Genomic DNA, 57,191 nt, shown 5'->3' with positions numbered 1-57,191 from the left:
CAGGTCGGGCAGCGGCCCGGCATCCGGCCCCTGCAGCCGCGCGAGGCCACTTTTGCCGTCCGCACAGTGCGTGACCTGCAGGCCCGACTGGCCCAGGTACTCGCCCACCATCTGTGCGAGGCGGGCATCGTCTTCGATCATCAGCAGTTGGGAGCTCATGGGGGCAGTGTAGTGGGGTCTCCAGACAGGGTTTCATCCTCGCGGTCAGGCGTCTCCTCGTGTTGAAGCCTCCGTAAAGTTGCGGTAAACCGCTCCCTGATGCGTGGTTTGGTTTGCTATAAATAATATAGCTACCAGCGTATAACCATCAGGCGGAAGGCACGGTTTTTACCTTGGAAGCTAGCCACACCAGCACCAGCACCGGCAGCCCCAGTAGCGCCGTCGATGTGAAGAACTGGGCGTAGCCAAACGCATCCACATAGTCGCCCGAGAAGCCCGCCACAAACTTCGGCAGCAGCAGCATCATCGAGCTGAACAGTGCGTACTGCGTGGCCGAGTAGCTCACGTTGGTCAGGCTCGACAGGTAGGCTATGAAAGCCGCCGACGCGATGCCGCTGGCCAGGTTGTCGGCCGAGACCACGGCGATCAGCGCGGTCACGTCATGCCCGTGGCCCGCGAGCCAGGCAAACAGCAGGTTGCTGGCGGCGCTCAGGATGGCGCCCAGCATCAGGATGCGCATCACGCCAAAACGCATGGACAGCACGCCACCCACGAAGGCGCCTGCCAGCGTCATGACCACGCCGTAGACCTTGGTCACGGCGGCCACCTCGTCCTTGGTGAAGCCCATGTCCACGTAGAACGGGTTGGCCATGATGCCCATCACCACGTCGCTGATGCGGTAGACGGCGATGAGGGCGAGGATGAGCGCCGCATGCCAGCCGTAGCGGCGCAAAAAGTCGGCAAAGGGCTCCACCAGCGCGCCCTGGATCCATTCGGCAGCGTTCTTGGCAGGGGGCAGGGCCACCGGGGCGGGCTCGCGCGAGAACAACACGGTGACCACGCCCACGGCCATCGACGCGGCCATCACCAGATAGGCGGTTTGCCAGGCGCCGTTCTGGTACGCCACGGCGCCTTGTGCCGCGCCCTGTACAACACCCTGCAGCACCGCCTGGCCCACGGCGGGCGCGACCTCGGCGCGTGCCGCAATCCACAGCACCCCCGCGCCGGCCCAGATCATCGCCAGCCGGTAGCCTGTCTGGTACGACGCTGCCAGCGCGGCCTGGTGGTTGGCGTCGGCCGATTCGATGCGGAAGGCGTCCAGCGCAATGTCCTGCGTGGCCGAGCCAAAGGCCACGGCCAGCGCGCACCACACGATGGGCCCCAGCGTGTGGCGCGGGTCGGCCAGGGCCATGCCCACCAGGCCCGCCACGATCAGCGCCTGCGACAGCAGCAGCCAGCTGCGGCGGCGCCCCAGCGCCGGAGTGAGCAGCGGGATGGGCATGCGGTCCACCAGCGGCGCCCACACCCACTTGAAGCCATAGGCCAGGCCCACCCAGCTGAGATACCCGATGGTGCTGCGGTCGATGCCCGCCTCGCGCAGGCGAAAGCTCAGCGTGCCCAGCACCAGCAGCAGGGGCAGCCCCGCCGCAAAGCCCAGCGTCAGCATGCGCAGGCTGGCGGGCTCCAGGTACACGCGCAGGGTTTGCAGCCAGGGGGTGCGGGGGGTTGTCTCGGGGGGGAGGTGGGGAGGGGTGGAAGTGGAGGTGTCTGACATGGGCGCCCGGAGGTTTTGTCTATCATCGCCGACGAGCCTTGTCGTCCAGCCCCACTGCCTCCATCTGGGCGGCAGACGTTGCTGCAAACCACAGGGTCGGTCAGTGCCGCCTATTATTCCCAGGACTTACGCAAATCGGGATGCAACAGCCACCTTGGCGTGGCTGAATCCGCGTGCATGAGGCCTGTTTTGCGTCCGTCGTTATTCCTTCAGGTGATCCTGGTATGTGCCTCTTTTGCCCCACCCCTTCCGTTGCGCCCTCGTCCCCCTGGTCTGCACGCCGCGCCTTTCTGCTGGCGGCGGGCGCCGCAGCGGCCACCCCGGTGATGGCGCAGGTGGACGTGGGCTCGTCCTCCAGCCTGCGCAAGCTGGTGCCCGCCGAAACGCTGGAGCAGTCTGCCGCCCAGCAATACCGCCAGATGCTGGAGCAGGCCCGCGCCAAGCGTGCCCTTGCCCCCGACAACCACCCGCAGCTGCAGCGCCTGCACGCCATCGCCAAGCGGTTGATCCCGTTCACTACACCGTGGAACGACCGCGCCAAACAGTGGCGCTGGGAGGTCAACCTGATCGGCAGCCAGCAGATCAACGCGTTTTGCATGCCCGGCGGCAAGATCGCCTTCTACACCGGCATCCTCGACCAGCTCAAGCTCACCGACGATGAGGCCGCGATGATCATGGGCCACGAAATGGCCCACGCGCTGCGCGAGCATGCGCGCGAGCGCATCGCCAAGACGCAGGGCACCAACCTGGCGCTGCGCCTGGGCTCGCAGCTGCTGGGTCTGGGCGACCTGGGCCAGGCGGCGGCCGGGCTGGGCGGGCAGCTGCTCACGCTGCAGTTCAGCCGCTCGGACGAGAGCGAGGCCGACCTGGTGGGCCTGGAGCTGGCCGCACGCGGCGGCTTCCAGCCCGCCGCCGCCGTGAGCCTGTGGCAGAAGATGGGCAACGCCACCGGCAGCAAGCAGGGCGGGCTGGCGTTTTTGTCCACCCACCCCTCAGGCCCCGCGCGCATCAAGGAGCTGGAGCAGAACGTGCCCAAGGTGCAGGGGCTGTACGAGGCCGCGCGGCGCAATGGTTGATTTGCTATCTATTTGATAGCTATAAGGGCATGGTGGTCGCGCGCAGGCGGCCATTTTTGCTTGCATCTTTTGGCCCGCAGGCGCCCTCTCTGGCCGCTGCGTTCACACCGCCTGCACCGGCAGCCAGCGCACGGCCACGGGGCTCTTGCGTGAGAACAGCTCCACATGCGAGTCGATGGCGAACTGCACGCGCGCTAGGCTGGCGTCATCGTCTGCGCTGCAGTCGAAGTGCAGGGCTGCGGCGTCGGCGCGCAGCACACACAGGCCCCAGGGGAAGTGCGCCTCGCCCCGGTGTTCGTCATAGTCCACGCGGATCTTGCGGGTGAAGTGGTAGCACAGGCGCTGCAGGTAGCGGCTGGCCTCGGGGGTGGGCACATGGCCTTGGCGTCGCATCATGGGTGGGTGTCGTTGTTGTGCAAAAAAGAAGGGACTACAGCGGCAACGCCGTGTCGGCCAATACCAGCAGGTTGCCCTCGGAGCAGCGTTCCACGCGGGCCAACACGCCATAGGCGCGCTGCAGCAGCGCGGGGGTGAGCACTTCGGCCGGGTCGCCCGCCGCCAGCACGCTGCCGCCGCCCAGCACCAGCACATGCTGGCAAAAGCGCAGGGCCAGGTTCAGGTCGTGCACCGCCACCAGGCCCACAGCGCCCTGCTGCTGCGCCATGGCGCGCACGGCCTGCAGCACCTGCAGCTGCCAGCGCAGGTCCAGCGCGCTGGTGGGCTCGTCCAGCAGCAACAGGCGCGGCGCGCGCACGATGACCTGGGCCAGGCCCACCATCTGCCGCTGCCCGCCCGAGAGTTCATCCAGCCGACGCAGCGCCAGCGCCTGCAGGCCCAGTGCGGCTACCACCGACTCGATGGCGGCCTCGCGTTGCGCGCTGCTCCATTCGCTGCGGCTGGCGCGCAGTGCGCTCTGCCAGGTTTCATACGCCACGAGCGAGGTGCTCTGCGGCAAAGCCTGCGGCAGGTAGCCCACGCGGCGCAGGCGCTCGCGCGGGGGCAGGGTGGCCAGGTCGGTCCCTTCCAGCAGCACACGCCCTTGCGATGGTCGCAACCCGGCCACGGCCTTGAGCAAGGTGGACTTGCCCACAGCATTGGGGCCGACCACGGCCACCAGGGTGCCCGCGGGCACGGCAGGCAAGGTCACGCCCTGCAGCACGGGCCGGCCGGGGTAACCGGCGGTGAGTTGTTCGAGGGCAAAACCGGTCGTGCCCATCATGCGGCCCTTCTTTGGCGCAGTACCAGCACCATGAACAGCGGCACGCCCACCAGCGCGGTGATGATGCCGATGGGCAGCACCACGCCGGGCACCAGCGCCTTGCTCAGGATGGACGCGAGCGACAGCATCAGCGCCCCGGCCAGTGCGCTGCCAGGCAGGTAGTAGCGGTGGTCCTCGCCCAGCAGCATGCGCGCGATGTGCGGCCCCACCAGGCCCACGAAGCCGATGGTGCCCACGAACGACAGGGCGGTGGCCGCCAGCAGGCTCACGCGCAGCAGCGTCACCAGCCGCAGCCGTTCCACGCCAATCCCAAAGCTGCGTGCCTGGTCCTCGCCCGCGCGCAGCGCCGTGAGCGCCCAGGCCTGGTGCGCCGACCACAGCAGGCACAGCAAAAGCACCGTGCCCACGATGCCGATCTTGGTCCAGGTGGCGCGGCCCAGGCTGCCCATGGTCCAGAACACGATCTGCTGCAGCGCGTTGCTGTCGGCGATGAACTGCAGCAGCCACAAGAGCGCCTCGAAGCTGAACAGCAGCGCGATGCCGAACAGCACCACGGTGTCCACCGTGGCGCCCTGGCGCCAGGCCAGCAGCTGGATCAGCGCCGTGGCGCAGGCCGCGCCCACAAAGGCGCACAGCGGCACGGCCAGGTTCTCGCCCCAGGCCAGCAGCGTGAAGCCGCTGACCACGGCGGCCGATGCTCCCACGGCCGCAGCGGCCGACACCCCCAGCGTGAACGGGCTGGCCAGCGGGTTGTTGAGCGCGGTCTGCATCTCGGCCCCGGCCAGGCCCAGGCTGGCGCCCACCAGCACGGCCATCACCGCGTAGGGCAGGCGCACCTCCCACAGGATGACCTGCTGCGCTTGCGGCAGTGCGCCGGGGGCGAACAGGCCCCGCAGCACATCGCCAAACGCGAAGGTGGAGGGGCCGAGCGCGATGTCGGCCACCACGCTGGCGCACAACACGGCCAGCAGGGCCGCCAGCAGCAGCAGGCGGCGGCGCACAAAGTGCCGGTAGCGCTGGGCCAGCGGGCCCGCCTGCGCCGGGGAGATTGGGGGAGGGGCCAGGGCAGGGGCGGAATCAGGCACGGCAGACATTGCAACAAGGGGTGGGGTGAAGCGCTCAGCGCGCTTGCTGGGCCAGCGCCAGCGCATCGGCCAGGCCGGGCAGCATGGCGCCGCCATGGTCCAGGCCGGGCAACACGGCCATCTGCACGCGCAGCTCGGGCCAGGCGAGGGCGGTGAGCTGCCGGGCCAGCGCTTCGGTGCGCTCCAGCAAGCGGCGCTCGGCCTGCACGGCCGCGCGGGCGGGCGTGGCGGCGGCCTGTGCGTGTTCCAGCCCGCCCACACGCAGCTGCAGCCGCGCCTGAAAGGCGCGCGGCGCTGTGGCGTGGGTTTGTGCAAACTGTGCGGCCGCCTGCAGCACCTGGCCCTGGTTCCACCACACCGAGGGGCTGGTGGCCGCGTAGCGGGTGAACTGCGCCGGGCGCGTGAACAGCGCATGCAGCACACACAGGCCGCCGAACGAATGGCCGGTGATCGTCTGGCGCTGCGCATCGACAGGAAAAGCCTGCGCGATGCGCGGCTGCAGCTCGCGCGCGATGAAGTCGAGCAGCACCTGGGCGCCGCCCGCCTCGGCCGCGGCACTGTCACCCAGGGGCGGCGGTGTGTAGTCGCGCTGGCGCTCGGCGGGGTGGACCACGGCATCGCCCGGGTGGCCCACGCCCACCACGATGGCGGCATCGGGCCGCAGCTCGGGCGGGCGGGCGGCGTCGTTGCGGGCCAGTTGGGCGGCCAGCGCAAAGGCCGCGTTGCCGTCGAGCACGTACAGCACGGGGTGACCGGTGGCGGGCGCGGGGCCTGCGGGGCGCTGCACCCACACGCGCCAGGTGTGGCCACTGGCCGGGTCGCGCAGGTCTTGCTGGTGGGTACCGGGCAGGGTGGCTGCGGCGGCTTGTAGCAGCTCGGGCGCAACAGCGGTGCGCGGGCTGGCGCAGCCCCCCAGCAGGCCCAGGCCTGCCAGGCTGGCGCCTGAACCAGCGGCCACCAGCAGCGCGCGGCGTGCGCCGTGCGGCGGGGAAAGGGCGGACATCAGAGGCTGGTCCAGTACACACCCGTCAGCGGGATGGGCTGGAACTGGGTGAACATCTTCTGCAGCGTGGCGCGCGGGTCCAGGTCGGCAAACAGCTCGGGGTGCAGCCACTTGGCAAACACCTGCACGGCCACCACGTTGAAGGGCGAGTTGTAGTAGTGGTGCCAGATGGCGTGTGCGCGGCCCGGCTGCTGCACGGCCTGCAGCTGGGCGATGCCCCGGCGCTGCGTGGCGCGCACCAGCGAGGCCCGCGCGGCCTCGGGGGTGGCGTCGGCCCCCAGCACGATGCGCAGGGGCGATTTGTCGGCCGTGGCCAGGCTGCCGATGCCGGTGCCGATGTACAGCTGGGGCTGCGTGGCGATCAGGAACTCCGGGTTCAGCGTGCCATGCTCGCCAGGGATGCGCCCGCGCGCTACGTTGTCGGCGCCCGCAGCATCCAGCAGCACGCCCACCAGGCCCACCATGGTGGCGCAGCAGTCGTCGGCCAGCCCCACGCGGTTTTCCAGGAACACGCTGGGGTGGCGGGTGCCCGCAGGCAGGGTGCGCAGGCGCGATGCGACGCGTTCGAGCTGGGCTCGCCAGAAGGTGTTGAAGGCCTCGGCCTCCTGGCGCTTGCCCAGCACGGCGCCCAGCAGCTCCATGCTGCGGGGGGTGTTCTTGAGCGGGTCGTGGCGGAAATCGACAAACACCACGGCCACACCGGCGGCCTCCAGGCGCGCCAGGGTCTCGCGGTCGTTCTTGCTCGGGCCATGGCCACCCGCCAGGCCCAGGATGGCCACCTGCGGGCGCAGTGCAATCGCCTGCTCGTCGCTGAAACTGCCCGCGTTGTTGCGGCCCACGCGCGGCACCTTGTCGAGCTGGGGGAAGCGGCCGCGCCACTGGGCGTAGCCTGCGGCGTCCAGGGTTTCGTAGTCGCCCATCATGCCCACCAGGCGGCGGGCCACATCGTCCCGCTCGAATACGCCCAGCGCGGGCAGCAGGCGGCCTTCGCCCAGCAGGATGCGCTCCACCTTGGCGGGCAGGGTGACGGTGCGGCCGGCCAGGTCGGTCACGGTCTGGGGGGCGTTTTGGGCCTGCGCGGGGGGCGCTGCGAAGACAAGGGCGCAGAGAAGTGCGCAGAAAAGGGCAGCAAGGCCTGGCGCGGAGGCCAGCCAGCGGGGGCAGGAGAACGTCATGGGCGATACGGTGCGTGCAGGGCGGCCCGAAGGGGCTGCGGTCCAAGTGCAATATTGAGAATCATTTGCATTTATTATCGCAAGTTGCTAGCATCCCATGGCGTGGCGCTTGCCGTGTTTGCGGGGTGGAGAAAAACCTTTGCGCAAACCTTCGATGGGGGCGGGCCTTCGCAGGCGGCTCTGCATCTGCGCCTCCACGCCGTCCCGCCGCCTTACCCTTTGTCATCTGCCCCACAGCCCGCCCATGTCCGTTGTCAGCCCCTTGCATGTCCAGCCCTCGGCGCCGCCGTCGGAAGGCATGCAGGCGTCGCTGCAGCGCCATCTGCAGCGGGTGCGGGTGCTGCGCCCCGGGCTGCACCTGCATGCCGACGACACCGCCGATGTGCAGGACTTCACGGCCAGCGGCGATATGGAGGCGGGCTTGCGCATCGTGCTGCTGCTGGAGGGATCGGTGGACGTGAGCTATGGCCCGCGCCGCGTGGCCTTGTCCAGCGCCGCCAGCCAGCGTGCGCGCGAACCGGGCCTGCCGCGTGCGCTGCTGGTGTCGGTGGCCGAGCCCGAGCGGTTTGAGCGGCGCGGCCGCCGGGGCGCCTACGCGCGCCGCGTGAGCGTGGGTCTGGGCGGCGAGTGGCTGGAGCAGGTGGCGGGGCCATCGGCGTCCGACGCCATCGACGCCTTTCGCCGCCAGCATCTGGCCATGCACCACTGGCAACCTTCGGCCCGCATTGCAGCCGTGGCCGAGCAGATCACCCGCGCGCCCGACCTGAGCCCGCTGCTGTTGCACCTGTACCTGGAAAGCCGCGCGCTGGAGCTGGTGAGCGAGGCGCTGGGCAGCCTGTCGCAGCACGCCCCCGGGCCTGCCCCGGCGCCTGCACCCGCCCCCGCACCGGCCGCAGCCACGCTGCGCCTGCTGCCCCATGAGCACCAGCGCATGCGCGCGCTGCACGCCTTCTTGCAGACCGATGCGGCCATGGACATGTCGCTTGACGCGCTGGCGCGCCAGGCGGGCAGCAATGCCAACACGCTGCAGCGCCACTTCCGCGCCGTGTATGGCACCACGGTGTTCGACTTTGTGCGCGAACACCGCCTGCAGCGCGCCCGGCACGCACTGGAGCATGACGGCCTGACGGTGGGGCAGGCGGCCCTGGTGGCGGGTTACAACAGCGCTGCCAACTTTGCGACCGCGTACCGCAAGCGCTTCGGCATGCCGCCCAAGCTGGCGCGCGGAAGGATCTGAAGCCCCCTGAGCCACACAGCGCCCGGGGTTGCCGCCAGAGTCGGCAACTCTTCGAGGCCGTCCAAGCCTGGATGGGCAGGCTTGGAGCCGTGGGCCTCAGCCCCAAGGGGGACGCCACCCGTGGCCTGGCAAAGCCAGCTCCACGGTGGCACTGGCGGGGGCGCGCCCTGTGCAGGCGGCGCGGGTGCGGCAAACATCTTTGTTGGCCTTGCAAACACAGCGTGGCGGGCTGCGTGAAATCATCGATGCATGCCGGTGCAACCCGTCGGCACGCCTCGCCACCCCCTTCTGGGCAGCGCTTTTTGCGGTGCTCCATCAAGGCGTCGATTGGCACATGGAATGAAATCGCACTCATTCTTGTTTGCAATCCGCTGGTAGGCAGCTGGGTGTTTTCTTCCCGTTTTTGATTCAGGACCTCCTCTATGCAGACTCGCCGCCCATCCCGGGGTGCCGCCCCGGCCCATCCTTTTGCCCTGCGCCAGATCGCCCAGGCCTGCGCGTGGACCTTGTTGGCCGGCGCGGGCGCAGCACTGGCGCAAAGCCCGGCCGCGCCGGTGGCGCTGAAGGAGGTGACCGTGAACGCAGCGGCCGAAACGCCCGAGAGCCTGCCCGCTGCCGCACCCGGCGGCCGGGTGGCCCGGGGCACGCGCCTGGGCGTGCTGGGCAATGTGGGCGTGATGGACACGCCCTTCAACATGACGGGCTACACCGCCGAAGGCATTGCCGACCAGCAGGCGCAGACGGTGGGCGCGGTGCTCAAGAACGACCCCTCGGTGCGTACCACCACCAACGAGGGCCACATCGTCGAGAACTTCATCATCCGGGGCTTTGCGGTGGGGGCGGGTTCGCTGGCCATCAACGGCGCCTATGGCCTGGCGCCGGAGCAGAACACACCCACCGAAATGTTTGAGCGCGTGGAAGTGCTCAAGGGCCCCGGCGCCATGATGATGGGCATGCCACCTGCGGGCGACGTGGGGGGCGCCATCAACCTGGTGCCCAAACGCGCGGGCAAGGCGCCGCTCACGCGCGTGACCACCACCTACTCGTCCCAGTCCAACGTGGGCGTGCATGCCGATGTGGCACGCCGCTTTGGCGCAGACCAGCGCCTGGGCGTGCGCGTCAACGGCGTAGTGTCGGGTGGCGAGACCTGGCTGGACCACCAGACCAAGGCGCGCGAGATCGGCCACCTGGCGCTGGACTACCAGGGCGAGGGCTGGAATGTGGAGGCCGACGCCTATTCGCTGAAGAACAAGGTGCGCAAGGGCTCGCCCATGCAACCCATCCTCACCGGCTGGACCACGGTGCCCAAGGCGCCCGATGGCTCCACCAACTTCTTCTACGGCGAGGGCGTGTACAGCAACACGCAGACGCAGGGCCTGATCGTGCGCGGCCAGGCCAGGCTCAGCGCGGGCTGGACGGCGTTTGCCTCGGCGGGCAAGGCGCAGCACGCGTACGACGGCTTCATCTTCGGCACCCGCCCGGTGTGGGCCCCGGCCAATGCCGCCACCGGCAATGCCACGGGCACGGCCTACAACTCCTGGGGTGAGTACGACACGACCACCGCCGAGCTGGGCCTGCGCGGCCAGTTCAGCACCGGCGCCGTGGCGCACAAGCTCATGCTGGCGGCCAACGTGCTGAACTACGAAGGCGGCAGCCGTGCCAACGGCACGGCCGCCATCAACAGCAACATCTACAACCCCCGCCCCATCACCATGCCAGCGGGCGGCGCCGCATCCACCTACAACAAGCTCAACGACGACGCGATGACGGCGCTGAGCGTGGCGGACACGCTGGCCTTTGCCGACGACACGCTGCAGCTCACCCTGGGCCTGCGCGCGCAGCAGGTGCACCAGAAGCTCAGCAAGTACAAGGAAACCGCCGTGACGCCGCTGGTCGGCGTGGTCGCCAAGCCCTGGGGCGAGAACGTTTCGCTCTACGGCAACTACGTGGAAGGCCTGAGCGCGGGCACCACCGTGAAGGCGCCCTATGCCAACGAGGGCGAGACCTTCAAGCCCTACAAAAGCAAGCAGATGGAGGTGGGCGTGAAGTGGGTGAGCGGCAGCCTCACGCAAACGGTGAGCCTGTTCCAGATCAGCAAGCCCGCCCTCATCGAGGCGGGCAACCGCCAGGTGCTCGATGGCGAGCAGCGCAACCGGGGTGTGGAGTGGAACCTGTTTGGCCAGCTGACCCCCGCGCTCACGCTGCTGGGCGGCGCGGCCTACACCGAGGCCGAACAAACCAAGACCGCCAAGGGCGTGAACCAGGGCCGCGCACAGTTTGGCGTGCCCAAGCTCACGCTGAACCTGGGCGCCGACTGGGCCATTCCCGGCGTGCAGGGCCTGTCGGTCAACGGCCGCGTGAACCACACGGGTGCGCAGTGGCTCACGGGCGACAACAGCGTGAAGCTGCCCGCCTGGACCACCGTGGACGTGGGCGCCCGCTATGCCACGCGCTGGGGCGCACAGCCCGTGGTGCTGCGCGCCACGGTCACCAACCTCGGCAACCGCGCGTACTTCGACAGCATCTGGGGCGCAGGCCGGGTGAACGTGGGCGCGCCGCGCGCTGTGCGCCTGTCGGCCTCGTTTGACTTTTAAGGCGGGGCCAGGAAAAGGCCCCCGCCACGGAGACCGGCGCGCGACCTGGTGGGCGCGCCGGGCTTCTGGGTGGGGAATTTGTCGCTATAAATTTAGTAGCTATTCGCGCTTATGCAGAGCGCGGTGGCGGCCAAAAAAGCACAAAATTCAGGGCGTGGTCACCCCGGTTCAGGTGCCACCCACGTAGGGGTTGCTCTTGCGTTCGCGGCCAAAGGTGCTCTCCGGCCCATGCCCGGGGATGAACACCGTCTGGTCCCCCATGGGCCACAGCCGCTGGGTGATGCTGTCGATCAGATCCTGGTGGTTGCCCATGGGGAAATCCGTGCGGCCGATGCTGCCTGCAAACAGCACGTCGCCCACAAAGGCCCGGTCGATCTGCGGCGCATGGAACACCACATGCCCCGGCGTGTGCCCGGGGCAGTGGCGCACGGCCAGCGTCTCGTTGCCAATCTGCACCGTGTCGCCATCCGCCAGCCAGCGCGTGGGCGTGAAATGCTGCGCAGGCGGAAAGCCAAACATCGCGCTCTGCTGCGGCAGCCCGTCAATCCAGAACTGGTCGCCCGGGTGCGGTCCCACGATGGGCAGCCCCAAACGCGTGGCCAGCTCGCCCGTGCCCCCCGCATGGTCGATGTGGGCGTGCGTCAGCCAGATCTGCGACAGCGTGATGCCCAGCCGTTGCACCTCGGCCAGCAGCACCTCCAGGTCGCCGCCGGGGTCGATCACGGCGGCCTGCTGCGTGGCATCGCACCAGACGAGGGAGCAGTTCTGCTGAAACGGCGTAACTGGAACGGTGAGGTAGCGGAGCATGCGGAGCGGTGGTGGTTGTTGCTAACAGAGAATGGATTTTGCAAACAGAATGTAGATCTGTTGATAACAGAGAGTGGACTTTGCGAACATAGACTGGACCTTGCTGACTTGCGGTTGGCACTCTCTGCCGACATGCGCCCGGAGCAGTGTGCTGGGCTAGTGGGTGAGTTTTGCGATTTGGCGAAGTCCGTGACTCACAGCAAGGCTGCTTCCGTTTGCGTTCGGTGTGACTCCAACAAATAAAGTGCGTCGGACCTGAATAAAGTCCGTCGGGGAAATTCCGTATTGAGAAATGAATGCTGCCTCATTTGAGGCGGTTCATGTATCTAAGTATGCGGTGGGCTGCTTCAGGCTGACAGCTGATATTCGATGGCTTCATCCTGTACGTCGGCGGATGCGTGAAGCCGACCTTCGCGAGCACCGGCTCAAGACTGGAACGCGGCATACGAGACCGGTCGATTGGTCGCACATCGCCGTCGCCACTCGAATCCCAGAACGCGACCATTTTGTCGCAGCGGACATGGCCGAGGAGCTATTCAACCGTTAGCAGACCGACTAAGGCGAGAAGTAGCTTGACGCGCCGATCGAATTGCGGCGGACTCTGTAGTTCGATGCGAGCGAAGAGCCAGTGCGGCAGGTATACCGGCGAAAATTGTCCCGCCGCATGTAATCATGTGGCCAGATGCCCGCCTCGTTGCGAGCCGACTCCGCCACCCATGATCGAAAACCTCAAACGCACAATCTGGGCCACCGCCGTCAAGCTCCGCCCAAACATGGATCCTGCCGAGTACAAGCGCCTGGTGCTCGGCAGCATTTTCGGCAGGTACGTCTCAGACACTTTCCAGGCCAAGGGCACGGCAATGACCGCGCGCTTGGCCGGGCCTGCCGACGAATCCCATCGTTCGCAGTCCGGGCGATGAAAAATGAGTGACAGCGAACTCGTCAGGTCAAGTCGAGATGGTGATCAGTTCCACTACCTGTGGGCCGCACAGAGGTGTCTGGGGCTTTTGTCCCTCAGTTCAGACCTAGTAGCGGTGTCGATTGAAGGAGCTTCATCGCAGGAGGGCGGAGACGGTCAGACCGTTGATGCCGGCGAAGAGGTGATAGATGTAGGCGAGTACTACGGCAGCCAAGAGCTTTCCACTGCCAGGCTCTTGAAGTACATGCAATTGAAGCACTCGACCAAGCACGCTTCGGAAGAGTGGACTATCAGTGGCCTGAAGAAGACGCTAAGTGGCTTTGCGAAACGCTGCGTCGCACTAAAGAAGGAACGCGTCGGCTTGCCATTGACCGGCTGGCTAGAGCTGCACTTCGTCACGAACAGACCTATCTCACGGAATGTCGAAGAAACAATCGAGGATGCCGCGAGGAGCCACTCACCGCGTCACCCAGAGGTATTCGCATTCCTCGAAGCGTACTGCGACCTGAAGGGAGCCGACCTTGCAGAGGTCTGCGGCCTCCTTCGACTAGAGCCAGAACAAAAAGGGTTCTTGGAGCAGCGTCGACTACTTGCCCAAGGATTGCGACGATACCTTCCGGGGGCTGACTCTGAGGCGCCTCTTCAACTCAAGGACCTCGTCACGCGCAAGGCGACGAGTGAGTTCACCGGGACGCCGCAGATCACCAAGTTCGATGTACTGAAGTCTATTGGCCGCAGCGAGGATGACCTCTTTCCGGCGCGCTGTCTCATCGAACCTCCCGCTCGCGTTGTGCCTAGAGAGCAAGAGGCCGAACTGGCGCGGGTGATTGTTGAGTGTGTCGGTCGGTGCCTGATCGTTCAAGCCGACGGCGGCGTCGGCAAGTCCGTCTTGGCTCTGAGGTTGCCCTTGCATCTGCCAAGCGGGTCGCACGCCGTCGTGTATGACTGCTTTGGCAATGGCGCATACAGATCACCGAGCGGGTTTCGGCATCGCCACAAGGATGCGCTGGTGCAGATCGCCAATGAACTGGCGGGCGCAACACTGTGCGATCCATTGGTTCCATCAGGAAATGCTGACAGCACAGCCTACACGCGGGCGTTCTTGGCGCGGCTGGCTCAGGCCGTGCAGTCCCTTCGAGCGCGGTCGTCGGACGCTGTCCTGTGGATAGTTGTCGACGCAGCTGACAACGCAGAGATGGCTGCGCAGGACAACTCAGATGGGCACTCCTTTGCTCGTGACCTCCTACGAGAACAGATTCCTGATGGCGTATGCGTGGTTGTGCTCTGCCGACCATACCGAGTCGCACTGCTCAACCCACCGGCTGGCTGTCGTACGGTTGAACTTCGACCATTCAGTAGGCAAGAGACACAAAGTAATCTACGGCAGGTCTTCCCCAATGCGTCGGATCAGGATGTCGACGAGTTTCATCGCCTGAGTTCACACAACCCGAGAGTTCAAGCCGCCGCGTTAGCCGCCCACAGGACGGTGCCTGAAATTCTGCGGGCCCTTGGCCCGAGTCCGACGACTGTTCAAACCCTGATTGAGAACCTTCTTGAGCAAGCAGTTGCGCGAGTCAGAGACGAGGCTGGCGCCTCAGGTGCAGAGTCGATCGATCGAGTATGTCAGGCGATGGCCACGTTGCGACCGCTCATTCCTCTGGGTGTCGTGTCGACGATCGCCTCGGTGCCTGTTTCGGTCGTGCGGAGTTTTGTCAATGATCTTCAACGCCCGCTTCTGTTGCGCGGCGACTTGCTGCAGTTCATTGACGAACCCACAGAGACGTGGTTTCAAGGGAGATTTCGTGCGACGGGCGCTGCGCTGGTTGACTACCTGCGCGCATTGCAGCCGTTGGCACGTCAGAGTGTCTATGTGGCTTCAGTGCTGCCTCAACTCATGCTTGAGGCGGGCCAAGTCGCGGAGTTGGTGGACCTCGCGCTTACGTCGAAGGCGCTGCCAGAAGACAACCCCCTTGAAAGACGCGACCTCGAACTACAACGCCTGCAATTCGCCCTGAAGGCGTGTCTTCGAAGCGGCCGGCATCTCGATGCCAGCAAGATTGCGCAAAAGGCAGCTGGGGAAGCGGCTGCAGACGAGCGTCAGCAGCGCCTACTGTCGGAAAACACTGACCTGGCTGCCACCTTCATTGAGCCGGACCGGATGCTTGAACTGGTGTCAAGGCGAGCGTTTCGCGGCAAGTGGCTTGGCGAGCACTACGCCTACGAGGCAAGCTTCCTCTCCGGTCGACGTGAGCTTCAGCCCGACGCTCGCAGTCGCCTTCGAATCGCACGTGACTGGCTGCGACATTGGTCGTCATTGCCGTCCGAGGAGCGCCGGAAGACTCAAATCGACGACGCATACATAGCCGAGCTTGCCATCGCTCAGTTGAACGTTCATGGGCCCAAAGCTTGCGCTCGCGAACTATCGAGCTGGAGCCCTAGATCAGTGGCATTTCGTGTTGGTCTTTTGGTTGCAGCGCGGCTCGCCGACCTTGGCCGCTTCTCGGACATCAATGCCATCGCGACAGCTGGTATTCGAGACGTTGGCTTGGCGCTTGCCATGACTGCCGTCTTGCAGACAGTCGGCCTTCGACCATCCGTGGACGTGGTCAAGCGGGCAGCCAGGGTTTGCAGCAGACGGTATCTCAACATCCGGGACACGGCGCACTGGAAGACCAACGGCTTTGAGGATGCAGCAGTTGCCGCCCTAGTCTGTGCAGCGCTGCACTATCAAATAATTCCGACCGCCAAAATTGCAGAAGCGCTGCGGCGCCACTATCCGCATGAGTTGCCTCGGGGAAGCATGTCTCGATACGGTGGCCGAAGAGTTCATCTGCTTCGGATTCATGCCCTCCTGGAGAAGCTGGAAGGAACCAACCTCCAGGTGATGGACCTAGCTGATGCCGAGATCAAGAAGGCCCACGAGAAGGCGCGCGGAGGTGAAGGGCCACGTGAAGTTCGGGAGTTCAGGGAGTCGGTTGGAGCACTACTGCCATGGGGCCGCCTGTGGGCATCGCTGCACTTGTCGGCACAGGCAGCCGCTGATCTAGATCGCAGTTGTGCTGACGCGCTGGCCGAATCTAGAAAGGCTGAAGGCTCCAGCTACCGCGAGGAACCGACGACTGCGGACGAGATTGCCGAAGTGTGGGCGGAGGTCTTGTGCGCTAGTCAAGCCGCGCATGAAAGTTCGTGGACTGACTTGATCTCTTGGGTCGAGGGATTGCGCCACCCACTAGCCACGCCGACGACTACGCGCCTCATCTGGTTTGCGGCCCGCCGTGTTGGTTCCCCCAACCTAGCACTCCAACAGACGGCCGCAAAGTTCGCACGCTTGGTCAGTGAACGTGACGACGCCGCATCGACGGCTGGGGCCCTAGTGGCGCTTTGTCGCGCAGTCATCCCTGTGAGCACGCCCGAGGCGAACCAGCTGTTCAAGACCGCTATCGATATTGCCAATCGGGTCGGAGACGAGTGCCTTACACGGTGGACATCGCTGCTAAGTCTTGCGGAGAACGCGGCGGATGCAGCGCATCCTCAAGCCGAGCTCGCGTACCGGACGGCACGAGCAGCTGAGCTGATCTACGACTATGTGGACCGAGACAAGCACTTTGATTGGGAAAGAAGCGTCGAGGCAGTTATATCGCTTTGCCCGAACTCGGCTGTTGCGATTCTTAGCCGCTGGAGAGATCGTCGCTTCGGTCGTTGGCGACGCTTGTTGCCCGTTGCAGTCGAGCATCTTCTGAGGTCAGGGCGCCTGAATTCATGGATCGCACTGTCTCTGATTGGTTTTCGTGCCGACTGGGACTATGCGCCTCACCTCTCCTTGATTCTTGACGGTCTCGAAGAGCGATCAGACAAGGTGAAGGCTGCAGAGTTCTATCTAGACAAGGTTCGATTGGAGCCTCACACACTTGAGACGTGGCTCGCAATCAGGAAGGTAGCCGTTGCCTATGGACTAGCTCTCGACGACATCGATTTAGAGATTGCGCGCGAAGCACAGCGCCAGGCTGCTGAAAACCAAGGAGGCGCCCAGGGAGAGCCTGTAGTTGTCCGTGCAGCCGGACCAGAGGCTCGCCCTGACTGGAGCCGCGTGTTTGGACAGCGCAAACTGCATGACCATATGGATCTGCAAGCGGCGTACGCAAACTACAGAGGGCAGTCCGAACGTAACAATGTCTCTGAGTTCTTGACTCGGGCGCTTGCACACGTGCAACCGGGGGAAGAGGCCGCGATAGTTACAGCGCTGGAGTCCTTCACTGAGTTGGACCTTTGGGACTACCGCAGAGTGCTTTCATCGATCCCCGAGGAGTGGCTCACCCGCATCTCAGTCAGGCCGGCGCTGCGCTCGTTGATAAGAGGCGTCGTAGCGGCACATTGCCTCGAACTGGCTCCGGGCACGTTCTATGAACGGTTGCCACTTGATTTGGCCAGCCATCTGTCGGGGTGCTCGCGACCTGAGCTTTGTGCGCATGCACTTGACGCAATCGGCAAGTCGCATGTGATGCTAGACACCCAGGATCTCTTCAGGGTTGTTAACTTGCTCTCCGAGACCATGACACCGAGCGAATCCCAAGCTGCGCTTGCGTATGGACTTGAGCTTCTCGACGGCGCCATGCGGCCAACCGACGGTGACGGTCCTTGGAAGCCAGAGCTGAGTCCTGAGGCGACTCTCGAAGCGAACGTTGCCGGGTACGTTTGGGCCGCGTTGGCATCACCTGAGGCCTCGATTCGTTGGGAAGCGGCTCATGTGGTTCGGAATCTAAGCGGCTTCGGTCAGATTCAAACACTTGATGCACTTGCGGGGCGGTTGGGAAATCCCGTTTCTGGCCCATTCGCCGACCAGTCCCTTTTCTTCTACTCGCTACACGCGAAGCAGTGGCTACTGATCGCATTGGCACGAGCAGCCCAGGAAGCGCCGGCAGTTGTCGGGCGTCATGTCCCGGTGCTACGAGAAATCGCGCTCGGCCGCGAAATGCACGTCCTCCTGCGGCACTTCGCCGCCGACTGCCTCATCAATGTCGCGCGCGCGGCGTCAGGCGTCATCAGCAATAGCGAGCTTGAGCAGCTTCATGCCGTGAACAGGTCGCCGTTCGCTCAGATCATCTCCAAACAGTATGAGCGATCGACTAGGGATAGTGATACTCATAGCACCAAGCCTTCGAAAGAGGACCCCAGGTTCCTTGTCGGCTATGACTTCAAGAAGCATTGGCCGGACAATCTGGGTCGACAGTTCGCAGTTTCGGGAACCACAGTCGAACGAATGATTGGAGACGTTGTCTGGGATGACTGGCAGCTAGAGGAGAACGGGCATTGGGACCGGGATGAGCGCGGGAAGCGGAAACACTTCGAACGCAGGAACAGCTACTCGTACGGTGATGACGAGCGTTGCAGCAACCTGACCAACTATCTTTCGTATCACGCGATCATGATCGTCGCTGGCAAATTGCTTCGTACGACGCCAGCCCACACCGACCCCGAGAACACCGAGGACGGCTTCACGACTTGGCTGAAAGGTCACGCGCTCACTAAGCCCGATGGGTCTTGGCTTGCCGACAGGCGGGACCCTGCACCGCAGTTGCCGTGGGTCGACTTGGTCATGCCATCCGAAGAGGAGTGGCCCACCTCTGTTCAGCGTGACCACTTCAAGAAGCATCTGCACCTTCCAAATGGGCAAACAATTGTGTGTGGGACCTGGGCCGTACGCTGTGGTCGCCGGATTGAGGAAGTGCGAGTTTCAAGTGCCCTAGTAGCACCTGAACGGGCCACTGCTCTTGTTCATGCACTTCAATGCGCGCGGAGTCCGTTCGAGCATCACTTGCCAAGAGCAGGAGATGATTCCGAAATTGATCACAGTCCTTTCCGACTACGCGGTTGGATCGTTGATCCTCACATCGAGAAGGGGCTCGATCAGTACGATCCTTGGGCTGGCTCCATTGAGTTCCCCCCGTATGCACCGACTGCTGACTTGGTTCAGATGTTGGGATTGGAAGCAGACGCGGAACTTAGAAACTGGCGTCAGCCAGTATCCGGTCACGCGGAAGAAACGATCAGCTGCTCGGTGTGGGGAACATGGGAGGACCCTAATCAGGACGACTACTATGAAGGCAGGCGGGATGGCGGAAGGGTCCTGTCCGCTTCGCCCACGCTCTTGCGTCGGCTTTGCGCAGAGACCTCCATGCAACTCATCTTCGATGTACGAGTGGAACGAAATCTGGCGCGATCGCGTTACGGCAGCGAGTCCGATGACTCGCTTGGTTATACCTTCCCTTACGCGGGAATCTTCTTGCTAATGCCCGATGGAAGCTACTACTCAACTGTCTGACGTGGTCAAACTGGGGAAGCGACTCGTAACCGAGCTTGACGGGGACGAGAACAGGGACACGCTGTCTCATTGGATGGCGCACCACATCGCTGAACTCATGCAGCGACTGGAGGCACAAGGCGCTGGCGATCGGCTAGAGCTTGAGGCCGAGTGTCGGCGCGCCATCTTGGAGCTATGGGCCCATCGAAACAGCTTCAGACACGGTTCCCGCCCCTTCAAAAAGTTGGATCCTCTTCTGAACACGCTTGAGGCGCTTGACCCCGAAAGTGCGTCCTACTTCTACTTTCGAGAACTCGGCGCTCGCGTCGATAAAGTGGACTTGCTAGAAGAACCCGCGAGGCATTGGCTGGACCTTGCGCGATCCCTTGATCGCGGGGCGCGCACGCTCATTGGATATTGCATCTCTAGAGCGGCTGCCGAGACGAAGGACGAATCGGCTGATTGGGTCGAGCTAGCTCAGAAGGTCGAAGGTACCTTGGACACGGACATAAAGCTCGTGCGGATTGTCATTCAGAGCGCAGGTGCCTTAAAGGACATCGTTCCACGGGACGAGCAGTCGGTTCTGAAGGAGATGCTTCAACGCCGAGTTGAGAGCATTGATGGGCTTGCCAAGGCGCTGGCCGACATCCGGGGCCTACTGATCGATCGCATCCGGGAGATCGATGCGGGATCATCCGATCAGACAGCCAAATCAGGTTCTGTGACCACTGTCTCCGAACGACCCGTGAGTGCCCGGTGACGGGCTTGAAGCTGGCTCTCACTTTGCGGGCGTGAGTGACTGCAACCGCAGCAAAGCAGCCGTGAGGCTCGCGCGCCGGTTTACTTGCCCGCTCAGGGCGCCGTGGAAAGGTTGAATCCGTAGGTGTCCAGCTCATCGTTGTAGTTGTTCTGCGTTAGCTTCACCAGCACATCAGCCAAATCCTGCTCGTGGTCCCACCAGTGCGTGTGATCTTTACTGCGCCAAAGACCATAGATCGCGGCCCCGATGCGAGAGTGCATGACGAACAGGATGCCCTTCACATCCTGGTAGTCGGGGTTCTCCAGGATGCCCTGGCGACCCAGTCTTCCTTCGATGGCTGGCTTGCCTTCAAACTCGGGTTCACCGTGGACGAGCTGATCGACATGGCCAAAGCCGACCGACCAAAGGACGCCGGTGTTCACAGACCAAGCGTTCGGCCAACCTGGCGTCACGGGGCGCAGCATCGAGTTGCCAGTCCGAGCACTGTCAATGAGCATCAGGTTCAGTACAAGAAACGTCGTCGCCGCGCTGTATTGACCCCCCTTGATGTTGTTCTGCGTCTTATCGATGAGGTTCTCGCACATCGCGGTGATGCTCCGGTCAGACTCAGTATGGCCGTGCGTAGACAGTTCCTGTTCGTTCGTCGCAAACGTCACTCCGCGCGCTTGCTGCGCGTCAAGGTCAATCTGGCTTTCGACTGCGCCTTCCATCATGGCGTCAATGTTTCGAAACCCATGGGCGACCGACAGCGTCTTCACCTCGAAACGAGGTGCCCATGCGGCTGTACTGTTCAACCTAAAGTCGGGCATTTTCGTCCTGGCCTCTGGCACCCGAGCAATCGGGACCCCATTGGCTTCGGCCAGCATCCAGAACTGAAGTTCACCTGCGAGCTGGAAGAATTTCTCCAGCCTCTTCGCGTCGCCCCACCAGGAGTCTATAGAGAACATCTCCCGAAGCAGCGAAAGGGCGTAGTTGGCGTCAGATTTCTGCTCAGTGAAGCGCATGACCTCAACCAGACTGGCCTTGCGCAACATAAGCAGCGGATGGTGAGCAACGTGGTTATCGTCGCACGCCAGCGAATCAGTGAACAGCTCGTCGAGCGGCTTGGTCATGGTCATTCCCTCTTGGCAGTGCACATCATCTTATCGCCGCTCCTGACAACCAGAGGCTGTGAAGGTTGTCAAGCGCGCAATAAGGCGGCCATAAAGCCGACGCTCGCCACTTTCCGCCTCTGGCCGGGGCCAGGTTTACCTGCGTACTGCCGGAAGCTGACCCTGACAAAAAAGGGAGGCCTTTCCGAACGGTCGCTTTCTCGGCCCGCCCCCCCGATGCACACAGCCGGCCATAAACAGACGGCAGCGAACGGCTGCTTGAAGGTAAGCAATTTAGCCCTACCGACGACCGCAAACCCTCACGCGACGCGGCCGAAAACTAAATGCCGAACGAAACTGTCATTGCTGGTTTCGGCGGGCGGCATAGGCGCGGTCAAATTCCTGCGAAGCTGGACTCAGGGCAAGACCAATTCTCAGCCGATCGTGGATCGGACTTCCCGATGCGCCCTGATGGTTTATCAGCGCGTCCGCATCAGCTACCTCTTGAGCCACTTGCCTCACCATCGCTTCGATGCTGGTCTCACAAAACGAATCGCCCAACTCGAACGCAACCAAGTCGATGAAGACCCTCCAAAGCCGCATTGCTTCGAGCACCTGCATCGGTCGGATGCTGGCCGTAAGCAAGAGAAGCTTCGCCAGCATATTTCGTGCTGGGTGAGGAGCGTCCTGGCGCAGCTTCGCCTTCAAATACCAAACACCGACGAACGAGCCGATCACGACCTCCTGCACCTTCACCTCTGCGAGCAGCTCGCGAGTGATCTCGCTGATGTGACGCATGGTTCGACTCAGATCGAGCCGTATGTCCCAGATTGCGTTGGCGATCGCCATGAAGTCTTGCGACGCGTGCAGCATGCCAATGCCTTCCTCGACGTCGGAAGCCGAAGCGAGCTTCTGTGGCAGCAGGGCAAGTTGGTGGGTAAGGGTGATTTGCAAGCCGACCCGCCACCTGCATAGCTGGGCAACCGCCCGCGCGGCTTCCACTTGTGTCACAAGCCCCGCAGCCGTCATGCCGTGGAGGAGGTCAAGAGTGCAAATGCCGGGCTCCCGCCCTTCTAGGCACCACGTTCGGAAATTCGCGTCATCCGAGTAAAGCTGGTACGAGGGATCAGCTAACAGCGCCTTGGTTTCGTGCGACTCCCGCGAAAACGGGGGACTCGTGACCTGAAAGTTCGTTCTAGGCTGCAGCAGCGATTGGCGCCGCGTGCGCAGGGCGGATTGAAGCGATGCGGCTACTTGCGGGAAGAGGCTGCCGCCCAGAGGCTGCGTGAGTGCCTCGAGCAGTTCGATCGTGCTTTGCGCGACAGCCACCTTGCCGAAAAATTCGAAGCTCTTTTCGAGCAGGCCTAAATCGTGAAGAACAAGAAGCGTGATGAGATCTAGAAGAGGCGTGCGCTTCCGCAGCTCGTCGAGCGGCTTGGCAGCCCAATCGCCTCCCGCCATCGAGAGGTGGTGCTTGCGGTCATCGACTCCCGACTTCTTCGCCACCTCCCAAAGGTGGATCAAGTCATGAACGTCCGACAGGAAGTGCCTCGGGCGCCATGAGTAGGGAAGCGGCAGTAAGCCATCCTGAAGGAGGCGCTCGGCTCGCCATATGAAGCGCTCGCGCTCTTCGGTTATCCCTGCGGCCCTCTTCAACCCGGCCAGGAGCTCCGCGCCCTCCGCGGCCTGCGGCATTTCGAAGCGCCGTAGCACCCGAGAGTCTGGAAAAGCCGTAAAGAAGGCTTCCATCCTGCGACGGATGCTCTCGGCCTGTTCGTTCGAAAGCTTGGCGGTCCCGGGCGCCGTGGCCAGCATCATCATTGACAGGAACACGCCCTCTTCAATCTCGTCCTGTTGATCCGTGAGCTGGCCCATGCGCAGCGCGAGATCCACCAGTCGCGAACTCGCGGGATCTGCCTTCTGGATCAGCTTGAAAAGGAGTTGGACGCATTCGAGCTGCTGGCGCCGATCGGTTGACCGAGCCAGAAGCCTCTCCGCTGCGGCGATTCCCTTGTCGTTCTGCCCCCAACGAACAACGATGTTGACGTAGGTGTTGAGCGCGAAGGTGTCCGCTGTCCCTTTACTCAGGAGGCGCTCAAGGATCCCGCGCGCGGTTTCTGACTCACCCAACCGATCGAGGGCAAAAGCTTTCAATGCGTCGACGCGCGGGTTCGATCCAAACTCGCGCTCGGCCTCATCGGCCAGCGCCGCGAGCCCCTTCCAGTCGTTCAGAGCCATCATCGAAGAGGCCATGCGCATCGCGAGTGCTGACGATAGCCTGTGCTTTTCAAGGAGCCGGCGAGCAACGTCGAGTAGTCGCTGTGCCTCGTCGGCCGACTCTTGCGGCTCGTAGGTTTCGAGCAGCGTCATCGAGGTCGGCAGAGGGTGTTCGAGCTCCTGATCTTTCACTTCGAGCGCTTCGAGCGCCGCCGCGCGATCGAACGGCTTGCTCAGCTCGGCAAGCTGATACGCTAGGGCGGCCCTCTCGGCTTCGAAGCCAGTTTGATCAAGCAAGGCCGACCAACGCGCGACAAGCTCAGTGCGGATCAAGATGGCGGCTGACATGATCGCGCACGCCACCGCGCCCGAGAACAGTTGGTGCCTGGGATCGAGACTCTTCTCGTGCCGCTCCATCGCGGCCACGCACTCCGGATGCGAACGCTTCTCGTGGAGAAACGCGATCTCACGCAGGAATTTGGTGCTGTCGTCCGGAAGCCTCGCGTTGGCCGCCAGCGCCGTGTCGAACTCACCGCATTGCGCGGCGAGTGTGACGCAGGCGCTCTGGATGGACTCGGCCCGCGGCCTCGTGTTCGCCGCGGCGGTTAAGGCGGGAAGGATCTCCCGCTGTTTGCCGAGCATCGCGGCGGTGGCGACCCAGATGTCCACCACGAAATCCGCGTTGCTGGCCCAATTCGCCTCCTCCATGATCTCGACCGCCGCTTGGATCTCGACCCACGCCTGGTGCAGCAACTCAGAATCGGCACCTTTGGGCCCGGACGGGGCCATAACTTCCCCGTCAACCACGGACGATCGCTTCAAAGCAAGATTGAAGCGAGCTCGCGCCTTCAAGATCTGGAAAAGGTGTCGCGTGGAATCTGGAGTGTCGGCTCTCGCCAGACCAGACTCGCACGCAGCCAGAGCGTTCTCCACTTTCGAGAACATCGTCTCGATGACCGCGCGAGCGGCGAGGCTCTCCGGCCCACAAAAAGAGTCGACGATGGCAACCGCCTCATCGTATTTCTGGCTGGCGGCGAGCAGCCTCGCCTTCGCGGACAACACTTCCGGTTCGGTGCCCGGGAGCTGGTCGGCGACGTCGGAATAGTCGTCATCAATATCCGGGTGATAGCGCCGACGCAGCTCGCTTTCGGCCCAAGCCGACCAGAAGCGAGGCTCGCTGTTAATTTCCACCGCCGTCTTGAAGGCCTTGCTCGCCGCTTCAGAGTCATCGTCGGCGGTGGCGAGCCTGCCTCGCAGAAACCAGTATTCGGCCACTGCAAGCTCCGCCGCGCCCGCTAGCATTAAAGAAGCGGATTGGAGTTCTGCGCGCGCCTTTTCGAGCTGGCCGGAATCGAGCCGCTTTCGAGTTGACCACAGATGCCAATCCAGCGTGCCGCGCGTGGGCTCGATCCAGAATCCCTTCGGTGGAGCGGCAAGCGCTTCAACGAAGGTGAGGCTGCGGCCTTCGACGGCGCCGCCGACTCCCTGCGCCAGAGCGAGACGCTTGCCGTCATCAAGGTCTGGACTGATCTTCGAAATGCCCACGTCGAGGGCATGACCCACCTCCGCGAGAGCATTGGCTCTGCGCACGTCCTCGCGGAGATTCGTATCGTCCTCGAGCTTGTTGCTCGTGGGCACTCTCAAGGTCACTCCCTTCTGATCAAGCGGGATCGTCTTGATTCCGACTCGCAGGAGTTCTTCGCGCAGCCATACGTAGTAGGCGGGGCATTTCTTAGGGTTCGGGTCGACGCTTAGGTCGCACAACACCAGCAGGATCGGCTCAGCGACTCCGGCGTAGTAACGCAGAGTCGACGCCGAAAGCTCGATGGAAATGTATTCGCCCGTGGCGTTCTTCTTCGGGTCGGTCGTCCCTTTGAGCTGAACACGGAAGACTTCCTTGGCCTGGTGGTCCTCGACGAACTGGACTTGTAAATCGAAGCCGAAATCGTCGGTGCCTTCCATGCTCTGAGGTGGCCGCCAGTTTGTCGGCAGGTTCACGTTCATGCACTTGACAGCATTGGCGCCGATGTCTTGCGCGTCGCTGGTCTTCGGCAGTCCTTCGTTCGCCACAGGAGCCTCCTTCCGTCGTTTGTTGGCCGCTCTGACCCAGGCTTCCGGGGAGAGTATCCCACTCTACTGGAGCCGAAGACTTAGCGTCGAGATGACGAAGGTCGACGTCTTGCCGAGGCAGCAGACGCTACGGCCTCCGCCGCTCTGTAGACGCAAACCGGCTCCGGCAGATGGAAGCAACGAATTTCACCAACGGTCGCTTTCGGCCTGCCTGCTGATACTCACTCTAAGACTGCTCTGGGTCGGCTGCAGACGCTGCTTTCGGCCATCTGCTGCCCCACGTCGTCCGATTCTGGCTGTCAGCTATGTAGCAGGAGGAAGTCTGCGGAACGCTGGTCTATTCACTGTCACTGGAGGCGGTACATTCTATAAATGCGCCTCTACTACATGACATCGTTGGAAACGCTCGAGCAGCACATCCTTCCAGAGCTACGCATTCGCCTGTCGACGTTCGACACAGTCAATGACCCGTTTGAGTTGCTTGGCGTGCAGCAAAGCGATCGGGAGAGCAGACACCACTTTGCCGGTCTTTACAAGCACTGGGTCAATACGCTCGGCTTTGTGAGTTTCAGCGACAACTGGATGAGCCCTCTTATGTGGGGTCACTACGCGAAGAATCACACAGGGGTATGTCTCGGGATCGAAGTTCCAAATCAGCGGCCTATAAAAGTGAGCTACGAACCCCATCGGCTTCAGGTGTTACTGGAAATGTCGCCACTGGAAGCCGCCGTCGATGAAGATGTGATCAAGCAGGTCGTGACTACGAAGTTCAAGGACTGGGAATACGAGCGCGAATGGCGGTACATCGAGAAGCTAACCAACAGGGATGAAGAAACTGGCCTCTACTACGTTGATTTTTCCCCTGACTTTGAGCTGCGAGAAATCATTGCTGGAGCACGTTGCGAGCGGAGTCTTGAGGACATCCGCAAACAGGTATTCGGAAACACCGAGACCATAACGCTGATCAAGGCGCGTGCCGCCTTTGGAACGTTCAGAATGGTCCAACAGAAAAGACAAAACGTCTTAACCATCAGTCCGCTTCATCAGGTCGCGGGTTTTGGGTATGGCAAGAGGCGAAAAAAGAAGTGAATCGACCTAAGCTTCGTTGTCGGCACAAAGACAGACTGCTGACATTCAAGTTCAGTCTAGGAAAGACTGCAATGGGGCGGCAGCACCTATTCGCACCCGCTGTCAGCTGATTTCCACGACGAAGAGTGATCCCGGACGGCGCTTACGACAGCTGTCTACTTGATACCTGCTGTTCGGTCGGCCGAGGTGTGGGCATCCAGATGACCGCAGTCTGTCAGGCAGCGTGATCTGACGGCGCCGCCGCGAACGGCAGCAGCCGCTGCAATGCGATCTTTGGGTCCATCCTGCGATTCGCGATGAGCAATACAGCCGCCTCAAACCAAAGGCAGCAGCACCTTCCTAAAAATGTGCTCCGCCTGCTCCCGCCCCCGCGTCGGGTGATTCAACACATCCAGCCAGACCTGGATCACATCGGCCACCATCACCCCATCCCGCCGCACTGCCCCACGAAACGTCGATTCCGGAAACCTCGCCACCCGCAGCAACACGTGCGGCGCCTCCTTCGGAAACGGCAGGAGTGCATTCCATGGATTGCTTCCCGGGGACGCCCGATTAAACCGAGGCATGCGGCGAACGCAGATGTACCTGGGCACGCCGCTCACATGTCCCATGCGGAGCCCATCCGCTGCCGCAAACAGCCCCAGGCAAGCATCGCCTTCGACTTTGTTCAAGAGCTCTTGAACACGATCTTCAATTTGTATGTTGGCCAAGAACCGGGCAGGCACATCTGCTGTGCCGTACGGCGCCACTGAACTCCAGCGCTCGAACAGCTCCTCTCTCTGCACCAGCGTGAGAAATTCTTGAGACTCCCGCAGGAATCTCTCGCGCCGCAGCTGCTGCAAGAACCTGGAGGCGGTCATCGCAGAAACCTGCGCCGCTCGCGCGAGCTCCACCCCATTGCGGTACTGGCCCCGGGGAGCGTTCAGCATCCCTTCTGGCAACTCCGGCGCCAACAAGACCTTCAGCATCCACTGGTTCAGATCAGAAAACAGGTTGTCTGCGGGGATCAGCGTGCCCCTGACCTGTCGCGGCCTGAAGGGTGCAGAGACGTTGAGATCTGCCAATCCGTCCCCCAGAAACTCACTCGCTCCCTCTGCAGAGACGAAGCCCACGGCCACCTCCGCCGCGAACTCCTGCGCAAAAGCCATCACATTGGCAATGAGCGCTCTCGGCGCATGGTCCACATGCACCACGGCCAGGGGCATGGATCCACGCGACTGAAGGGCATAAGCCCGAGCTTCAAGAACGGCTTGGGACAGCAGCGGAATCACCCTGTCTGCTCGCCCCTCGGATGTGGCTTTGAGTACCACCCCGTAGCGCTTACCCCGCCGCCGAACGACGAGGTCTGGCCCCGTGCTGCCGGGCTCACTGGCCAGGACCTTCCAACCCTTGGCTTCGAACATCGCGGCCACACGCTGCAGCGCTTGCGCGGTTCGTTCGGATGTCTTGGGGGAGGGCATGGCGGCTAGGCTAATAACACGGCCATGTTATCTAACACGCGCGTGGTAGGAAAACACGCGGGGCGAAGTCTTCACACTGAGGCCCAGCCTCCGGGTTGCGAGTGCCGGGGCACGAGACCAGAATGCAGCATGGCCCACTCCAACGACGTACATCCCCCACAAGTTCTGACGGACCTGGTCCAGCAGATCGTGATGGAATCGGGCAACTCCGAGGGATTCAGCGCCGAGGCTTGGCTGCAGGAGTGGCTGGCGGCGCCACTTCCCGCCTTCGGAAACCGCCGTCCGTGGGATGTCCTGCAAGAACCCGAAGGGCTGGCGTTGGTCCAAGCAACGCTTCTGCAAATCCAGAAAGGCAGCTTCGCCTAGTTCCTTCGTGGCGGTCCACAGCGCATGCCGCGCAGTTGGGCCTCAGGCCTTCGCAGCCTGGCGCATCTTCTTCTCGGCTTTGGCTGGTCCCATGTTCACCAATTCCGCAATCTTCGCCAGCTGTTTGGTTCGGGGGTAAGCCTGCCCCTTCTCCCACCGCGAGTACGTGAGAGGAGAGACGGCCAACAGGGCCGCCATTTGAAGCTGGGTGGCTCCCAGTGCATTGCGCATCTGCGCCAGCATCTCCGGCGCGAACACGAATTCCTCGCGCGCGGCCCGTTTCGAAACTTTGGGTTGATCGGATGCAGCCCCGCCCCCAACCTTGGTCTGGCGTTGAGCCGACTTCAACTGCGAAGTGAGGCTCTTCACTTCCCGCTTCAGTGCCGCGATCTCAGAGCGGTGGCCGGTGATCGCCTTGCGCATACCCTGGAGTTCAGGCTTTAGCTCGTTGCGCGCCATGCGAACAACTTCAGCGCGAAACGCATTCGAAAATGTATTCATAGTCCTGATGGTACGAGATGCCCCTGCCTGCCACCGAGAGCACCAAATCGACACCCCCACCTCGTAAGATTCCACACCATGATCACCAAACCCAGCTGGACACAGGAAACTCTCGAACAAACGCCTTGGGCGAAGGAGTTCAAGAAGGAAGCGCCTGTCAGCTATGCAACGGCCATCCGTTATGCCTTGGAAGACAGGCTGGAGGTGATCATCGAGCACACTACCGAGACAGGTGAGCCGCAATGGGTCGTCCGTGTGCTGGACGATCCATCTTTCTGGATGGACGCCGTGCCTACCAAAGCTGCTGCGGTGCAACTCAGCCGAGAGATGGGTTGGAAGATCGTCTGATAGCTGTTGAGATCCATTTGCACGCTATCAATCGATAGGCCCTCAGCGTCTCAAAAAACAAAACCGCCAAAGGCCCAAGCCTATGGCGGTTTGTTCCGGTAGAGATCGAACGAGCGGTACTTACTTCCCAGCCTTGTCCGCCTTGCGCTTCGCAGCCTTGGGATCGACCACGGCCTTGAACTTCGCACCCGCCACAAACTTCGGCACCGTGCTCGCAGGGATCTTCAGCGCAGCACCAGTCGATGGATTTTTGCCCGTGCGTGCTGCACGCTTGGCCGACTTGAAGGTGCCAAAACCCACCAGCTGCACGGCATCGCCCTTCTTGACGGCCGTCTGGATGGTGTCGATCAGCGTTTCCAGCACCGCATTGGCTGCGGTCTTGGACAGATCATTCTTGGAAGCCAGGATTTCAACGAGTTCTGCGCGGTTCATGGATGCTCACGTGTAGAGGTTGGAAAGGACCATTTATACCGCCGCCGCTGACACGACCCTTGCTGCCACTCAATGCTGCAGTGCACTTCTTGGCAAAAACTCCACTCCGGTCCTCTTCACCAGTTCCTGGTAACTGATCGGCCGCCCGACCGTCTCCCCCTCCTGATTCGTTTGCCAATGCGCCCAGGCTCTTTGGGTCGTGGCGTCATAGACCAGTTTGTACAGATAGGTCGGCACCTTCACCCCATTGGCCCCAATGCGCGGCCCCGCATCCGTGAACACCGGCCCCGTGATCACAAACACATCCCCCTTGGCCCGCTTCACATAGTGCCGCGTGTCCTGCTCGATCTTGTTCCAGGCGCCACCGTTGTGCTGAGCGTTTTGGGGAACCATGTTCGCCAAGCTGAAGCTCTGCGCCATGGCCGTGGGTGTCGGCATGTCTCCCGCAGGTGCCATGTGCCCACGGCTGTATCCGGAGTTCTTGTAGTCCTCCAGCTCCGCCCGCTCGCCACTGGGCAAGCGCGCATCCGCAAAGAACCGCTTGGCCCGCTTCTCGTCGGCATCCTCGATTAGCCTGCGGTTCAGGCGCTGGGCCACAAACACCGGTGTCTTGGTGGTGCCTGAGTGCAGTACCGCAAACGCTTCATAGCAAAGCTCGCGCAACTGCGGCCGGGGCGTGATGGCGGGTGGGTTGCCGTTCGCAAAGAACTGCGGGCACTGCGCAAAGGACGTGGGCTCGGGCGTGAGCAGCGCGGCACTGTCGAACTGCGGAGAACGCGCCCAGGAAAGATTCGGGAGAGCAACGCCGGCCAGAGAGAGGGCCAACACAGCTGCCAGGCGTACGCTACCTGGCCAAGAGAACAAACGATTCACAGAAGGAGCATTCGGGTCGAACAAAACGAAGCCCGATTGGAGCACCGTTCACCTCTCGCTTCTGGCCCGAAGGCTCGGATCCCGCAGGGTTTTACAGCTGCTTGCAGAGATGGGGTCCACAAACAAAAAGGGCTCCCAAAGGGAGCCCTTTCTGCCTGCCCGCCCCTGCGGCTCAGTTAACACTCCCCATGGCAGCAACACCCGCAAATGCAAAGTGCCACCACCATGGGAAGTCCCGCAACTGCTTCAATCCAACTCAAGCAGTTGGTCTACCAATTACATGGCGCTGAATTCGCCGTGGGGGATCTGGCCGGTGCGCACGGCTTCGGCAGCCTGGGCACGCACGGCAGCGCGGTCAGCGTTGGACTTGTAGGTCACCACGCGCGAGCCTGCGGGTTCCATGCTGTGGGTCTTGGCTTCCACTACGGCTTCGGCTTGCACTTCAGCACGGGTGCGGTTTGTGTCGAACTTCAGGGCAAATTGCGAGCCATCGGCTTCGTCAGCATGGGCACCAAAAGAGGCGAAAGCAGCAACAGCAGCGACGGAGAGGAAACGGGCGGTCTTGTTCATGATGAAAATCCTTAAAAGCTAAAAAAGCGTCTCAAAAAAGCCGGGTCAAAAACCATTCCTGAACCGGGTTCGGTGAGTCGCCTTGCGGGTTCGGCTCATCGATGGAATGAACTGTACGCCGATGGTGTTCATGGAAAAACTACCCAGTCGCAAACTAACTGTTCCAGTATTGAAAACAATCTTTCGGAACCTTTCTACGCGGTACCTCCGCGCCTTCCTCTGTGATTCAACCAGCCCTCAGCAAGCCTTCAAAGCTTCCAAAAACTCCCGCGCATTGAGCTGGCTCTTGTCCTCCATGCAGTTGTTGAACACCGCATGCGGATACCGCACCGACCGCGCAATCGGGCTGTACCGATGGGCCAGTGCCTGCAGCTCTGCGGAGGTGTACGCATAGTCAAACCGCTCCGCTGCGGACTTGGCGGGCGTCCCATAGGCCACTTCATTGCGCCCATGCAGCCTGAGCAGTGCATGGTCGGGATGGGTGGTCTCCCAGATCGCTGGAACACTGTGCGCTGAGCCTTGCGGCCCATCCACGATGGTGTGGACCAGGCCCAGGCTCCTGAGCAGGCCCAAGGTGTCTGCCGTCACCGCATCGTTCTCCCACCAGCTTGGATGCCGGAACTCGATGCTCAAGGTGTGACCTGGAAGATGCTGCACACAGTGCTCGATGTGGGCCATGGCGGCGGGGTGGCGCACTACCTTTGGCGAGAACTGGAAGTGCACCAGACCCAGCTTGCCGTTGACCTGTAAGGGCACTAGACAGGCCACAAAGCGCTTCCACAGCTCCTCCCGAAACTCCGCTGCCATGTCCTTGTAGACCATGCGCCGCCCAGGCCCCAACGCCTCCTTGATGTCCTTGGGCAAGACATCGGTACTGGTCCATTGCCCGGTGAACAGGCTGAAGGCCTTCACGTTGAACGCAAACCCAGGTGGTGTGCGTTCTGCCCAGTGCTGGGCTGTGGTGACCGCTGGGATGGCGTAGTAGCTGGTGTCCACCTCCACCAGGTTGAACTGCGAAGCGTAAAACCGCAGCCGTGCTTCAGGTGTCTTGGCCGTGGGCGGATAGAACTTGCCGCAGTCGAGCAAGGTCTTGTCTGACCAGGAGGCAGTCCCGACCAAAGGATTGAAACCAGGAACGTCGGGGGCGAAAGAGTGCTCCATGGTGAGGCCTCCTTGGGTTCATCCTGCATGCGCATTTGCGGAAAAAACTGTATATTTATACAGTATTCAACCACAGGAGAAGCAGCGCCATGCAAGTCATCGAATCCACCTATGTCGTCACCCTGCGCGACTACCCCGAAGAGATCCCTGCCAAGGAGCGGATTGCCGCAGAAACCCGGTATGCCCAGGCTCTGGAAAAGCAGCTTGGCGGCCCCGAACAGGTGGCCGCCGCGCTGGACACCATGCACAGCCTGGAAGAGTCGCCACCCGAGGTGGTGTCGCCTGGCGATCTCACCTTGCTCAAGGCCTGGGGCAAGGCCAGTGCGGCGGCCAAGCAGGCGGGGTTCCGGGATCTGGGAGAAGGGGATGGGGCGTACTTTGAAGTTCGGCTGGTGTGAGGGTGAAGGTCCACTGAGGACATGCCATGCCGATCAACGCGCCCTGGAGTTACCCGACCTTGATGTGCACGCCACCTGGCAGAGCCGGTGGTGCGTTCCCGACGGAGACAGTGCTGCCGCTGGAGGCTGAAGCGTATGCGGTCACGCAGGAGGGTGAGATCTGGCGGGTGATGGTGAAGCACTCGGGGGAGGTGCTGTACTCGGGACAGGGGCCTGTGGACCTGGTGGAGTCGCCTGCGCCGTTTTAAAGCAATTCGATTGCACCGCACCAGCTACCGGTTGTATGGTGCATGAGCCAGCAAGGAGTCGATATGTCGATAGACCGTGCCAACTATCCCGGGGTGCCTGAAGACTTTCCGGTGACGGCAGTACCTTCTGCTATTGCGGGTGCCCAGCCCAAGATGAACCTTGTCGAGGAAGGTGGGAAGTTCTATGCCCCTGGCACTTCGCCAGGCGAGGTCATGGCGGCCTTCCAGATGTGTGACGATCTGGTCTCGCAGATGGTCGCGTACTGCCAGAGAAAACTCGCCACCTACGAAGGCAACCAGGAGGCAACAGTGAAGGCTGCGCTGAAGGGCCTGCTGGCCAAGCGATGGTGCACCGATGCGCAGTGTGTGTGGATCATGCGCAGGGTAGTGGATGAGTTGCAGTGGACTGTGGGTGATGGCGCTTTGGCGGCCGAATGACCCGGACTGGTTATTGATTGGATCGTCATGACCAACCCATGGTCGGATAGTCGCCACATTGCACCCGGGCCCACGCGGGTTGATGATCAACGACGCAGGTCCGCAACGAGAGTGGCCCAGGGCTACGAACCCGACTATGGGCCGTTGTCTCCTGCGCAGATATCGGTGCTTCAGGCAGTCGCCGATGAAGATCTGCCTAAGGGAGAAGTCGTTCGCAGAAGGAGTCTTTATCCTGGAGGATGACATGCCGAAAAAGCACACCACCAACCCTTTGCTGATAGCCCGCGTCGGCTGGAGCAATGGCTCCCAGACGGTAGTGTTGCCGCCCGGCTGCAGGTTTGCCGATTCTGTCCGTGAGGTGTTTATCCGCCGCGAGGGCGAGAGGCTGGTGTTGACCCCGCGTCCAACCGATTGGTCTGGCTTCTTTGCTTCAGGGGTGAAGACCTCGGCTGACTTCATGGCGTTGCACGAGCGCTTGCCGATTCAGGAACGTGTTGTTTGACGTCCAGCCTGTTGAGCCCGAGGTAGTGCGCGGATTCACGACTCCTTGTCGTTCATGCGTCCGCATGAACCGCTTCAGGTAAAGGGCGCGGAGCTTTCTGGTTTGCAGCGTAAGCCGTTTTTCTGTCGTGCGGAAACGAGCGACTGCAAATCGCCCATCATCTACCGGAAAGGCATCTTTCTCGACTCCAGTCACAGCGTCAGGGAAGTCGACCCTTGAGGTACTTGCCCGCGCCGCCACTCAACTGGCTGCGGTCGATGAGCTTGCCTTGGAACTGGAAGTGCCGATCAATCCGGATGATTAGCAGCTTCTCAAAGTTGCCTTGGCTCTTGACCATTACGTGGTCGCTGGCCTTTTCGGGTGAGATGGTCTTCACCTCAACCCGCTTGCCGTCAATCGTGCCGTCAGAGCCTGGCGCGTGGGTCGCATGGCGGCGAAGACCGAACTTGATCTCTGCGTAGATTTCTCCCAGTTCGCCCCACACCTGAAGGTATCGGCCGGTATTCTCGAAATGCCGCTCGGCGCAGTCGACCAAGTCTTGGAAGATTTCCGTCTGCTCCAGGATACTGAACGGAAAGCCCTCCCTGCTTCGTACAGGTTGAATCGAGGCGGCAGTGTCCTCTGGCTCACCCTCAAGTTGTTCCTCGGCCCACTGTCGGTCGATGTACTTGGCTTCCCAAGGTGCATAGCCGCAGGCCGCAGCATCCGCTATGCCGTCGGCGCTGTATCCACGGTCGTGCATGTCGTGAAGAAAATCCCAATCGCTCATTCTGTTTTGCGCTCCTTGCTCGCTCGATTGTTGCGGCGTCGGTCCGCAGTTCGCGTTGTGAATCGGCAAACGGGGTGGGTATAGCAGAGGTAAGGGGCGTATGTCACGTTGTGTCAGATGGGCTCATAGGTTCGGGAGGGTAACGTCTAAACGTCGGTACGCTTCTCTAAGCCGAACCGTTCGCGAATGACTGCTATCACCTTTCGTGCAGATGTTTAGCTTGCAGGTGTTGAACTTCCGCAATCAGCCTGAAGCTGCCACACCGGAGGTCGGTGCTATCGAGATGTCGCACATTTCGCAGGCCCAGGGTTGGCCAAGCACATGGGCGCGCTCCAGATGGCGAAAGCTCAGCTGTGCCTGGCCTGCGTTGTCAGCAGTCTTGGCTGCCTGCAGTTCAGCATCCACGGCGGGGCGGATTCTTGTTCCAAACGTTGTCATGCTCAGGCCTTGTTTGACACGCCGCGCAGCAGGCGCAGGCCGTTGATCACCACCAGAAGGCTGGCCCCCATGTCGGCGAAGACAGCCATCCACATGGACGCGCTTCCGAACACGGCGAGGACCAGGAACAAGGCCTTGATGCCCAGGGCGAACACGATGTTCTGCAAAAGGATGTTGCGTGTGCGCCGAGAGAGCCTTATGACCTCGGGGATGCGTCGCAGATCGTCATTCATGATGACGATGTCTGCGGCTTCCATGGCCGTGTCCGTGCCCGCGGCGCCCATGGCAATGCCGATGTCGGAACGTGCAAGCGCCGGGGCATCGTTGATCCCGTCCCCAGTCATCGCGGTGCGACCGTGTTCAGCCTGCATTTTCTCGATGGCAGACAGCTTGTCCTCGGGTAGCAGATTTCCTTGCGCCTTGTCGATGCCCGCCTGCTTAGCAATGGCCTGCGCCGTCGACACGTTGTCACCTGTGAGCATGACCGACGCGACGCCGAGCTCGTGCAACTGCTCTATGGCCTCGCGCGAGCTGTCCTTGATTGTGTCAGCCACAGCAAAGATGGCAAGAACCTCCCGTTCATCCGCCAGAAGGGTGACCGTGCGCCCCTTGGCTTCGTGGCTGGCGAGCAGTTCCTCTATCGCTGGTGAGCACAGTCCCCGCTCTTCGATAAGGCGGTGATTCCCCAGCACCAGCGTCTGTCCTTGAAGTTGGGCTTCTATGCCCCTGCCGGCAAGCGCCTTGAAACCGCTCACACCGCCTTCTCCGGCATCCAGGCCCTGTGCGATGGCCTTCGATACAGGGTGATCCGAATGTCCTGCGAGATCCGCCGCCCATCGAAGCACAACAGCTTCAGGCTGCTGGGATGCAAGAACGGCCTTCTCCACGAGCTTCGGCTTGCCTTCCGTGATCGTCCCGGTCTTGTCCAGCGCGATGGCCTTGAGCTTGTGTGCATCTTCGAGGTACACCCCACCCTTGATTAGGATCCCGCGGCGAGCCGCCGATGCGAGCCCGCTGACCACCGTGACAGGGGTTGCAATCACCAGGGCGCAGGGGCATGCGATGACCAGCAAGACCAGCGCCTTGTACAGCGCCTGCATCCATGTGAAGTCCAGGAACACAGGGGTCAGGACTGCGACCAGGACAGCGATGATGAACACCGCTGGCGTATAGATGGCCGCAAACCGATCAACGAATTGTTGTGTCGGAGCCCGCGAGCCCTGGGCTTGCTCGACCGACTGGATGATGCGGGCCAAGGTTGTATTGCTTGCTGCGGCCGTCACCGTGATTTCAATGGTGCCGGTCTCGTTGATCGTGCCTGCGAATACGGGGTCGCCCTGCACCTTGTCCACCGGGATACTCTCTCCCGTAACCGGTGCCTGGTTGACAGCGCTGGTACCGCTGGCCACGGTCCCGTCGAGCGGTATACGCGCACCAGGCTTCACGCGAACGATCGTGTCTATTTGCACATCCGCCGCCGGCGTCATCGTCCAGCTTCCGTCGGGCTGGCGGACTTCAGCGGTATCTGGCGTGAGGTCGAGCAGGCTCTTGATCGCATTTCTAGCCCGGTCGACTGCCCGTCCTTCAATCAGCTCGGCGATAGCGTACAAGGCCATCACCATGGCAGCCTCTGGCCACTGACCAATGAGGAAGGCCCCGGTCACGGCGACGGTCATCAGGGCATTGATGTTCAGGCGCCCTTGCATGAGCGCTGCGAAGCCCTTGCGGTAGGTGGAGAAGCCTGCGAGCCAGATCGCTGCGGCCGCAACGGCCATGCCGATGCCCTTGAACACCGTGGTGTCCGGTGCGAAGAAAGACAGGGTCTCCGCAGCAATTGCCAGCGCAAGTGCCAGCACCATCCGCCAAAGTCCTTCTGCCGTATTGCCGTGGTCATCGCTATCAGCCCCACCTTGGGTAGGCGCCGCAGGCTCCGGATTGAAGCCCGCCTTGCGGATTGCAGCCACAGCCTCAGGGATCACGTCCTCAGGCGCGTCGATCGTCAGAGTGCGCGCACCCAACTGGAAGCCCAGCCCTCGCACACCCGATATGGGCTCCAGCGCGCGCCGGATTTCGCTCTCTTCAGCGGCACAGTCCATCGTTGAGATTCGGAACACGGTCCCCTTCGATACGAAACCCGCAGGGGGAGCGGGTGCTGGCGCCGATGCCTTCGCGTCTGCAGCGCAGCAGGCGTCTGCAGCATGGTCGTTGTAGGCGTTCTCTTTCGAATTCATGGTGTTGGTTCCTTGGTGTAATGTGATTGGAAACCTTCAAGTAACTTCAGAGTCAAGCGCTGCGATGTGTTGACTGCGGCGCCAACCCGGGCGGGTGGAAATCTGCATGGCGGCTTCTACTTTTTGGCCTTCACGACCTCCTGGGAAACCAGGTCTGCCAGCTGCTTTGCTCCGAAACTGGGAAGCGCGCGACCATTGACAAAGAAGGTCGGCGTCTTGTTGACCTGGAGCGCGGTGAGATCCTGCACATCCTGCTGGATGACAGCATCCATCGTTGGGGCAGCCATATCCGCCTGCGCGCGTTGCAGGTCCAAACCAGCTTGCGCTGCCGCCCTAGAGGCCAGCTCCAGGCGAGGGGAGCCGTGGTCTGCCCAGCTTGGCTGCGTGTCGAGCAAGGACTCAAGCACGGGAACGAATCGATCTTGCTTGCGCGCGGCTTCCAGCAGCTTGACCACCTGATCTGCGCCCCTGTGAAAGGGGGCGTACCTGATCACCAACCGAACATCGGAGGGGTATTGCCGCATCAGGTCTTTGACGATGGGATAGAAGGCGCGGCACGTCTCGCACGCGGGATCAAAGAACTCCACGATGGTGACCGGCGCTTCGCGAGGACCCAGGACCGGTGAGTGCATCCGCACAAGGTGCTCGGACTGGCTGATGGCGATTGCTTGCTGATCCAACTGTGCGTTGCGCTGGTATACGTATGCACCAACAGCGAAGGCACCTGCTGAAACGATCAGCACAAGGGCGACGATTGCTTTTCTAGAGATCATGACGGGTTCCGCGCAGGTAGACGAAGAGGAGCGCTGCTATGGCAGCGAAGGATGCAAACGAGAGCCAAGGCAGCTCCAGACCCCAAAAGATGCTGAGCTTCTGGTTGGCGCAAGACACTCCTGCGGAGCATGGGATCCACGCCTGAGGAACCAGCCCTGCCACCAGGAGGCTGTGATAGCCAGCGATCACCAAGCCAGTGAGTGCCATCGGCAACGCGTAGACAGCTCCTCGGCGGTCTTCTGCGTACAGTGACATGCCAAGGACCAGAGCGATGGGGAACATGGCGATGCGCTGGTACCAGCACAGCACGCACGGTGTCATGCCCATGACTTCGCCGATGAACACGGCACTGCCGGTGGCCACGATCGAGACCAGCCAGGCGCGCAGGAGTGGTAGCCAAGGCCTGCTCATGGGCACCAGCCCTGCGTGCGAGATTTGAAAGCGCGCGCCCGTGTGGTGCTACGCGCCCATGAGATCAGTAGGCCGCACGAAACGTCGGCAAAGACCATGGGAACTCCCTGAAACGAACGGACAGGCCAGCTACAGCACGGCGGGCTGGCTCGCGAGTTGGCAGCGGTTTCGGTGAGGAACCGATGCCCTGGTCAGGCCAGGGCGCGCCACTGCGGGCGTTCAGGGCGGAGAGGCGCGGGAGGAGGTTTCAGTGCAAACGCGATTGCACCAAAAAATTCATGGACCGCCGCGATAGCGGCAATGAGGCTGGGTTGTGGTGCGGCCGGGTTGTGCGAATGACAGACGCCGCAGTCCAGGTCGGCCCCGGAGGCATCCGTTTGCTGCGAAGAATCGAGAGCGATCTCGTACACCGGACCCACGTCAAAAGGGTTCTCCTGCGATTGCAAGATCTCAAGACCATGCACGCCGGCAATATGCGCGGCACCGCGTGCATCTTTGTGCGCGTAAGGAGCCACTGCAGCCCAGCACAGTTGCAAAGGCAACAGTGCGATGAGCAGAGCGAGCAGTTTGGAACGCATTCGAAAATTGTAGTGGCCCCGCCTGGGAACCACCACTGCGAATGGCTGTGCCCCATGCAAAACATGGGAAGAATCGGCCCTACGAAGATGCCCGGATAACGCCAAGTTTTCGCGCAGATTACATCTCTGCAAGGTAGGCCCATGTCAGGCGAAATTTGTTGACCTTGAAGCCACTACAAGCTTTCAAATAGCCCCATCACGACATGCACAGGAGGATGTGATGGGTTTCTTCAACAAGCTTTTCAGTGGACACCACGGCGGTGGCCGCGGCCATCATGGCGGACATTACCGAGACAGTGACCACAATCGCAGCTATGGCAACGGATACAACACCCCGCGACCAGCAAACCTCGTCGCGTGCGCGAGCTGCGGCTGCGCGAACCAGCCAGGGGCAAGGTTTTGCCAACAGTGTGGAACCAGTATGGTCGCAACGCAGTGCACCAAGTGCTCTACGGTAATCGCACCCAGTGCACGATTTTGCGGGTCCTGCGGTCAGGCCAGAGGGTGACCGAAATCTACGTGCCGGCATGCCGAGCACTCGATTCGGGCGTGGGGCGCTCACACAGTGCCACGGGTGACGGCATCCGGGTCAGGACGTCGGTCAGGCCGCAACACATCTACACGATGCAAGGGGAGCAGCGTGCCATTGGAGTTTCTTCGAGAGATCGAAACTGGCACCTTGCCAAAGCAGGTAACGAAGACTGGGGACATCGACCTGCTTCGTCTGCTCTCCGCAGCAGGGATGGTTGAAGCAGACCTACCAGACGTAGCAGGCTCGGGCACGGCGACGGTTCGCCGGATCACTGGTCTTGGTCGTGCATGGCTCGCCGCGAACAGGAGCAGTGCATCAACTTCGGCGTCTTCGTCGGGCCCCCTGGCTTGAGTCCAATGCGCATCAACGTGCCTGCTTGGTTCCTGGGTGCTGCGAACACATGACGAACTTGTAATCTCTCGGTGCGCAACTTGTCGGCATGCGGTCAGCAGACTGTCACATGTGCAATGTAGAGCGTCCAACGGTTGGTGCGGTCTGCAGTGCACGTTGATTCCAACCAAGGAGATATCTCATGGCAGTCCGTACCGTACTCACCGCTCTCTCTTTCGTAGCCCTTGCAGCCCCGGCAATGGCAAGCAGCGTCATCCACTCTGCGCCGACAGAACTGGGCTACACCACCCATCCAGAACATGCCGAGGTTGGCAAGTCGCGCGAACAGGTTCTCGCCGAAATGGACCAGTCCAAGAAAGACGGCACGTGGCAGTACCACCGCTTCGGTGCACCAGTTCCGGTGAAAGGCAAGGCCATAACCCGCGAAGAAGTGCTGGCTGACCTGGAGCGCTCTCAGAAGCACCCAAGCTGGGCGGCACGCCGCGTTGGTGCACCAGTCCCGGCCGTTCCCGCCCCCTGATCCCAACTGCGTTGATTGCACGTCAAACCCTCGATGTCGGGGTTTGGCTGGCAGCAATGAGTCTTGACTCTGGACCTATGCAAAGGTCTTCACCAGTACAAGGCCAATCTCGGTCTTGCCATTGGTACTGGCTGCGGTCGTGCGGCCTCCGTGCATGCGCGCAATCGCCGAGGTGATGGCCAAACCTAGTCCATGGTTCTTCTGCCCATGCTCACGGGAAGCAGAGGCGCGGAAGAACCGATCAAATATACGTCCCAGGATCTCAGGCGAGACCATTTCGCCTTGGTTCGCGACGACCAAGCTCACCTCTGTGTCTGACACGATGACTATGTTCACTTCGATGGCAGTGCCCCGTTTCGCGTATTGGGTTGCGTTCCCGATCAGGTTGGACACGGCGCGCCGAAGTAGCGGTTCATCGAAATGGCCGGAGCTATCGCCTGAGACCTTCAGTCGCAAATCAGCATCCGCCAGTGCGGCCTCATGGTAATCAGCCACTCGTTCGACGATTGCCGCAAGGCTTGGGACAAATGAACGTCTTGCAGTGGCGCCCCTGTCTGCCTGCGACAGAAACAGCATGTCGTTGATGATGCCAGTGAGGCGGTGAAGTTCTTCCAGGTTGGAGGACAAAACTTCCTCCATATCGAAGTTCCCTGGTCGTCGCAGCGCCAGCTCATTGCTGGCGACGAGCGTTGCCAAAGGGGTTCGCAGCTCGTGCGAAACGTCAGCGTTGAATCCCTCGAGTTGGGTGTATGCAAGATCCAGTCGGCCGAGCAAGCCGTTGAACTGCTCCACCAGAGGTACAAGCTCTGCGGGCTGACCGGCACCGTCCAAGCGCGGGCGCAAGTTGTCAGCGGACAAGGACCTCAGCTGGTACGCAAGCTGTCGCACTGGGGCCAGGCCGTAGCTCACGATGGACATGCCTCCCAGCGAGATGACGAAGGTCCCCACAACTGCGGCTATCGCCAACGTGATGGCCAGCCGGTTCAGGTGCTGGACATCGGAGGAGATGTTCATTGACAAGTCGACGTTGAAAGTCTGGCCTTTTCCGTCGGTGGGCTGGACGGCGAACATCCTCGACACCCTCCGAGAATTGTCCGGGGATGGTGCAGCTTTCGGGAACACCATGTCCCCATCCTGGGTGCGGACGAGCACGCGAAAATCTTCGTGCCCAATCAGGAAATCGCTCAACGGATGCTCCTGCGAGCTTTCCTTGGCATGCTCGTCGATGTTGCTCAATAGGTGCCTGACGATAGCTTCCTTCTGAGTGAGCGTTTCGACCTGGCGCTGCCTGAGGTTGTGGGCCGTGACCAAGTAAACGACAAGGCAGACGATGCCCAGGCCCACGAGGCTCTGCGCAGCGAGCCAAAGCGATAGACGAGCGCGCAGCGAGTGCGCGCGTGGCAGGGGGTTCATTGCTCTCGCTCTTCCATCACATAACCCATGCCACGCACCGTGTGCAGCAAGGTCTTGTCAAAGGGCAAGTCCATCTTCGTGCGCAGCCGTCGAATCGCCACCTCCACCACATTGGTGTCGCTGTCGAAGTTCATGTCCCAGACCTGTTCTGCAATTTCGGTGCGAGAAAGAACTTCGCCCTTTCGTCGCAGGAACAATGCGAGCAGCAAGAACTCCTTTGCCGTGAGTTCAAGCCTCTGGCCTCCACGCGTAGCCTTGCGGCGTATCAGGTCGAGTTCAAGGTTCGCGATGCCCAGCACGGTCGGCTCGCCAGCATCCTTGGCGCCGTGCGCCCGGCGAAGCAGCACCTGCACGCGGGCAGATAGTTCTGAGAAGGCGAAGGGTTTGACCAGGTAGTCGTCAGCACCGGTTTGCAAGCCGCGCACCCGGTCTTCGACACTGACCCGGGCGGTGAGCATCAGGACGGGGGTCTGCTTCGTCTTGCGAAACGCCGTCAAAAGCGTGAACCCGTCAATGCCAGGCAGCATGCCATCGAGTATCAGAAGGTCGTACCCACCCTCCAGTGCCATGTGCAGACCATCGACACCGTTGTGGACGATATCAACGTTGTGCCCCGCTTCGCCAAGCCCTTTCTTGAGGTACTCGGCGAGTTTGATCTCATCTTCAATGACCAAGATTTTCATTCGTTGATTCTCCTGGAGATCGACCGCGGAGCCGATTACAAATTCGTAATCTGGGTGTCTGCAACTTGTCCCCCACGCCTTTCTAGAGTTCGCACCAGGTCCTCGCACGCGGCGAGAACCATGTCAACAGGCGAACACTATGAATAAGCAGGCAAAACTCATTCTCTCGCTGACTACAGCAGCATTTCTGGCCCCGAGTGCGGCGATGGCCTCATCCCTGTACCACGAGGCAGGAGGCGAGGTCGGTGCAACAACCCATCCCAGCCATGTATCAGATGACCTGCTGCGTGGCGACGTCCAGAAAACAGTTGACGCGGCTCGAAAAGATGGCTCGCTCGATATTCTGTCGCGCGGAGGAGTGGTGCCGACGAAGTCCACAGAACCTGCAAAAACCAGAGAACAAGTACGCGCAGAGTTTCTCAATATGACTCCCGAAGAGAGGATACGGCTACTACGGGAGCGTGGAGGCCGCTAAACGGGCGTACGCAGCAAAATAGGGGGTGAGAGCAACTGATCGCCCCCGGGCTAGTTCCATCGCGTCGCAGAAGACATGGTGCGATTGCTAATTCTTTCTTCAGTACATGCAGGCCGATTGTGGGTCGATTCAGCGTACTGTTCAATGCTCTCGACGTCAGATGAGTTTCAGACTGCGCGGCTTCACGGAGCCCGGGCGACGGCCTACCCGTTGGGGGCAGTGGCTCCCGCGACGCCCTGCCATGCCAGCAGAGAGACTGGTGCTATGGATCAGTGTGTACGTGGCGCTGGCCTACAACGGTTCTTTTTTGAAGGCGAGCACGGCTGGCCGTGACTGGTTGGCACTGGACACATGGGTGTATGCCAGCGCACTGGTGGTTGCCTTGATTGCGCTGCACGGGCTGATCTTCAGCGCCGCTGTGGTCTGTTGGAGCGTTCGGCCTTTGCTCACTGCATCAGTGCTGGTTGCAGCCTTTGCAACCTTCTACATGCAACGCTATGGCGTCTATTACGATCCCAGCATGCTGCGCAATGTGCTGCGGACAGACACCGCTGAAGCCAGCGAGCTGATCACCTGGAGCTTGATCGCCCATGCCTCGCTGTACTCGGTGGTGCCATTGTGGGCGATATGGCGCATTCGCTTTACCCAGACTTCCTTGTGGCGTGCCGTCCTGCGGCGCCTCGTTTTCAGCGCTGCGTGCGCCATGGCGCTGGTGGCCGCCGTGCTCCTCATCTTCCAGGACTTTTCTGCGTTGATGAGAAACCAAAAGGAGCTGCGGTACCTCATCACTCCCGCCAACGTGATCTACTCGACAGCTCGGGTCTTGTCGGCCGATGTCGATACACCCAAGTCCCGGCAATCCGTCGGCCTGGATGCTCGCATGGCAGCACCAACAAAGACCCAAAAGCCGAAGCTGCTGTTCCTTGTAGTAGGAGAGACGGTGCGTGCTGGAAATTGGGGACTCAATGGCTATGAGCGCCAGACTTCACCGAACCTTCAAGCGTTGAACGCAGTCAACTTTGGCGACGTCACCGCCTGCGGAACAGACACGGAAACGTCACTTCCTTGTATGTTCTCGGCGATTGGACGGCGAGACTACGATGAAGCTCGAATTCGCTCATCCGAGTCGCTACTCCATGTTCTGGCACGGGCCGGCATCACGGTGCACTGGAAGGACAATCAGTCGGGCTGCAAGGGCGTCTGCGATGGCCTCAGCAACATCCCGGTGGACCCGCTTGCCGCTGCAGCACTTTGTTCTGAGGGGAGATGTCTCGACGAAGTGCTTCTTCAGGGGTTGGAGTCCGTCACTGAGACTTCTGACACTACGACGGTTGTGGTCCTGCACATGCTCGGCAACCACGGGCCCGCCTATTTCAAGCGCTACCCTGCAGCCTTCAGGCGTTTCGAACCTACCTGTGATACGGGCGAGTTGCGCAAGTGTGATCGCCAGAGCATCGTGAATGCCTATGACAATGCGGTGCTCTACACCGACCATGTTCTGGGCCAGGCCATAGCTTTTCTCAAGCGCCAGGAGAGCCGCTTCGATACGGCGATGCTCTACGTGTCCGACCACGGCGAGTCGCTGGGCGAGAAAGGGCTGTTTCTTCACGGCCTGCCCAGAGCAATTGCACCAGACGAACAGACCAAGGTGCCTATGGTCTGTTGGCTGTCGGAAGGCTTCAAGGAGAGCCGTGGGATCAACAGCGCCTGCTTGAAGGAGAAGGCGTCGGCCGCCTTGTCGCATGACAACCTCTTCCACTCTGTGCTCGGGCTGCTAGGTGTCTCGACCCAGGTCTATGAAATGGACCTGGACATTTCGGCGGCGTGCAGGCCGATTGACTGAAAGATCCAGGCTGGCGCGCTTGGGCGCCCCGCCTCAATGGCGAGTGCGTTGATCAGAACCCGTTCGTCTTCGGGCTCGCAGTTGGGTCAACCTTCGGTCTCGCATGCGATTGGCCAGACGCTGGCTGTACTTTATGCCTTTGGTTCGCTCCGGATGGCGTTTCAGCCAAATGCGGCGGACCCGCCAGAACGTCAGCACCGTGGCGATCAGGCTGATCCATATCCAAATCAGCTTAGCCGCTAGTCCGTGACCCATGGCCTAAGACGTTTCTGAACTGTGTTGTTGCCTGCATGAAACGGGGCGCCTGCCGTAGTGCAATCACATTCAAGCGCCCCGCCGCACCTTGGATTACTTGAGGGTGAATCGAACCGAGGCGACGGATTTGCCGCCTTTGGTGACTGCCGCAACGGCTTTCGTTCCTGCTGCCACCTTGAAGCTGCCCGAAGCTTCCAGCTTTCCATCGACTGGCAACAGCTGGACGTCCTGCTTCTCAGTACCGGTCAACAGCGTGACCTTTGCCGCCATTCCAGCAACGTCTGCAGGCTTGCCATGGTCGCGGACGTAGAGCTGCAGCTTGTCGGTGCCGGACACAAGCTCATAGTCCACGTCTTTTGCCTGGGCCACTACACCGCCATGCAGCGGCTTTGTGTCGTGGTTGTCTGCGGCGATTGCTGCGCCGGAAATGAATACGGTGAGTGCGAGGAGAAGCTTGGTTGCTTTCATTGGATTTCCTTTGCTGAACAGAATAAAAAATGGGCCCCGCAAACTGCGGGGCCCGAAGGCCCATTACTGGGCGGAGGGAACTGGGTGTACAGGTTCTGCGGTCACGTCCTCAACCTGCTCGTCAGGCTTGTGGGCCAGGCGATAAAGGATGGGCAGGACCAAGAGCGTCAGGAGCGTCGAGGAAAGAATGCCGCCGATCACAACGGTGGCCAACGGGCGCTGCACCTCGGCCCCGGTTCCCGTAGCGATGGCCATTGGGATGAAGCCCAGAGAAGCAACGAGTGCCGTCATGAGCACGGGACGCAGACGTGTCAGCGCGCCTTCACGGATCGCATCGTCCAGTGCAACGCCTTCCTCTCTCAACGTGCGGATGTAGGAGATCATCACCAGGCCGTTGAGCACCGCGACCCCTGAGAGTGCGATGAAGCCAACTGCCGCGGAGATCGACATGGGGATGTCGCGAAGCCAAAGCGCAAGGATGCCCCCCGTCAGCGCGAAAGGAATGCCCGTGAACACCAGCAGGCCGTCCTTGGCATTTCCGAACATTGCGAACAGCAGCACGAATACGAGCAACAGTGAGACGGGCACCACAATCTGCAGGCGCTTGGAGGCAGACTGCAGGTTCTCAAACGTGCCGCCCCAGCTTGTCCAGTAGCCCGTCGGGATCTTGATCTGCGCCAGGCCTTGTTCGGCTTCTGCAACGAAGGAGCCCACATCGCGGCCGCGCACGTTGGCGCTCACCACGATGCGCCGCTTGCCGTTCTCGCGGCTGACCTGGTTAGGGCCGGGGGCGAGCTCAAAGGAAGCGACTTCGGCAAGTGGGATGAAGTTGGTCCGCGCTTCCGCAGTGCCCGCTGAGCGAGGCAGCGGGATGGGCAGTCGCTTCATGCCTTCCATGTCATTGCGGATCGCTTCGGGCAGGCGCACCAGGATGTCAAATCGCCGATCACCCTCGAACATCGTTCCGGCTTCACGTCCACCGATGGCTGTGGCCACCGTGTCCTGGATGTCGGCCACGTTCAGGCCATAGCGAGCCGCCTTCTGGCGGTCGATATTCACCGTGAGCATCGGCAGCCCGGTTGTCTGCTCGACCTTCACCTCCGATGCCCCTTGGATCTTCTGCAGCATCGAAGAGATCTCTTCTGCCGACTTGTTCAGGACGTCCATGTCGTCCCCGAAGATCTTGACCGCGACGTCGCTGCGCACGCCGGAGATAAGTTCGTTGAAGCGCAACTGGATCGGCTGCGAGAACTCGTAGTTGTTGCCGGGAATCTTGCCGACCACCTCTTGGATGGCGGTAAGCAGTTCGTCACGAGTCTTGCGTGGCTCGGGCCATTGGTCCATGGGCTTGAGCATGATGTACCCGTCCGAGATGTTCGGCGGCATGGGGTCCGAGGCAATTTCTGCAGTGCCGGTTCTGGCAAATACCCGGTCGATTTCAGGGAACTTCTCTTTCAGCGTCCCTTCGATCTGGCGCTGCATGGCGATAGATTGCGAGAGGCTGGTACCGGGGATTCGCAGCGCCTGGATGGCAAGGTCACCCTCATTGAGTTGGGGAACGAACTCGCTGCCCATTCGGGTCGCGATCAATCCGCAGAGCACCACGGCCACTGCGGCAATGGAGAGCACTACTGCCTTGGCGGACATGACGCGATCCAGGAGCGGCGCATAGATTCGCTTCGCATGGCCGAGCAGGAAGTTTTCCTTCTCGCTGACCCGGTTGCCTATGAACAGTGCGACTGCGGCGGGGATGAAAGTCACCGACAGGATCATTGCGCCGACAAGTGCCGCGACCACGGTAAACGCCATCGGGTGGAACATCTTTCCTTCGACGCCAGTGAGGGCGAAGATCGGCAGGTACACCACCATGATGATGAGCTGACCAAACAGAAGGGCGCGGCGAGACTCTTTCGATGCCAGAAACACTTCATGGAAGCGCTCGGCCCGTGTCAGTGGTCGACCATGGTGGGCTTGGGCGTGCGCCAGGCGGCGAACGCAGTTCTCCACGATCACAACCGCGCCGTCAATGATGATGCCGAAGTCCAGCGCTCCAAGGCTCATCAGGTTGGCACTGACCTTGTAGTTCACCATGCCGGTGAACGTGAAAAGCATCGACAGCGGAATCACCGTTGCCGTGATCACCGCAGCCCGGATATTGCCCAGGAAAAGGAAGAGGATCACGATCACCAGGATCGCGCCTTCCATGAGGTTCTTCTTCACCGTGCTGATGGCCTTGTCCACCAGGACAGTGCGGTCGTAGACGGTGACCGCGTGCACGCCTTCTGGCAAGTTGCGGTTGATCTCCACCATCTTCTTGTCCACGGCTTGCGACACGGTACGGCTGTTCTCGCCGATGAGCATGAAGACCGTACCGAGCACGACCTCACGGCCGTTGTCCGTGGCAGCGCCAGTGCGCAGTTCCCGGCCGATCGATACGTCGGCGACATCCCGCACACGCACAGGGACACCGTTGGCACTGCTCAAGATCACGTTGCCGATATCTTCCATCGACTTGACCTGGCCAGGGGCGCGAACCAGGTACTGTTCGCCGCGCTTCTCGATGTAGCCCGCGCCAACGTTGCCGTTGTTGCGGTCCAGAGCAGTGACGATGTCTTGCAGCGTCACGCCGAGGGATGCCAGGCGCTCGGGGATTGGCGCAATCTGGTATTCCTTCGCAAAACCGCCGATGGAGTTGATTTCGGTGACGCCTGGAACATTGCGCAGCTGCGGCTTGATGATCCAATCCTGGATTTCACGCAGGTCTGTCGGGGTGTAGGGGTTACCGTCTGGCTTCTTGGCTCCATCCTTGGTTTCAACCGTCCACAGGTAGATTTCGCCCAGGCCGGTCGAGATAGGTCCCAGCGCAGGGGTGATGCCTGCCGGCAACTTATCCCGGGCCTCCTGGATGCGTTCGTTCACCAACTGGCGCGCGAAGTAGATGTCGGTGCCGTCCTTGAAGATCACCGTGACCTGGGAAAGGCCGTAGCGTGACAACGACCGGGTCTGCTCCAGATTGGGGAGACCGGCCATGACCGTCTCGATGGGGTAGGTCACGCGCTGCTCTGTCTCCAGTGGTGAGTAACCGGCGGCTTGCGTGTTGATCTGCACCTGGACGTTGGTGATGTCCGGAACAGCGTCGATGGGAAGCTTCTGGTAGTTGAAGACGCCCAGGGCACCCATTGCAATGGCAGCGAGCAGCACCAGCCATCGCTGCTCGATCGAAAATCGAATCAGTTTTTCAAACATGTGTGAGGCTCCGTGATCAGTGCGTGTGCTCGGCGGACGCCTTGCCCAGTTCGGACTTCACGACGAAGCTGCCGGACGCTGCGTAGGGCGTTCCGGGCTTGATGCCCTGAAGAACCTCGATACGCTTGCCATCGCTGCGTCCCAACTGCACGGGCTGGGCAATGAAGCCTCCATTGACCTTGAGGAAGACAACAGGCTTGTCCCCAACCGTCTGGACTGCGTCTGCAGCGATCGTCACGGGCACAGTTGCCTCATCAGCCACGACCTCGACGTTCACGAACAGGCCTGGCCGCCATGCTCCCTTGGGGTTATCCAACACCACCCGCGCCTTGGCGGTTCGGGTTTGCTCACCGATGAGCGCGCCCACGAAGGCCACAGTGCCCGTCGCTGAAGCGTCGAACGCGGTGGCCTTGATGGTGACTTTCTCACCGACCCGCACGAGAGGGAGATCCTTGGCTGGAACGTTGATTTCCGCCCACACCTGGCTCAGATCAGAAATCGTGAACACGGCGGCGTCTTCCTTGACGGCTTCGCCGAGGCTCAGATGCTTCTCGATGACGATCCCATCAAAGGGCGCACGCAGCTCAAGCCGGTTCAGGCCCGAGGCGGAAGAGGACGACAGACCCAATGCCCCCAACTTCTGGTTGGCGTTGGCGACAGCAACTTCGGCTTCGTTGAGTGCCTGCTTGGCCTGCAGGTAGTCCTGCTCCGCCGAGACCTTCTGCTCCCAAAGCTTCTTCTCCCGCTCGTAGGTCGTCTTTGCCAAGGCCATGCGCTTTTGGGCCGTCTGCAGCTCGCTGCGCTGCTCCGATGCTGTGGGACTCGCGATAGCGGCCAGCACCTGCCCCTTCTTGACGACCTGGCCCAAGCTGGCGTTAACGCTTTCCACCACGCCAGCAAGGCGTGGAACCACGTGCGAGGTGCGATCTTCGTTGAGGCGGATCTCGCCGGGCAGCAGCAGCGCAGACTTGATGCTCGCAGCAGATGCCGAGTCAACGCCGATGGCTGCCGCCTTGATCTGGGCATCGGTCAGCTCGACCTTGCCTTCTTCCTTGCTCATCACGAACATGAAAGGCTCATTGCCCTTTTGCGCAATGATCTCGATGTCAAACGCGTGTGGTTCTGCCACGCTCTCGCGGCTCACCCACCCGTCCTTTTCCTGGATGAACGAGAGCGTCTGTTTTTCACCCGTCGGCCGGGTAATTGTTGCGGCGACCGTGGCGGCGCTCTGCGGCAGTGGCTTGTCCTTGTCGAACATCCAGACGCGAAGGCGCGGCTCGCCGCCGTCTTCCGCAAGCAGAGCTTCCAGGCCGAAGTCGCCTTCCTTGAAGAGGCTGCCACCGTTCGTCCCCTTGGACTCACTCTTCTCGTGATGCTCCCCGTCGGCATGGCCTTTGTCGTCATCATGGCCCTTGCCATCCGCTTTGCCATGGTGCTCGCCGTCTCCGTGCCCCTTGGCTTCAGTGTGGGTGCCGTGGCCGTGGCCATCTCCCTCACCGGCCGCAGCCTTCGTCTTGCCTCCCTGCAGAATGAGGGCGCCAGCACCAACGCCCATCGCGATGACGACGGCGATGGCGATCAGGTGCTTCTTGCTGATGCTTGATTTGATGGAGTTCATGGTCGATCTCAGTTTTGCTTGTTGGTCGGTGCATTGGGCGTCTGGCTGCCCAGGAGTCGGTCGATCTCCGCGGCTGCTCGATGGGCTTCGGCCAACGCCTTGAGGTACTGCGACTTGGCTGTGAAGTACGTGCGCTGTGCGTCGAGAACTTCGAGGAAGTTAAATTTGCCGTTCTCGAACCCCACGGTTGCTGCGTCGTAGGCCGACTTGGAACCAGGGAGCACGTCACCTCGCAACGCCTGCACTTCGGTAGTGATCGTTGCCAGTCGATCGTGGGCTTGGGTCACCTCGCTGTGCAGCCGCACGGTGGTGGCTTGCAATTCGTCCCTTGCTTTGTCCTCAAGCTTCAGGGCCTCCAGCAGGTTGCCCTGGTTGCGGTCGAACAGTTGTAGAGGCACAGACACTCCGAGCAGGAGCATGTTGCGCTGTGTCTCATTGCTGCGCTGCATACCTGCGCTCACAGTGACGTCCGGCACCCGCTTGCTCTGCTCCACCTCGGTCAAGGCGATGCGCCGATCCACTTCGACCTTGGCGACAACAACGGCAGGGGATGACGCAACCAGGGATTGCAGCGCCGCGATATCAGGAACGGCAGGAAGGCTCTCGGCCTCGCCTTCCAGCAGGAGGGTCATCCCGGTGGTTCGGCCCAACAGTGCATAGAGGCGGGTCAGTGCATTGCGCTCTTCGCCCGCCGCCTGCGCCAACTCCACGCGTATGCCGGCTTCCGCAACGCGTGCCTTCGTCTCCTCGACGGGGGAGACCTTGCCCGCAGCCACACGCTTCGCAACAGTGTCAGTGGATGACTTGGCAAGCGCTGCACTGTCCTTTGCCAAGGCCAACCGCTCTTGGGCCGTCAGTGCTTCGAAGTAGGCGGCAACCACATTGGCACGCACCGTGGATTTCACCTCAGCGAGCTGAGCCTGTGCCTGCTCCCGGGCCCTTTCCGCGGCCTTGGTCCGTGCCGTGCGCTTACCGCCGAGTTCAATCGGAAGGTTGAGCTGCCAGCTTTGCGTGCGCGTTTTGGACCGGGTGTCTTCGAGCGAGTACGCAAACTCCGGATTTGGGCGCGCGCGTCCCTGAATGACTTGCCCTTCTGATGCCTCGACCTGGCGCATGGCCGCGGCAACGTCTGCATTCCCTTCCAGTGCCAAGTCGATGGCCCTGGCCAACGACAACGGGGCTGCGGACGACGCCAACGCGCTGTGAGCAATTATCGATTGGCTTCCTTGGGTGCCTGCGGGCACGCCCTGGGCGAGCGCGACCGATCCGCTCGCAAAAATCGTGGCGGCAACAACTGCTGTGACCGCAAAACTCTTTCGGCCGGGTACAGCGACCAGGCGATTTGAAACATGAATTCCCTTGAACATCCGATTCTCCAGTGACCTTGAAACACGGGGAAATCGGCGGGATGGCAACAACAACGTCACCTAGCTGCTCAAGTCCATTTCGGCTGCGGCGCGCGCGGCGACTCCGCCCTATCGAAGGCGGATAAAGAATGGATCGAGGAAGAAGCCCCGCCGATTAGGCGAGGGAGGGCCACTGAGGGCGGTCTGGGGGGATGGGGCTGACGCCTGCTAGCGGTGACAAGACCGGGGCGTTCATTCCGTTACCGCGATCTGCAGGCATTTTGGAATCTGGCACGTAGACTGCACCGAGTCCAAGGCCATGGCATGAGCGGCAATCGGGGTCGAACTTGTCGAGATTCTTCTCGCCCACTTTGGCGTTGCCAACGGTCGTATCCGATTCATGCTGGTGTTCGTGATGACCCACGTGCTGCACAGTAGAGGCGGACGTAGCGCGCTCATGCTGGCAGTACGAAGCTACCGCAGCCCAGCTGAACTGGAGCGGTAGCAGTACGAGCATCAAAGCGACGACCCAGCGACTCATTTTTTCAGTCTAGCATGGCAAGTTGAATTCTGAGCACTAGGTATCGAAGAACAGCGCCGCAGCTTCACATGCCTCGGACGCTCCCCGTGTAGCCGCGTTCCGCTGCCACGTCCGCAGTGTGACTGCCACGGTACATGCCTGGAAATACGTCCTTGAGCATGCGCCCGTCTTCACCATTGGCGACGATCTCTCCGTGAAGAATTGCCTCGGCCAGTTCATGTTTGACTTCGTCGCGCGACTTCGGCGAAACAGCCGCCACTGCCTGCGAAGGATAGCTCCCTGGAGCGATCTCATTCAACTTAGCACCAGATTCGCCAGCGGCCATCATCTCTCCTGACTTGATCGCTTGGCCCAGTTCCTGCTGCACTTGCTCACGCGTCTTCTTGGGCGCGGTTGCTGCTTGCGCAGGATAGGCGCGGGGGTTCATTTGGCGTAGCGTCATGCTCGACTCACCGCTGCCCATGATGTCGCCGCTGCGAATGGCTTGGAACAGTTCAGCGCGAACCTGTTCACGGGTGAGTGGAGCCGATTGCGCAGAGGCGAGCAGAGGTGCGGCGCCCAGAGCGGCGAGAAGGAGTGCGGTCTTGAATTTCATGGTGTGGTCCTTTGAGTTAATGTGATTGAATAAATGAAGGGCGGATTACGGCAGCTGTTGGGCGTTGACCCACCCAGCTTCGCCGCCCATGTCGCGCATGCCATCTGCTGTGATCGGGTTGCGCTTGGCATATTCGAGCTCCTGCAGCACCTGGTCCCGGCTCTTGGTGAGGGTCGGCGCTTTGACGAGCGGGTAGGTGGCGGGATAGCCACGGCTGATCCATTGGAGCGAGCCGTCTTGCTGGGCTACAAGCACGGTATTGCGAACGGAGTCCCGGCTCACGGTGTTACCCAGGTGGTCGGGAGTAAACACAGCTCCCTGCTCCTGCACTGGGCTGGCGTGATAGGCCGACGCGGCGAACGAAGTCGTAGCGACGGTGGCCAGGCCAACGATGATGAGTGCGTTGCGAACTTTCATGATGTTCTCCAGTTGCACCGGACGCCTCTTTTTTTGGCTACCGGGGTGACACGCTTTGCATCACGAAGAGAAGTCTAAAAATCTCGCCCTATCAAGGCAGTGACTGCCGGATTACGCTTTTGACAGCTTGGATCTCCACTGCTGAGTTGGATACTCTTCGAACCTGAAACCTTGGGGCTGGCGGGAGGGCTCCTGATAGCAAAGTCGCTCAGTCCCCAAAGAACATACAAGATCGAAGCGGTCGCGCCGATCACGGGGCCAGGCCTCCGTGCGCCTGACGGCGAGCAGGCCGAGTAGGTGGATGGCAAGCAATCAGGTAATTTCGGAGGGGCAAACTCGTTACTTTTCTTGCAGTTGATGTCGCGTTAAATGCGAAAGCCCCCATTGCCGACGCAAGATCAGAATGGTCTCTGCCGACCTGGAGCTGCCACGCTGAAAGTCGGTTTAGCAGCGGTTGCGGTCGGTCGTCCAGCCGCCATGGAAGTCCGCTGGCGATCTCTTATCGGAGGTTCGGAGCGGGGGGCCATCCTTTTTCGGGATGGAGATGAAACACAACAATCTGTTGAATCCGGACACGGCTTGCGCCTTCAAGCCAGCCTAAGTAGGTTCGGGAGGTTCATAAGCGGCTTGATAAGACGTTAAGTGTCTCTCAGCATGCAGCTCGCTAAGCATGATCGAATTGGCATAGCCTTATCTACTCAAGCGACGGCCGCTCTCGATCTTGACGCCCGGTTGATCTTTGCGAATGGGATTGACCTTCTCATCATGGCAAGGTTCATAGTCAAACCGTGAATCAACCAAAGGAGGCTCACATGGTCCATTTCAATGTTCCTGATATGACGTGCGGTGGTTGCGCTCAGCGCATTCGTCGAGCAATAGCTCAGACCCAGCTGCCAGCAGGCGTCGAAGTAGAAATCGATGTGGCCACGCGGCAGGTCCGCGTTCCTGGGCAAGTCGAAGACGACACTGTGGAGCTTGTCCGCTCCGCAATTGAGCGTGCCGGATACAAAGCAGACGCCGTGGCGGGGACTTCATCGCGCCGAACAACCGGTGGCTGCTGCTGTGCGTCTCGGTCCACAACCTCTGTTGATGTGAATCAAGGCGCTGCGAACCGTACGTCGTCATGCTGCAGTTGAACCTACAAGGAGACCATCATGCGTCTGAATATCGTCGCTGGGCTGTTGACAACCCTTTTCGTGGCGGGCTGTGCCGTCGCGCAATCTCCTAAACCTGCGGACGAACACGCAGGCCACCACCCCGGTGATGCGCAGAGCGGTGGCGTAGCCACCCAGTCTGCCCCGGCAGCTACTACCCCGCCAGCACCGGACGCCTTTGATCGTCTGATGAAGGCGATGCAGGAAATGCACAAAAAAATGCAGGCGGCCAAGACTCCCGCCGAACGTTCTGCGCTGATGGATGAACACATGAAGCTCATGCAGTCCGGCATGGTCATGATGGGTGCAGGTAATTCTGGTGGCATGGGTATGGGGATGATGCAGCAAGGGGCGCAGGCCAAACCTGCCGCACCTGCAGCCTCTGGAAACTCGGGCATGGGAGGCGGCATGATGGGCATGCACGCTCAAATGGAGCGCCGCATGACCATGATGGAACAGATGATGCAAATGATGGTGGACCGCCAGGCGGCCATGCCATCCAAGTAGCGTCCCCCGCGAGCATCCCGAGGGGCGGCCCAGTTCGATTGAAGCGGCATTGCCTAGCGTCGCCACGCAGCCTCTCGATCAGCAAACTCGACGTCCCTGAGGGGGCCGCCCTAAGCCAGCCTCACGAAACCTCAGTGTCCAGCTGATCGCGTTTTCTCGGCTTTCTCATCAGCACATAGGCCGCAGGAATCACAAACAAGGACAGCAGCGGCGCTGTCACCATACCGCCCAGCATGGGGGCCGCGATGCGGCTCATGACCTCCGAGCCCGTCCCGCTGCTCCACACGATAGGCACCAGGCCCGCCAGGATGACGGCCACGGTCATGGCCTTGGGGCGCACGCGCAGCACGGCGCCTTCTCGAATCGCATCCAGCAGCTCTTCCAGCGTAGGCTGCCTGCCGTCTGGACATCTCTCTGCGAGTGCGTGCTTGAGGTAGATGAGCATGACCACCCCGAACTCTGCCGCGACACCCGCAAGGGCGATGAAGCCCACACCGGTGGCGATGGACAGGTTGTAGTTCATCAGGTACAGGAACCAGATACCCCCGGTGAGCGCAAATGGCAGCGTCGCCATGATCAGTCCCGCCTCGCCCATGCGCGAGAAGGTCAAGTACAACAGCACGAAGATGATCAGCAAGGTGGCAGGCACCACTACTTTCAGGCGGGCATTGGCCCGCTCCAGGTACTCGAACTGGCCTGAGTACGTGACGCTGACTCCGGGCTCCAGCTTGATTTGGCGGCTCACCGCATCGCGCAGGTCATTGGCCACAGATGCCAGATCGCGCCCCCGCACATCGACATACACCCAGCCCGATGGGCGGGCGTTCTCGCTCTTGAGCATGGGCGGCCCATCGGTGATGGAGATGCTGGCCACCGTACCCAGCGTGATCTGCTGCCCCATGGGGGTGGAGATGGGCAACTGGGCCAGGCGTTCTGGCGAGTCTCTCCACTCACGCGGATAGCGCAGGTTGATCGGGAAGCGGGCCAGGCCCTCGACCGTTTCAGACACGTTTTCACCACCGATCGCCCCGGAAACCATGGCCTGGATTTCGCTCACGTTCAGTCCGTAGCGCCCTGCGGCTGTGCGGTCGATGCGGACATCGACATAGCGCCCTCCGGTCAGGCGCTCGGCCAGTGACGAAGTCACTCCCGGAATGCCCTTGGCGACCTGCTCGACTTGGGCAGCGATCCCGTCGATCACCTTCAGGTCGTTGCCGGTCACCTTGACCCCGATGGGACTCTTGATGCCGGTGGCCAGCATGTCAATCCGGTTGCGGATGGGTGGAATCCAGATGTTGGACAGGCCAGGAATCTTGACGGCCTTGTCCAGCTCCTCGATCAGACCCTCGGGCGTCATTCCTGGACGCCATTGGTCTCTGGGCTTGAGCTTCACCGTGGTCTCGAACATTTCCAGCGGTGCCGGATCGGTTGCGGTCTCCGCGCGGCCAGCCTTGCCGAAGACGCGCTCGACCTCGGGAACCGTCTTGATCATCCGGTTGCTCAGTTGCAGAAGCTCCGTCGCCCGCTGTGCCGACAGGCCCGGGAGCGCCGAAGGCATGTACAGCAGATCGCCTTCGTCCAGCCTGGGCAGGAACTCGCCCCCCAGCCGCGAGAGGGGCCAGATCGTGGTCGTCAGCGCTAGCACGGCGATGACCAGGGTAGATTTTGGGCGGTGCAGAACCCACTCCAGGCAAGGCCGGTACACGGCGATCAGCGCGCGCGTGATCGGGTTCTTCTGCTCATCAGGGATGCGGCCCCGGATCCAGTAGCCCATCAGGACCGGAATCAGCGTGACGGACAGACCCGCTGCCGCCGCCATGGCGTAGGTCTTGGTGAACGCCAGCGGTCCGAACAGGCGACCTTCCTGTGCTTCCAGCGTGAAGACGGGCACGAAGGACAAGGTGATGATGAGCAGCGAGAAGAACAGCGCGGGGCCTACCTCCTCGGCGGCTTCGGTGATTACCTTCCAGCGCTCTTTCCCCACCAGTTGGCGGTCGGGATGCTTGTGCTGCCAGGCCTCCAGCTTCTTGTGGGCGTTCTCGATCATCACCACGGCCGCATCAACCATGGCGCCCACGGCAATCGCAATCCCGCCCAGGGACATGATGTTGGCGTTGATGCCCTGGTAGCGCATCACCAGAAACGCCGCCATGATCCCCAGAGGCAGAGAAATGATGGCGACCAGTGCCGAGCGCAAGTGCCAGAGGAACAAGACACAGACCACAGCCACCACGATGAACTCCTCCACGAGTTTCGTCGTGAGGTTCTGGATCGCCCGCTCAATGAGTGCGCTGCGGTCGTAGGTGGTCACGATCTCCACGCCCTGGGGCAGGCTGCTTTGCAGCTCACTGAGCTTGGCCTTGACGGCTTTTATG

The 57,191-nt window shown here is 61.6% G+C and carries 51 protein-coding genes (1 of these 51 running past the window's edge); 19 read left to right on the top strand and 32 right to left on the bottom strand.

All coding sequences use genetic code 11. The features are described 5' to 3' along the window. Both AvAM_RS11480 and AvAM_RS11475 read right to left on the bottom strand, forming a co-directional pair. Positions 1-159, bottom strand: the 5' end (the start) of a protein-coding gene (locus AvAM_RS11480) for a response regulator transcription factor (protein WP_137747182.1). Its footprint begins 564 nt before the window's first position; only the first 159 of its 723 coding nucleotides appear in the window; its start codon is at positions 157-159; its stop codon lies off the left edge, out of view. 148 nt (positions 160-307) lie between these two features. Then, positions 308-1,714: an MFS transporter gene (locus tag AvAM_RS11475; RefSeq protein ID WP_137747181.1), complete on the bottom strand. Its 1,407-nt coding sequence runs from the start codon at positions 1,712-1,714 to the stop codon at positions 308-310. Positions 1,715-1,938: 224 nt separating this feature from the next. On the opposite strand from AvAM_RS11475, the gene AvAM_RS11470 reads away from it, so the two are divergent. After that, positions 1,939-2,790: a M48 family metallopeptidase gene (locus tag AvAM_RS11470; protein ID WP_137747180.1), complete on the top strand. Its 852-nt coding sequence runs from the start codon at positions 1,939-1,941 to the stop codon at positions 2,788-2,790. 102 nt (positions 2,791-2,892) lie between these two features. Here the strand turns inward: AvAM_RS11470 and AvAM_RS11465 are convergent, their stop codons facing one another. From AvAM_RS11465 to AvAM_RS11445, 5 genes are read right to left on the bottom strand one after another with little or no spacing between them, the layout of a single operon-like run. Continuing rightward, positions 2,893-3,186: a DUF2218 domain-containing protein gene (locus tag AvAM_RS11465; protein ID WP_137747179.1), complete on the bottom strand. Its 294-nt coding sequence runs from the start codon at positions 3,184-3,186 to the stop codon at positions 2,893-2,895. A 34-nt stretch (positions 3,187-3,220) separates the two neighbouring features. Continuing rightward, positions 3,221-4,009, bottom strand: coding sequence for an ABC transporter ATP-binding protein (locus tag AvAM_RS11460; protein ID WP_249368082.1), 789 nt, complete (start codon positions 4,007-4,009; stop codon positions 3,221-3,223). Beyond that, entirely contained in the window at positions 4,006-5,103 is a 1,098-nt protein-coding gene (locus AvAM_RS11455) for an iron ABC transporter permease (protein WP_249368080.1), read from the bottom strand. Before AvAM_RS11455 ends, AvAM_RS11460 begins: the two co-directional genes overlap by 4 nt. Positions 5,104-5,128: 25 nt before the next feature. Further along, positions 5,129-6,097: an alpha/beta hydrolase gene (locus tag AvAM_RS11450; RefSeq protein ID WP_137747178.1), complete on the bottom strand. Its 969-nt coding sequence runs from the start codon at positions 6,095-6,097 to the stop codon at positions 5,129-5,131. Further along, entirely contained in the window at positions 6,097-7,149 is a 1,053-nt protein-coding gene (locus AvAM_RS11445; protein ID WP_249368078.1) for an ABC transporter substrate-binding protein, read from the bottom strand. Before AvAM_RS11445 ends, AvAM_RS11450 begins: the two co-directional genes overlap by 1 nt. 367 nt (positions 7,150-7,516) lie before the next feature. Between AvAM_RS11445 and AvAM_RS11440 the strand changes: the two genes are divergently transcribed. Together AvAM_RS11440 and AvAM_RS11435 are read left to right on the top strand one after the other, a co-directional pair. Next, positions 7,517-8,509, top strand: a complete 993-nt coding sequence (locus AvAM_RS11440) for a helix-turn-helix transcriptional regulator (RefSeq protein WP_249368076.1) — start codon at positions 7,517-7,519, stop codon at positions 8,507-8,509. Between the two features lie 422 nt (positions 8,510-8,931). After that, positions 8,932-11,103, top strand: a complete 2,172-nt coding sequence (locus tag AvAM_RS11435; protein ID WP_137747176.1) for a TonB-dependent siderophore receptor — start codon at positions 8,932-8,934, stop codon at positions 11,101-11,103. A 168-nt stretch (positions 11,104-11,271) separates the two neighbouring features. On the opposite strand, the gene AvAM_RS11430 is transcribed toward AvAM_RS11435, so the two are convergent. Further along, the gene (locus AvAM_RS11430) at positions 11,272-11,910 is read right to left on the bottom strand and encodes an MBL fold metallo-hydrolase (protein WP_137747175.1); all 639 of its coding nucleotides are present in this window, start codon (positions 11,908-11,910) and stop codon (positions 11,272-11,274) included. A gap of 716 nt (positions 11,911-12,626) precedes the next feature. Here AvAM_RS11430 and AvAM_RS11425 point away from each other — a divergent pair. From AvAM_RS11425 to AvAM_RS11415, 3 genes are all read left to right on the top strand, one after another. Next, a complete protein-coding gene (locus tag AvAM_RS11425) occupies positions 12,627-12,830 on the top strand; it encodes a type I restriction-modification system subunit M N-terminal domain-containing protein (protein ID WP_137747174.1) in 204 nt (67 codons plus the stop codon). Between the two features lie 3 nt (positions 12,831-12,833). Continuing rightward, complete coding sequence (locus AvAM_RS11420; RefSeq protein WP_137747173.1) at positions 12,834-19,148, top strand: hypothetical protein; 6,315 nt, start codon at positions 12,834-12,836, stop codon at positions 19,146-19,148. Between the two features lie 97 nt (positions 19,149-19,245). Beyond that, the gene (locus AvAM_RS11415) at positions 19,246-19,887 is read left to right on the top strand and encodes a hypothetical protein (RefSeq protein WP_137747172.1); all 642 of its coding nucleotides are present in this window, start codon (positions 19,246-19,248) and stop codon (positions 19,885-19,887) included. 92 nt (positions 19,888-19,979) lie between these two features. On the opposite strand, the gene AvAM_RS11410 is transcribed toward AvAM_RS11415, so the two are convergent. After that, complete coding sequence (locus AvAM_RS11410) at positions 19,980-20,999, bottom strand: hypothetical protein (RefSeq protein ID WP_137747171.1); 1,020 nt, start codon at positions 20,997-20,999, stop codon at positions 19,980-19,982. Between the two features lie 339 nt (positions 21,000-21,338). Next, complete coding sequence (locus AvAM_RS11405) at positions 21,339-25,265, bottom strand: DUF4365 domain-containing protein (protein ID WP_137747170.1); 3,927 nt, start codon at positions 25,263-25,265, stop codon at positions 21,339-21,341. Positions 25,266-25,637: 372 nt separating this feature from the next. On the opposite strand from AvAM_RS11405, the gene AvAM_RS11400 reads away from it, so the two are divergent. Continuing rightward, positions 25,638-26,354: a DUF2971 domain-containing protein gene (locus AvAM_RS11400; protein WP_137747169.1), complete on the top strand. Its 717-nt coding sequence runs from the start codon at positions 25,638-25,640 to the stop codon at positions 26,352-26,354. Positions 26,355-26,668: 314 nt separating this feature from the next. Here the strand turns inward: AvAM_RS11400 and AvAM_RS11395 are convergent, their stop codons facing one another. Then, positions 26,669-27,814, bottom strand: coding sequence for a hypothetical protein (locus tag AvAM_RS11395; RefSeq protein WP_137747168.1), 1,146 nt, complete (start codon positions 27,812-27,814; stop codon positions 26,669-26,671). A gap of 129 nt (positions 27,815-27,943) precedes the next feature. On the opposite strand from AvAM_RS11395, the gene AvAM_RS11390 reads away from it, so the two are divergent. Then, positions 27,944-28,180 (top strand): MbcA/ParS/Xre antitoxin family protein, encoded by a 237-nt coding sequence (locus tag AvAM_RS11390; protein ID WP_137747167.1) that lies wholly within the window; start codon positions 27,944-27,946, stop codon positions 28,178-28,180. Between the two features lie 42 nt (positions 28,181-28,222). Here AvAM_RS11390 and AvAM_RS11385 read toward each other — a convergent pair whose 3' ends face one another. Then, entirely contained in the window at positions 28,223-28,681 is a 459-nt protein-coding gene (locus AvAM_RS11385; RefSeq protein WP_137747166.1) for a helix-turn-helix transcriptional regulator, read from the bottom strand. A gap of 78 nt (positions 28,682-28,759) precedes the next feature. On the opposite strand from AvAM_RS11385, the gene AvAM_RS11380 reads away from it, so the two are divergent. Next, positions 28,760-29,029, top strand: coding sequence for a hypothetical protein (locus AvAM_RS11380; RefSeq protein WP_094291594.1), 270 nt, complete (start codon positions 28,760-28,762; stop codon positions 29,027-29,029). Positions 29,030-29,149: 120 nt separating this feature from the next. Here AvAM_RS11380 and AvAM_RS11375 read toward each other — a convergent pair whose 3' ends face one another. The 4 genes from AvAM_RS11375 to AvAM_RS11360 form a co-directional block, all read right to left on the bottom strand. Further along, positions 29,150-29,461, bottom strand: coding sequence for an HU family DNA-binding protein (locus tag AvAM_RS11375; RefSeq protein ID WP_056057356.1), 312 nt, complete (start codon positions 29,459-29,461; stop codon positions 29,150-29,152). A 69-nt stretch (positions 29,462-29,530) separates the two neighbouring features. Beyond that, positions 29,531-30,286: a DNA/RNA non-specific endonuclease gene (locus AvAM_RS11370; protein WP_375708153.1), complete on the bottom strand. Its 756-nt coding sequence runs from the start codon at positions 30,284-30,286 to the stop codon at positions 29,531-29,533. A gap of 324 nt (positions 30,287-30,610) precedes the next feature. Further along, positions 30,611-30,904 (bottom strand): DUF4148 domain-containing protein, encoded by a 294-nt coding sequence (locus tag AvAM_RS11365; protein ID WP_137747165.1) that lies wholly within the window; start codon positions 30,902-30,904, stop codon positions 30,611-30,613. Between the two features lie 237 nt (positions 30,905-31,141). After that, on the bottom strand, positions 31,142-32,065 hold the full coding sequence (locus tag AvAM_RS11360) for a DUF72 domain-containing protein (RefSeq protein ID WP_137747164.1): 924 nt from the start codon (positions 32,063-32,065) through the stop codon (positions 31,142-31,144). A gap of 89 nt (positions 32,066-32,154) precedes the next feature. Between AvAM_RS11360 and AvAM_RS11355 the strand changes: the two genes are divergently transcribed. From AvAM_RS11355 to AvAM_RS11340, 4 genes are all read left to right on the top strand, one after another. Beyond that, positions 32,155-32,463 (top strand): hypothetical protein, encoded by a 309-nt coding sequence (locus tag AvAM_RS11355; RefSeq protein ID WP_056058069.1) that lies wholly within the window; start codon positions 32,155-32,157, stop codon positions 32,461-32,463. 26 nt (positions 32,464-32,489) lie between these two features. Beyond that, on the top strand, positions 32,490-32,711 hold the full coding sequence (locus tag AvAM_RS11350; RefSeq protein ID WP_137747163.1) for a hypothetical protein: 222 nt from the start codon (positions 32,490-32,492) through the stop codon (positions 32,709-32,711). A 63-nt stretch (positions 32,712-32,774) separates the two neighbouring features. Then, positions 32,775-33,149, top strand: coding sequence for a hypothetical protein (locus tag AvAM_RS11345; RefSeq protein WP_249368073.1), 375 nt, complete (start codon positions 32,775-32,777; stop codon positions 33,147-33,149). Positions 33,150-33,393: 244 nt separating this feature from the next. Then, a complete protein-coding gene (locus AvAM_RS11340) occupies positions 33,394-33,651 on the top strand; it encodes an antitoxin (RefSeq protein ID WP_137747162.1) in 258 nt (85 codons plus the stop codon). A gap of 199 nt (positions 33,652-33,850) precedes the next feature. Here the strand turns inward: AvAM_RS11340 and AvAM_RS11335 are convergent, their stop codons facing one another. The 6 genes from AvAM_RS11335 to AvAM_RS11310 all read right to left on the bottom strand — a co-directional run bounded on the left by AvAM_RS11335 (position 33,851) and on the right by AvAM_RS11310 (position 38,852). Then, a complete protein-coding gene (locus AvAM_RS11335; RefSeq protein ID WP_137747161.1) occupies positions 33,851-34,420 on the bottom strand; it encodes a DUF6998 domain-containing protein in 570 nt (189 codons plus the stop codon). 243 nt (positions 34,421-34,663) lie between these two features. Beyond that, a complete protein-coding gene (locus tag AvAM_RS11330; RefSeq protein WP_137747160.1) occupies positions 34,664-34,858 on the bottom strand; it encodes a DUF3703 domain-containing protein in 195 nt (64 codons plus the stop codon). Between the two features lie 2 nt (positions 34,859-34,860). Next, positions 34,861-37,089, bottom strand: coding sequence for a cation-translocating P-type ATPase (locus tag AvAM_RS11325; protein ID WP_082576856.1), 2,229 nt, complete (start codon positions 37,087-37,089; stop codon positions 34,861-34,863). Positions 37,090-37,205: 116 nt separating this feature from the next. Beyond that, entirely contained in the window at positions 37,206-37,862 is a 657-nt protein-coding gene (locus AvAM_RS11320) for a thioredoxin domain-containing protein (protein ID WP_056642951.1), read from the bottom strand. Further along, the gene (locus tag AvAM_RS11315; RefSeq protein ID WP_249368107.1) at positions 37,852-38,190 is read right to left on the bottom strand and encodes a disulfide bond formation protein B; all 339 of its coding nucleotides are present in this window, start codon (positions 38,188-38,190) and stop codon (positions 37,852-37,854) included. Before AvAM_RS11315 ends, AvAM_RS11320 begins: the two co-directional genes overlap by 11 nt. A 275-nt stretch (positions 38,191-38,465) precedes the next feature. After that, positions 38,466-38,852 carry a hypothetical protein gene (locus AvAM_RS11310; RefSeq protein ID WP_056642945.1) on the bottom strand — a complete coding sequence of 129 codons (387 nt, stop codon included), beginning with the start codon at positions 38,850-38,852 and terminating at the stop codon, positions 38,466-38,468. 220 nt (positions 38,853-39,072) lie between these two features. On the opposite strand from AvAM_RS11310, the gene AvAM_RS26140 reads away from it, so the two are divergent. Together AvAM_RS26140 and AvAM_RS11295 are read left to right on the top strand one after the other, a co-directional pair. Continuing rightward, complete coding sequence (locus tag AvAM_RS26140; RefSeq protein WP_082576855.1) at positions 39,073-39,360, top strand: zinc ribbon domain-containing protein; 288 nt, start codon at positions 39,073-39,075, stop codon at positions 39,358-39,360. A gap of 556 nt (positions 39,361-39,916) precedes the next feature. Next, entirely contained in the window at positions 39,917-40,255 is a 339-nt protein-coding gene (locus AvAM_RS11295; RefSeq protein WP_082576853.1) for a DUF4148 domain-containing protein, read from the top strand. Between the two features lie 75 nt (positions 40,256-40,330). Here the strand turns inward: AvAM_RS11295 and AvAM_RS11290 are convergent, their stop codons facing one another. Then, positions 40,331-41,668: a heavy metal sensor histidine kinase gene (locus AvAM_RS11290; RefSeq protein ID WP_121943789.1), complete on the bottom strand. Its 1,338-nt coding sequence runs from the start codon at positions 41,666-41,668 to the stop codon at positions 40,331-40,333. Then, entirely contained in the window at positions 41,665-42,351 is a 687-nt protein-coding gene (locus AvAM_RS11285) for a heavy metal response regulator transcription factor (protein ID WP_121943788.1), read from the bottom strand. The genes AvAM_RS11290 and AvAM_RS11285 overlap by 4 nt, the downstream gene beginning before the upstream one ends. Positions 42,352-42,490: 139 nt before the next feature. On the opposite strand from AvAM_RS11285, the gene AvAM_RS11280 reads away from it, so the two are divergent. Both AvAM_RS11280 and AvAM_RS11275 read left to right on the top strand, forming a co-directional pair. Then, the gene (locus AvAM_RS11280; RefSeq protein WP_121943787.1) at positions 42,491-42,826 is read left to right on the top strand and encodes a DUF4148 domain-containing protein; all 336 of its coding nucleotides are present in this window, start codon (positions 42,491-42,493) and stop codon (positions 42,824-42,826) included. Positions 42,827-43,067: 241 nt separating this feature from the next. Then, on the top strand, positions 43,068-44,669 hold the full coding sequence (locus AvAM_RS11275) for a phosphoethanolamine transferase (protein ID WP_212742269.1): 1,602 nt from the start codon (positions 43,068-43,070) through the stop codon (positions 44,667-44,669). A 348-nt stretch (positions 44,670-45,017) separates the two neighbouring features. On the opposite strand, the gene AvAM_RS11265 is transcribed toward AvAM_RS11275, so the two are convergent. The 7 genes from AvAM_RS11265 to AvAM_RS11240 form a co-directional block, all read right to left on the bottom strand. Then, a complete protein-coding gene (locus AvAM_RS11265) occupies positions 45,018-45,392 on the bottom strand; it encodes a hypothetical protein (RefSeq protein ID WP_056637607.1) in 375 nt (124 codons plus the stop codon). A gap of 63 nt (positions 45,393-45,455) precedes the next feature. Next, on the bottom strand, positions 45,456-48,638 hold the full coding sequence (locus AvAM_RS11260; protein ID WP_056637604.1) for a CusA/CzcA family heavy metal efflux RND transporter: 3,183 nt from the start codon (positions 48,636-48,638) through the stop codon (positions 45,456-45,458). A 16-nt stretch (positions 48,639-48,654) separates the two neighbouring features. Further along, entirely contained in the window at positions 48,655-50,256 is a 1,602-nt protein-coding gene (locus tag AvAM_RS11255) for an efflux RND transporter periplasmic adaptor subunit (RefSeq protein ID WP_137747156.1), read from the bottom strand. An 8-nt stretch (positions 50,257-50,264) separates the two neighbouring features. Then, positions 50,265-51,623, bottom strand: coding sequence for a TolC family protein (locus tag AvAM_RS11250; protein WP_056637599.1), 1,359 nt, complete (start codon positions 51,621-51,623; stop codon positions 50,265-50,267). A gap of 154 nt (positions 51,624-51,777) precedes the next feature. Further along, entirely contained in the window at positions 51,778-52,143 is a 366-nt protein-coding gene (czcI, locus tag AvAM_RS26135; protein ID WP_343736098.1) for a cation efflux protein, CzcI family, read from the bottom strand. A 64-nt stretch (positions 52,144-52,207) separates the two neighbouring features. Further along, positions 52,208-52,738, bottom strand: a complete 531-nt coding sequence (locus AvAM_RS11245) for a DUF4148 domain-containing protein (protein WP_056637596.1) — start codon at positions 52,736-52,738, stop codon at positions 52,208-52,210. Positions 52,739-52,783: 45 nt separating this feature from the next. Beyond that, positions 52,784-53,155: a hypothetical protein gene (locus AvAM_RS11240; protein ID WP_056637592.1), complete on the bottom strand. Its 372-nt coding sequence runs from the start codon at positions 53,153-53,155 to the stop codon at positions 52,784-52,786. Positions 53,156-53,967: 812 nt separating this feature from the next. Between AvAM_RS11240 and AvAM_RS26130 the strand changes: the two genes are divergently transcribed. Then, a complete protein-coding gene (locus AvAM_RS26130) occupies positions 53,968-54,291 on the top strand; it encodes a heavy-metal-associated domain-containing protein (RefSeq protein ID WP_137747155.1) in 324 nt (107 codons plus the stop codon). 18 nt (positions 54,292-54,309) lie between these two features. After that, complete coding sequence (locus tag AvAM_RS11230) at positions 54,310-54,816, top strand: hypothetical protein (RefSeq protein ID WP_137747154.1); 507 nt, start codon at positions 54,310-54,312, stop codon at positions 54,814-54,816. A gap of 121 nt (positions 54,817-54,937) precedes the next feature. On the opposite strand, the gene AvAM_RS11225 is transcribed toward AvAM_RS11230, so the two are convergent. Next, the coding region (locus tag AvAM_RS11225) for an efflux RND transporter permease subunit (RefSeq protein WP_137747153.1) at positions 54,938-57,191 on the bottom strand (2,254 nt) is incomplete at its 5' end.

Source organism: Acidovorax sp. NB1 (assembly GCF_005405905.1).
Taxonomy (GTDB): Bacteria; Pseudomonadota; Gammaproteobacteria; order Burkholderiales; family Burkholderiaceae_C; genus Acidovorax.
The sequence above is the reverse complement of the archived record's forward strand: the minus strand, read 5'-3'. Positions and strand labels throughout refer to the sequence as shown.

Excerpts from the sequence above, each read along its gene's own strand:
- AvAM_RS11290 (WP_121943789.1), bottom strand. The coding sequence starts at position 41,668 with ATGAACCCCCTGCCACGCGCGCACTCGCTGCGCGCTCGTCTATCGCTT.
- AvAM_RS11470 (WP_137747180.1), top strand. The coding sequence starts at position 1,939 with ATGTGCCTCTTTTGCCCCACCCCTTCCGTTGCGCCCTCGTCCCCCTGG.
- AvAM_RS11310 (WP_056642945.1), bottom strand. The coding sequence starts at position 38,852 with ATGCGTTCCAAACTGCTCGCTCTGCTCATCGCACTGTTGCCTTTGCAA.
- AvAM_RS26130 (WP_137747155.1), top strand. The coding sequence starts at position 53,968 with ATGGTCCATTTCAATGTTCCTGATATGACGTGCGGTGGTTGCGCTCAG.
- AvAM_RS11380 (WP_094291594.1), top strand. The coding sequence starts at position 28,760 with ATGATCACCAAACCCAGCTGGACACAGGAAACTCTCGAACAAACGCCT.
- AvAM_RS11415 (WP_137747172.1), top strand. The coding sequence starts at position 19,246 with ATGCAGCGACTGGAGGCACAAGGCGCTGGCGATCGGCTAGAGCTTGAG.
- AvAM_RS11455 (WP_249368080.1), bottom strand. The coding sequence starts at position 5,103 with ATGTCTGCCGTGCCTGATTCCGCCCCTGCCCTGGCCCCTCCCCCAATC.
- AvAM_RS26140 (WP_082576855.1), top strand. The coding sequence starts at position 39,073 with ATGGGTTTCTTCAACAAGCTTTTCAGTGGACACCACGGCGGTGGCCGC.
- AvAM_RS11355 (WP_056058069.1), top strand. The coding sequence starts at position 32,155 with ATGCAAGTCATCGAATCCACCTATGTCGTCACCCTGCGCGACTACCCC.
- AvAM_RS11385 (WP_137747166.1), bottom strand. The coding sequence starts at position 28,681 with ATGAATACATTTTCGAATGCGTTTCGCGCTGAAGTTGTTCGCATGGCG.
- AvAM_RS11365 (WP_137747165.1), bottom strand. The coding sequence starts at position 30,904 with ATGAACAAGACCGCCCGTTTCCTCTCCGTCGCTGCTGTTGCTGCTTTC.
- AvAM_RS11400 (WP_137747169.1), top strand. The coding sequence starts at position 25,638 with ATGCGCCTCTACTACATGACATCGTTGGAAACGCTCGAGCAGCACATC.
- AvAM_RS11285 (WP_121943788.1), bottom strand. The coding sequence starts at position 42,351 with ATGAAAATCTTGGTCATTGAAGATGAGATCAAACTCGCCGAGTACCTC.
- AvAM_RS11410 (WP_137747171.1), bottom strand. The coding sequence starts at position 20,999 with ATGACCAAGCCGCTCGACGAGCTGTTCACTGATTCGCTGGCGTGCGAC.
- AvAM_RS11350 (WP_137747163.1), top strand. The coding sequence starts at position 32,490 with ATGCCGATCAACGCGCCCTGGAGTTACCCGACCTTGATGTGCACGCCA.
- AvAM_RS11230 (WP_137747154.1), top strand. The coding sequence starts at position 54,310 with ATGCGTCTGAATATCGTCGCTGGGCTGTTGACAACCCTTTTCGTGGCG.
- AvAM_RS11335 (WP_137747161.1), bottom strand. The coding sequence starts at position 34,420 with ATGAGCGATTGGGATTTTCTTCACGACATGCACGACCGTGGATACAGC.
- AvAM_RS11460 (WP_249368082.1), bottom strand. The coding sequence starts at position 4,009 with ATGATGGGCACGACCGGTTTTGCCCTCGAACAACTCACCGCCGGTTAC.
- AvAM_RS11260 (WP_056637604.1), bottom strand. The coding sequence starts at position 48,638 with ATGTTTGAAAAACTGATTCGATTTTCGATCGAGCAGCGATGGCTGGTG.
- AvAM_RS11420 (WP_137747173.1), top strand. The coding sequence starts at position 12,834 with ATGAGTGACAGCGAACTCGTCAGGTCAAGTCGAGATGGTGATCAGTTC.
- AvAM_RS11435 (WP_137747176.1), top strand. The coding sequence starts at position 8,932 with ATGCAGACTCGCCGCCCATCCCGGGGTGCCGCCCCGGCCCATCCTTTT.
- AvAM_RS11345 (WP_249368073.1), top strand. The coding sequence starts at position 32,775 with ATGTCGATAGACCGTGCCAACTATCCCGGGGTGCCTGAAGACTTTCCG.
- czcI (WP_343736098.1), bottom strand. The coding sequence starts at position 52,143 with ATGAGTCGCTGGGTCGTCGCTTTGATGCTCGTACTGCTACCGCTCCAG.
- AvAM_RS11295 (WP_082576853.1), top strand. The coding sequence starts at position 39,917 with ATGGCAGTCCGTACCGTACTCACCGCTCTCTCTTTCGTAGCCCTTGCA.
- AvAM_RS11330 (WP_137747160.1), bottom strand. The coding sequence starts at position 34,858 with ATGACAACGTTTGGAACAAGAATCCGCCCCGCCGTGGATGCTGAACTG.
- AvAM_RS11250 (WP_056637599.1), bottom strand. The coding sequence starts at position 51,623 with ATGTTCAAGGGAATTCATGTTTCAAATCGCCTGGTCGCTGTACCCGGC.
- AvAM_RS11325 (WP_082576856.1), bottom strand. The coding sequence starts at position 37,089 with ATGAATTCGAAAGAGAACGCCTACAACGACCATGCTGCAGACGCCTGC.
- AvAM_RS11375 (WP_056057356.1), bottom strand. The coding sequence starts at position 29,461 with ATGAACCGCGCAGAACTCGTTGAAATCCTGGCTTCCAAGAATGATCTG.
- AvAM_RS11390 (WP_137747167.1), top strand. The coding sequence starts at position 27,944 with ATGGCCCACTCCAACGACGTACATCCCCCACAAGTTCTGACGGACCTG.
- AvAM_RS11440 (WP_249368076.1), top strand. The coding sequence starts at position 7,517 with ATGTCCGTTGTCAGCCCCTTGCATGTCCAGCCCTCGGCGCCGCCGTCG.
- AvAM_RS11475 (WP_137747181.1), bottom strand. The coding sequence starts at position 1,714 with ATGTCAGACACCTCCACTTCCACCCCTCCCCACCTCCCCCCCGAGACA.
- AvAM_RS11255 (WP_137747156.1), bottom strand. The coding sequence starts at position 50,256 with ATGAACTCCATCAAATCAAGCATCAGCAAGAAGCACCTGATCGCCATC.
- AvAM_RS11315 (WP_249368107.1), bottom strand. The coding sequence starts at position 38,190 with ATGGGCATGACACCGTGCGTGCTGTGCTGGTACCAGCGCATCGCCATG.
- AvAM_RS11240 (WP_056637592.1), bottom strand. The coding sequence starts at position 53,155 with ATGAAAGTTCGCAACGCACTCATCATCGTTGGCCTGGCCACCGTCGCT.
- AvAM_RS11430 (WP_137747175.1), bottom strand. The coding sequence starts at position 11,910 with ATGCTCCGCTACCTCACCGTTCCAGTTACGCCGTTTCAGCAGAACTGC.
- AvAM_RS11360 (WP_137747164.1), bottom strand. The coding sequence starts at position 32,065 with ATGGAGCACTCTTTCGCCCCCGACGTTCCTGGTTTCAATCCTTTGGTC.
- AvAM_RS11275 (WP_212742269.1), top strand. The coding sequence starts at position 43,068 with ATGCCAGCAGAGAGACTGGTGCTATGGATCAGTGTGTACGTGGCGCTG.
- AvAM_RS11320 (WP_056642951.1), bottom strand. The coding sequence starts at position 37,862 with ATGATCTCTAGAAAAGCAATCGTCGCCCTTGTGCTGATCGTTTCAGCA.
- AvAM_RS11425 (WP_137747174.1), top strand. The coding sequence starts at position 12,627 with ATGATCGAAAACCTCAAACGCACAATCTGGGCCACCGCCGTCAAGCTC.
- AvAM_RS11395 (WP_137747168.1), bottom strand. The coding sequence starts at position 27,814 with ATGCCCTCCCCCAAGACATCCGAACGAACCGCGCAAGCGCTGCAGCGT.
- AvAM_RS11340 (WP_137747162.1), top strand. The coding sequence starts at position 33,394 with ATGCCGAAAAAGCACACCACCAACCCTTTGCTGATAGCCCGCGTCGGC.
- AvAM_RS11265 (WP_056637607.1), bottom strand. The coding sequence starts at position 45,392 with ATGAAAGCAACCAAGCTTCTCCTCGCACTCACCGTATTCATTTCCGGC.
- AvAM_RS11465 (WP_137747179.1), bottom strand. The coding sequence starts at position 3,186 with ATGATGCGACGCCAAGGCCATGTGCCCACCCCCGAGGCCAGCCGCTAC.
- AvAM_RS11280 (WP_121943787.1), top strand. The coding sequence starts at position 42,491 with ATGAATAAGCAGGCAAAACTCATTCTCTCGCTGACTACAGCAGCATTT.
- AvAM_RS11450 (WP_137747178.1), bottom strand. The coding sequence starts at position 6,097 with ATGTCCGCCCTTTCCCCGCCGCACGGCGCACGCCGCGCGCTGCTGGTG.
- AvAM_RS11245 (WP_056637596.1), bottom strand. The coding sequence starts at position 52,738 with ATGAAATTCAAGACCGCACTCCTTCTCGCCGCTCTGGGCGCCGCACCT.